Below are 55,168 nucleotides of genomic sequence, written 5' to 3' on the forward strand. Positions count from 1 at the left end.
ATGATCGCCCGCGCCAGCCACGATCAATCGGGCGCACTGCAGGAAGTCAACGCCACCGTCAACTCGATGGACCAGATGACCCAGCAGAACGCCGCCATGGTGGAAGAGACGACGGCGGCAAGCCGCGAACTCGCTTCCCAGGCAGACAGCCTGCTTACTCTCGTGCAGCAGTTCAAGATCGAAGGCGAATCGCACACGGCCTATTACCGCGCTGCCTGATCCCAGCCGAAAACCAGATGAAGAAAACGGCGCCGCGAGGCGCCGTTTTCTGTTTGTCGAACAACGTCAATGACTTGGAAAATGTCCGCCATGGTTGTGTTCTGCTCGCGACAGGCCACATTTTCTACCGATGTGGGAAAAGACATAGGTAAATTATCATACTTATGAAATTTATTGCATTTTTTCAGGTAATTAGAGGAAAATTTTCTTTAACGTTTAACGCATAGACTATCTGCAATTCATCTTGCAGAGGGCCCTCATGCTGCGCTTTTTCTCGACATCCATCGTCCGCCAGGCGGTCGCGATCACACTCGGTCTGCTTGTGGTCAGCACCGGCGCGATCGTTGCCGTGACCTATTACGACCTCAGCCGCTATGTGATGGACAACGCCGTCTCAGATGCCAGGGATGCAAACCGCACCATGGCCATCCTCTATGGCGCAGGCGATCAGAGCGCCACGATCACGGTCACGGATTCGCAGCTCGCTACCGTCACCGAAGAAAAGATCCCCGCATTCACCGACCACTCGCTGGTCGATCGTACGGCTCAGGCGATCGCCGGCGTCGCGACGATCTTCGACAAGCAGGGCAGCGACTATGTGCGCGTCTCAACCAATGTGAAGAAGGAAGACGGCAGCCGCGCCGTCGGAACCAAGCTCGCTGCCGATCATCCGGCGCAGACGGTGCTTGCCAAGGGCGACGCTTACTACGGCCCGGCTGTCCTGTTCGGGAAGAACTACATGACCGGCTATTTCCCTGTGAAAAATGCCGCCGGCGCCAATACCGGCATCCTCTTCATCGGCATTCCGATGGAGGTTTATTTCGCCCGGCTGCAGCATCTGCAGGTCCTCGTCATCGGCGCAGGTGCCGCCGTCATGCTGGCCGTCAGCCTGCTGGCCTTCTTCGCCATCCGCCGGACGGTCAGCCCGCTCCAGGCGCTGACGAAGACGGTGCATGCGATCTCCTCGGGCAATCTCTCCGGCGCCATTCCCTGCGTCGACAAGCGCAACGAATTCGGCGAGATCGGCCGCGCCCTGGAAGCGTTCCGCGACAGCGCGAAGGCACGCCAGGATCTGGAGACCCAGGCTGCCGAACAGCGCGCGCTGACGGAAGCCGAGCGCACCCGCAACGACGCCGACAAGCGTACCCTCGATGGTCAGATTGACTTCGCCGTCAACCAGCTCGCCGCCGGTCTCGGCCGTCTGGCGCAGGGCGATGTTTCGGAAACCATCGAAACGCCTTTCGTCGGCCGTCTCGAGCAGCTGCGCGTCGATTTCAACAGCTCGCTGCTGCGTCTGCAGGACACGCTGTCGAGCATTCGCGACAATGCCAACGCCATCCAGCGCAACAGCCGCGCAATGCTGGCCTCTGCCGGCGAGCTCTCGAAGCGCACCGAGGCCCAGGCCGCCAATCTTGAAGAGACGGCTGCCGCTGTCGAGGAAATCACCGTTACCGTCCGCTCTTCCGCGGAACGGGCCCGCGAGGCCAACAACACCGTGGCGCTGACCAAGAAGACCGCCGACAGCTCCGGCGCCGTGGTCGGCGATGCCGTGGCTGCCATGGGGCGCATCGAGGAAGCGTCGCAGAAGATCGAACAGATCATCGAGGTCATCGACGACATCGCCTTCCAGACCAATCTTCTGGCGCTGAATGCCGGTATCGAAGCCGCCCGTGCGGGTGAAGCGGGCAAGGGCTTTGCCGTTGTCGCGCAGGAAGTGCGCGAACTGGCGCAGCGCTCGGCCGATGCCGCCCGCGAGATCAAGGGTCTGATCGAGAAGTCGACCCGCGAGGTTACGGCTGGTTCGGAGCTGGTGCAGAAGACCGGCAATGTCCTGGCTTCGATCAGCCAGGAGATCATCGTAATCAGCAAGCATGTCGAGACGATTGCCACGGCCAGCCAGGATCAGTCGGCCGCTCTTCAGGAGGTCAACGGTTCGGTCAATGCCATGGACCAGATGACCCAGAAGAACGCTTCGATGGTCGAGGAGACGACGCAGGCAAGCCGCCAGCTCGCCGACGAAGCCGACGCCCTGATGGGCCTGCTCCAGCAGTTCCGCATCGGCAATGTTTCAGTCGCTCACCGGCCGGCAAGGCAGGCAGCCTGATCCAGCCGTTTTGCAGACATGCTTCCGGGCCGCGCCTCATCAGCGCGGCCTTTGTTTTTGAGGCCGATATCCGTCAGCCACGCGATGGCCCCTACAATCCGCGAGTTGCCATATTGCTCGTAGAATTCGTCCTCCGACGTCTGGCGGCAAATACGCCCGCCCTGCGACAGTCCGATCATGTTGGCGATGGCGATCTGGTCGATCATGATGATGTCCTCCGTTTGACGAGACATCACTTCAGATACACAGCAAAAATCGCTTCTTAAACAGGTGAAATCGGCATACGATTTTCACCGATGAAAAACACCACTTGGGATTCCTATCAGCTTTTCCTGCAGGTGGCGCGGCTTGGCGGTCTGACCGGCGCCAGTGGGACGAGTGGGCTCAGCCCGGCTACCGTCGGCCGCCGCATGCTCGAACTCGAACAGGACACCGGCCGGACGCTGTTTGTCCGCAGCCAGACCGGTTATCGCCTGACCCCGGACGGACAGGCATTGCTCGACCATCTGCAGGAAATGGAAGCCGCTGCCCGCAAGATCGATGCCTGGCGGCAATCGGGCGAGGGTGCGGCAACGGTCAGGGTGGCTGCCGGAACATGGGTGGCCTGGCTGCTGACCGAGAATTTTTCAGCGATCCGCATGCGCGGCGATGCGTTCTCAGTTTCGCTTACAATCGGCGAAACGCGCGCTAATCTCTCTTACCGCGAAAGCGATATCGGCATTCGCGCCTTCGAGCCCGAAGAGGCGAATCTCGCCGCCCGGCTGCTCGGCGAGGTCGCCTATGCCGTCTATGTCAGGCGCAATGCCGCCGAGGCCGCCGAGCAATGGGTGGCCGTTGCCGAAGACGAAGCGATCTCCGGCTATCTGCGCTGGCCCTATCGAAACGCATCCGGCCCGATCGCCGCCACCGTCAACCGGCCGCGATCGCTGCCGGATCTGGTGCGGGCGGGTGCGGGCAGGGCGGTCCTGCCCTGTTTCGTCGGCGATCTCGATCCCGAGCTACAGCGTCTCGGCGCCGAAATCCCGGAATTGCGGCATCGCCAATGGATCGTCATGAACAATGAAGACCGCCACCGGCCGGAAATCCGCGCGGTTGCCGATCGCATGACGAAGCTGTTGAAGAGCTATTCCGATCTCTTCGCCGGAAAGCGGGCCAGCCGCAGCTGAATGCGAACCAATCCTAGGGGATCAGCCGCCGCACCAGCGCCACCTGGCTGTTGACGCCAAGCTTGGAGAAGATGTTCTTCAAATGCGAGCGCGCCGTCTCGTAGCTGATGTCGTTGAGCTTGGCGGTATCGCGCAGCGACAGGCCGCTGGCGATGGAGGAGGCAATGCGCAGTTCGGCCGCGGTCAGGTGCTCGTTGCCGCTCAGCCTGTCGTTCAGATGGGCGCAGGTGCCGCCGGAGCGTTCGATGATCAGCGCCGATGTCGGCTCCTGCAGGAACTCGCTCATGAAATCGGATTGCAGCCGAACCAGCGTATACTTCACATTGCCGATGCGCCCGCTGCAAACCGGCTGCAGCGGCTCGCTGGAATGGCCGGTCGCGCGCAGCTGCTCGTTGATACCGGCGTCGTTGACATTGAGCCGCCCGGTCGGCGTGACGCTGATGCCGCAGCCTTCGGTGAGCAGCCTTTGTGCGGCAGCGTTCATCGAGCGCACCTTGCGCTCCTCGCCGAGATAGATCAGCCCGACGCCGATCGCATCGAGCAGCGGCTTGCCGCCTGCCTCGTTGCTTCGCTCGCGGCGCAGGTAGTCGAAAGCCCGCCGAAGATGCGGGGCAAGCTCGGTCAGCACCTGCGCATTGGTGCGGTTATAGCCGGTGTCGGTGCTTGAAGTCAGGGTCGAGAGATTGAAGGACCGGCCCTTCTCCCGCATGATCGTCACGCCGATGCTGCTGCGGCAATCGATGCTGCGCAGGTAGTCGTGATAGAATTCGGTTTTCAACAGCTCTTCATGCGGCAGCATCTGATCGGCGATCACGCCCAGCCCGACGGGCCGTACGGCCGCCTTCGCCATCCACGGGTTCACCGTGCTGAAATGCGTGTTGTAGGCTTCGGCTGCCGAGCCATCGAGACCCGACGAAAGCGACAGTCCGCCGGAGCCGAGAACGGCATCGTGAAAAAACAGCGTCGATTTTCCATCCGGCATGCGCGTGTTCAGCGTATCCAGAAAATCCTGCCAGCTGGTTTCCCCGAGCAGTGCCCCATAGACCAGGTCGGTCAGGGACTGCACGTCCGCGCGTATCATTGCAGGCATATGATGTCCCATAAGAGCTTGAAGACATTATGCTCGCCTTTGCCGGGACTGACAATTGCGTCAAATGACGCAGAAGGCGCCGGTTTTTCCGGCGCCTTCTCCTCCTTTAGGCGCGGTTGGCAACGACAACCGGGATCATCAGATCGCCCCAGTTGCCGTCGCCTCCGTGATGGCGGGCGGACCGGACAAGCTCTACGGAAACTCCGGACTCGACCGCCTTCATGACCGACGCGTTGAGCCGGTGCAGATCGTTGGCGAGCATGCGGATCATGCTCTGCTGGTCCGGCGTCATCGTCGATGCTTGTTCTTCCGCGCGTTCGCGGACACGTGAGATGGAAGCCATTGTCTTCTCCTCCTGTTGCGCGGTCATTCCGCTGCGGGTTTGAACTGTGCGTGTTCGGTCGATTCTCGCATCGCTGTCGTCGAGGACAGGCCGCCGGTGATGGCGAGCGATACGGCATCGAAGTAACCGGTGCCGACTTCCCGCTGATGCTTCGTCGCCGTATAGCCATTGGCCTCGGCGGCGAATTCCGCCTGCTGCAGCTCGGAATAGGCCGCCATCTGCCGGTCCTTGTAGCCGCGCGCCAGTTCGTACATGCCGAAATTCAGCTGGTGGAAGCCGGCAAGGGTGATGAACTGGAACTTGTAGCCCATGGCGCCGAGCTCGCGCTGGAACCGGGCGATCGTCGCTTCGTCGAGGTTCTTGCGCCAGTTGAAGGACGGCGAGCAGTTATAGGCGAGCATCTTGCCCGGATGAACCTTGTGCACGCCCTCGGCAAAGCGCCGTGCCTGATCCAGATCCGGCTTCGACGTCTCGCACCAGATGAGATCGCAATAGGGCGCATAGGCGACGGCGCGGGCGATGCAGGGCTCCAGGCCGTTGCGCACCTGATAGAAGCCCTCGACCGTGCGCCCGGCATCGTAATCGACGAAAGGCTGGTCGCTTTCGTCGATATCCGAGGTCAAAAGCTTCGCCGCCTCGGCGTCAGTGCGGGCGATCACCAGTGTCGGGACGCCCATGACGTCGGCCGCCAGACGCGCAGCGTTGAGGTTGCGGATATGGGCCGCCGTCGGGATGAGAACCTTGCCGCCCAGATGGCCGCATTTCTTTTCGGATGCCAGCTGATCCTCGAAATGGACGCCGGCCGCGCCCGCCTCGATATAGGCCTTCATGATCTCGAAAGCGTTCAGCGGCCCGCCGAAGCCGGCCTCGGCATCGGCAACGATCGGCGCGAACCAGCTCTCGACCGACAATCCCTTGTTTTCCGAGGTCTCGATCTGGTCGGCGCGCTGAAGCGTGCGGTTGATGCGCTTGGCAAGCTCGGGGCCGGCATTGGCAGGATAAAGCGACTGGTCCGGATACATCGCGGACGCCGTATTGGCGTCGGCCGCCACCTGCCAGCCGGAAAGATAGATCGCCTTCAGCCCGGCGCGCACCATCTGCATCGCCTGATTGCCCGAGAGGGCGCCGAGCGCATTGACGAAATCATCCCGGCGCAAGAGCTCCCAGAGCCTGTTGGCGCCGATCTCCGCCAGCGAATGGCTGATCGCCACGGAACCGCGCAGACGCCGGACGTCCTCTGCGGAATAGGGGCGCTCGATACCGTCGAAACGGCCAGCCGGTGCGTTGCGGATCAGCTTGTCAAACTCAGTCACAGTATCCTCCTTCGGCGTCATTTGCCTGTGTGACAGAATTTACAAATCACGCGAGAGTGGCCAGAAAATACTTGATTATTAGGCATGGAAAGAGGTTATATTGCCTTGGGTTTTACAAGGTCGCTATGTCAAATTGTAAAGATTTGTAAAAGGCTGGCATATGGAACGGAAGATCTTCGCGGGGCCGAAAGTCAGGCGTATCCGCAACGGCCTGGGCGTCACGCAAACGGCGATGGCCGAGGCGCTCGGCATCTCGCCCTCCTATCTGAATCTCATCGAGCGCAATCAGCGGCCGCTGACGGTCCAGCTGCTGCTGAAGCTCGCCTCGGTCTACAAGGTCGATCTCGATGATCTCCAAAGCGAACCCGGCAACAATCTCGCCGGATTGCGCGAAGTCTTTGCCGATGCGCTGTTATCGGGCGAGCTGCCGGGCGATCAGGAGCTCGTCGAGATCGCCGAGGCGGCGCCGAATGCGGCAAGCGGCATGGTGAAGCTCTACCGTGCCTATCGCGAACAGGCGGCCCGGCTGTCGGATTTGAGCGCCCTCATGGCCGGCGACGCCCATGTCCCGGCCGCCGGTGCCCGGCTTCCGGCGGACGAAGTCCGCGATGTGCTGGAGCGGCGCCCGGCCTATTTCGCCATGATCGAGGATGCCGCCGAGCAATTCTTCATGTCGCTGCCATCTGGCGATCTCCAGCAGGTGCTGAAGGACTGGCTGCAGAAGGAGCGCGGCATCACCGTGCGCATCATGCCGGTTCATGTCATGCCGGATCTGCGCCGCCGTTTCGACCGGCATTCGATGCGCCTTTTCATCTCCGAGCGGTTGTCGGCATCCGATCAGCTGCAGGAAATTGCCATCGAAGTGGCAACGCTGGCCCTGCGTGCCGCGATCGGCAAGGAACTCGATGGTCTCGGCCTTTCCACGCCGGAGGCCCAGCGCATTGCCCGCTTCGAGCTGGCGCGCTCCGCGGCGCTGGCGATCATGATGCCCTATGAAGCCTTTCTCGCTGCTGCGAAATCGGTGCGCTACGATCTCGACCTGCTGCGCAGCCGCTACGGCTGTTCGTTCGGGCAGGCCGCCGCCCGGCTGATCATGCTGCAGCGTCCCGGCAATGCCGCGGTTCCGTTTTTCCTGATGGAGGTCGATGCCGCGGGAAACCGTCTGCGCCGGGCAGGTGCTGCCGGTTTCCCGCATGCCCGCTTCGGCGGCGGCTGTCCGAAGCTCGGCATACACGCCGCTCTGCTGCAGCCGGGACAGATCATCGCCGAAACGGCCGAAACGCCCGATGGCTCCGGTTTTCTCACGGTGTCGAGAACGCTCGAAGGCCCTGCCGCGCCTTTCGGCGAACGGATCAGGCGCACCGCTGTGCTCGTCGGCTGCGACGCGCAGTTCCGGGATGCGACCGTCTACAGCCAGGCCACGTCATCTTCGCCACATGCAGTTGCAATCGGCCCAGCCTGCCGCCTCTGTGAGCGAAAAGGCTGTCTTGCCCGCGCCGAGCCGCCGGTCACTCGCCCGCTTGGGCTAGACGAGATGGTGACCGGCCTCAGCGCCTTCGATTTCCAGTGACCGGTGAAATCATTGCGAGCACCCGGATTTAGCGCTTGTCGCCTCCCGAATTCCTTTCTAGTCTAGCCAAAAATCCAGAGGGAATGGGTGTCCGGGGGCGTGATACCTAATAATTATAAAGGCACAGGAGAGATTATGAGGTCAGTCATCGCAAAGCTCGCGGCAACAGCCGCCGTGGCTATTTTTGCAGCAGCGCCATCCTACGCCCAGGAGCGCGTCGTCAATGTCTACAACTGGTCCGATTATATCGACAGCTCGATCCTGGAGGACTTCACCAAGGAAACCGGCATCAAGGTCGTCTACGACACCTTCGATTCCAACGAGACGCTGGAAACCAAGCTCCTGGCAGGTGGCACCGGCTATGACGTGGTCGTTCCGACGGTTTCCTTCATGCAGCGCCAGATCGCTGCAGGCGTCTATCAGAAGCTCGACAAGTCGAAGCTCCCGAACCTGTCGAATATGTGGGACGTCGTCATGAAGGGCGTCGCCACCTTCGATCCGGGCAACGAATACAGCGTCGACTACATGTGGGGCACCACCGGCATCGGCTATAATGTTGACAAGGTGAAGGCCGCCCTCGGAACGGACGAGAAGCCGAACTGGGATTCGCTCTTCGATCCGGCAAAGGCTGCCAAGCTCAAGGATTGCGGCATCTACATGCTGGATTCGCCGACCGACGTCATTCCGTCTGTTCTCGCCTATCTCGGCCTCGATCCGAACAGCAAGAAGCAGGCCGATCTCGACAAGGCGCAGGAAGTGCTGCTCGCGGTCCGTCCGTTCGTGCGCAAGTTCCACTCGTCCGAATATATCAGCGCGCTCGCCAACGGCGATATCTGCATCGCGCTCGGCTATTCCGGCGATATGTTCCAGGCGCGTGACCGCGCGGCGGAAGCCAAGGCTGGCGTCACCATCGACTATTCGGTTCCGAACCAGGGCGCGCAGATCTTCTTCGACGTCTTCGGTATCCCGAAGGATGCACCGCATGTCGAAGAGGCACATGCCTTCATCAACTACATGATGAAGCCTGAAGTCGCCGCCAAGGCATCGAACTTCGTCTATTACGCCAACGGCAACAAGGCGTCGCAGCAGTTCCTCGACAAGGCCGTCATCGACGACACGGCGATCTACCCGACGCCTGAAGTTATGGCCAAGCTCTTCACGGTGCCGCCGCTCGATCCGAAGACACAGCGCATCGTCACACGAATCTGGACAAAGGTCGTTACCGGCCAGTAATCGAGACTTCGGCCCGGACGGCAACGCCCGGGCCTTTTATTGACGTGCCGGCCGTCGGGGGAGCGCCGGTTTCAAATCATAATTTCGGGGAAAACCATGAAGTCTCTTGGCAATATTCGCCGCTCCTTCGCGCCGTGGACCGATCCGGCAGCAAAACCCTTTATCTCCTTCAAGAACGTCACCAAGCGCTTCGGCGATTTCACCGCCGTCAACGATCTCAGTCTGAATATCTATCACCGCGAATTCTTCGCGCTGCTCGGCGCATCCGGCTGCGGCAAGTCCACGCTGCTGCGCATGCTGGCGGGCTTCGAACAGCCGACCGCGGGTGAAATCATTCTGGATGGCACGGATATGGCCGGCACGCCGCCCTACAAGCGCCCGGTCAACATGATGTTCCAGAGCTACGCGCTCTTCCCGCACATGACGGTCGAAAAGAACATCGCCTTCGGTCTGCGCCAGGACGGCATGTCGAAGGATGCGATCGGCGAGCGCGTGTCTCAGATGCTGAAAATGGTGAAGCTCGAGCAGTTCGCCTCCCGCAAGCCGAACCAGCTTTCTGGCGGACAGCGCCAGCGCGTCGCTCTCGCCCGCTCGCTCGCCAAGCGCCCGAAGGTGCTTCTGCTGGATGAGCCGCTTGGCGCGCTCGACAAGAAGCTGCGCGAGGAAACCCAGTTCGAACTGATGGACCTGCAGCAGAATCTCGGCCTCACCTTCGTCGTAGTAACCCACGACCAGGAAGAGGCGATGACCATGGCCGACCGCATCGCGGTCATGAGCCATGGCAAGGTCGTTCAGGTCGCGACGCCGGCTGAAATCTACGAAGCGCCCAACTGCCGCTTCGTGGCCGACTTCATCGGCGATGTGAATATCTTCGACGGCAAGGTGGTTTCCGCCGATGGCACGAGCGTCGAGCTCGCCGTCGATGCAGGTCTGACGATCAAGGTCGCAACATCGGATATGCCCCCTAAGGGCAGCAGCGCCGGTTTCGCGATCCGTCCCGAGAAGCTCAGGGTCACCCGCCAGCCGCCCGCAAATCCCACCGTCAACGCATCCTCGGGCGAGCTTTGGGACATTGCCTATCTCGGCGACATGACCGTCTTCCACGTCAAGCTGAAGAACGGCCAGGTGGTCAAGGCGTCGTCGCTGAACGCGCAGCGCGCGGTCGACGATCCCTTCACCTACGATCAGGACGTCTGGGTCACCTTCGCCGAAGATGCCGGCGTGCTGTTGAAGGATTGATCATGGGCAAGCTCGGTTCAGCCGTCTACAATCGCCTGGTGATGATCATCCCCTATGCGTGGCTTCTGATCTTCTTCCTGGCGCCGTTCTTCATCGTCTTCCGCATATCGCTCTCGGCGACGGCGATTGCCATGCCGCCCTACGAGCCGTCCTTCTCGTTCGCCGACGGCTGGAGTGGCATCCTCGACAAGATGTCGACCTTCTCCTTCGACAATTACAGCTACCTGATCGACGATCCGCTTTATTTCAACGCCTATATCTCGAGCCTTGTCATTGCCGGGATCTCGACCTTCCTGACGCTGCTGATCGCCTATCCGATCGCCTATGGCATGGCGCAGGCGCCGCGCAGCATCCGTCCGACGCTGTTGATGCTGGTCATCCTGCCGTTCTGGACGAGCTTCCTGATCCGCGTCTACGCCTGGATCGCCATTCTCAAGCCGGAAGGGCTGCTGAACCAGGTGCTGATCGGAACGGGGATCATTGATACGCCGCTGATCATCCTGAACACCAACATCGCCGTCTATATCGGCATCGTCTATTCCTACCTGCCGTTCATGGTGCTGCCGCTCTATTCCTCGCTGGAAAAGATGGATGGCACCCTGATCGAGGCGGCGCAGGATCTCGGCTGCACGCCGATCCGGGCCTTCTGGCGCGTCACCTTCCCGCTGTCGCTGCCCGGCGTCGTCGCCGGCTGCATGCTGGTCTTCATTCCCGCCGTCGGCGAGTTCGTCATCCCCGATCTGCTCGGCGGATCGCAGACGCTGATGATCGGCAAGACGCTGTGGAACGAGTTCAATTCGAACCGCGACTGGCCGGTCTCCTCGGCCGTGGCGACCATCCTTCTCTTGATCCTCGTGGTGCCGATCGTGTTCTTCCAGAATGCGCAGGCCAAAGCCGATGAGCAGGGGAGATAAGAGATGCTACGCTGGACACGCTTTAACATCATCTCCGTCACGCTCGGCTTCGCCTTCCTCTATCTGCCGATCGTGCTCCTCGTCATCTTCTCCTTCAACGAGTCCAAACTCGTTACCGTCTGGGGCGGCTTCTCGACCAAGTGGTACGTGTCGTTGATGCACAACGACGCGCTGCTGGATGCCGCCTGGGTGACGGTCCGCGTCGGTGTCCTGTCGGCGACGGCGGCAACCATTCTCGGCACGCTGGCGGCCATCACGCTGGTGCGGCACACGCGCTTTCGCGGCCGCATGCTGTTTTCGGGCATGGTCTACGCGCCGTTGGTCATGCCTGAAGTCATCACCGGCCTGTCGCTGCTGCTGCTCTTCGTGGCAATAGGTCTCGACCGTGGCTTCTGGACGATCACGCTGGCGCACACCACGCTGACCATGTGCTTCGTGGCTGTTGTCGTTCAGTCCCGCCTGATGACCTTCGATCAGTCGATCGAGGAAGCGGCACAGGATCTCGGCGCGCCGCCGGTCCGCACCTTCTTCGAGGTCACGCTGCCGATCATCGCACCCGCCGTCTTTTCCGGCTGGATCCTGGCCTTCACCCTGTCGCTCGACGATCTCGTCATCGCCAGCTTCACCTCCGGTCCGGGGGCGACGACGCTGCCGATGAGAATCTATAGCCAGGTGCGATTGGGCGTGACGCCTGAAATCAACGCGGTCTGCACCCTGCTGATCGCGGTCGTCGCCGTCGGCGTCATCGCCGCTTCGGTGATCACCAAACGCCGCGAAGTCCAGCGGGAGCGCGATGAGCGCGCTGCCGCCAATGCGCCCTGATTACTGCGCGTTCGGTGCCGGCTGAGCAACCACCGGCACCGGCGAAATCACCGGATTGGGCCAGGAGCCGCCGATGAAGAATGGCAGCAGCGGAAGCTCCGCTGCTCGCGTATCGTCGGTCGCCTGCAGAGAGCCGGAAAGCGCGAGCCCGCTGGATTGCAGAGGAATGAGACCCGACAGGCTGAGCGTTTCGACCGTGCCCTGAACCCGCACGTTCTCAAGATCGGCGGATCCGGCGGAGAGGTTTGCCGTCAGCTCGGCCCGCGTGAATGGGAAGGAGTGGTCACCGGCAGCATTGAGCGGAAAGAACCTCTGCTGCGCCGCCTGATTGCGGATCGCCTCCACATCGAAGTTGGCGATCGACCCGGCCCCGGCCTGAAACACAACCTGTCCGTTGACATCCTCAAGCCCGGCCGTCCAGAGCGGCTTTGCGGTTTTCAGCGAAACGTCAAGCGAACCCGTGGTCAGCGGCAGCGGACCTTTCAGCTGCAGCCGCTCGACCAACGCTCCGAAATCCGCGCCGCGGATCGACATCTGCAGCTTGCCGCCACCGTCGAAGTCGCCACGCGTTGCTTCCAGATGCGCGGACATCTCGCCGCCTTCGAACTGGCTGTCGCCGATATCGAACTTCGCCTCGTTGCTGGATACGATGATGCTGGCGCCGACATTCGATAGAGCGAATGGCTGAAGCTGCATTTCCTTGGCCGAGAACCGCAGGTCGAGATCCAGCCGCTGCAGCGGCCCGCCATCGGGCGTCGCGCCCTCTTCGCCCGCTGCAAGCCGCAGCGCGAAAGCGTCGAAGAAGGGCTTGAGGTTCATCGTGTCGAAGGCAAGCGTGCCCCCGAGCTTCGCACGGTTGTTGCGGACGTTGGAGACGTCCATCACGCCGGTTGCGGTAGAGCCGTTGAGGCCGAGCGTGACGTTGTTGAAACGAAGCCCATTGGCTGCCGAGATCACGTCGCTGCCGATCGAAAAAGATTTGAGGCTCTCGGTCCCGGGGATCGACTTGCCCGACCATGCCAATAGGGCAGGGACATCGGCAATGTTGGCCGTGACATTCCCTGACAGGCCGTCGAGCCTTGATATGCTTCCGAGTCCGGAGAATGCCGCGGTCATCAGGCCTGATGTCAGCGACGCTTTGATCTCGGCGGTCTTGCCATCGAACACCAGCAGCGGCGTGCGCGACGAGAAGTCGATCTTCAGGTCCTGGCCGCTGGTGCGCGCGATCAGCACGGCCGACATTCCGCTCGACAGTCTTGGCCAGTTGATATCGGCAGTCACCCCATCGAAATGGTAGGTCTTGGCCGTCGAGAGATCGGCGATATTGAATGTGCCGTCCTCGACGGTAATCGCGCCGACCTCCGCATCAAGCTTCGGATCGAGAAGCTCGGCATTGCCATCCTGGTGGGCGCCATCGATCGCTTTGGCAAGCTGGCCGGCATAGGTCCAGTCGATCAGGCCTTGCTGGTCGCGGGTCAGCGACAGGTTGGGCCGCAGCAGATGGAATTCGTGGAAGCTTGCCCGGCCGCGCAGAGCATCGATCAGGCTGAAATCAGCCGAAAGGCTCTCGATCGTGCCGAGCAGTTTGTTGCCCGCGTTTGGCGGTTGCCGGATGGTGATCTGGTTCAGCGTGATGCGCGGCGTCGGCCAGAATTCCAGCCCCGGGCTGCCCTTGATCTCGGCTTTGTAGCCGGTCCAGCGCGACAGCGCATCTTCGATGCCGGAGCGCACCATGCCGGTCGAGACGAGGAAAGGTGCGGCAACGCGCAGGGAGACAAAGATGACGGCGGAAACAAGCAAGAGCATCGTCGCCAGACGTGCGATACCCGGCAGCCAGCGCGAAACGGGGGCCATCTTTCTACGCCACTTCGGTTGTCTTGACGTACTCATCAGCTCCGCCAGTCTTTTCAGTCGCTTACCGGTTATGCGCTGAGTTTGCCGGATATATGAAATACGCGCCATATGCAATTCGGCTGGCCGTGCAGTTGGCGCAATGCACGCTTTATAATGCAGTGCAGCATGTTATATAGCGAATAAACGGGAGGAAAATGCGATGAACGACATTGGGCCGCTCTGGACGCCGTCACGGGAATTCATTGAAGCAAGCCCGATGTATGCCTTCATGCAGCATTGCAATGCCGGCTTCGGATTGGCGCTTGACGACTACGCCGGCCTGCATGCCTGGTCGATTGCCGAGCGCGAGAAATTCTGGGCAGCTCTCTGGGATTTCTGCGGCGTTCGCGGCGACCGGGGCGATCGTGTGCTTGCCGATGGCGATCTCATGCTGAAGGCTCGGTTCTTTCCCGATGCCAGGCTGAATTTCGCGGAAAACCTGCTGTCAACCGAGGGCGAAGGCGATGCGCTGATCTTTCGCGGCGAGGATAAGGTCGAGGATCGCTGGTCGTGGAACCGTCTCCATGAGACGGTCTCGAAGCTGCAGCAGGCTTATCGTGCACTCGGCATCGGCGAAGGCGATCGCATTGCCGCGATGATGCCCAACATGCCGGAGACCATCGCCTGCATGCTTGCGGCCGCCTCGATCGGTGCCATCTGGTCCTCCTGTTCTCCGGATTTCGGCGAGCAGGGTGTGCTCGATCGCTTCGGCCAGATTGGCCCGAAGCTGTTCATTGCCTGCGACGCCTATTGGTATTCGGGCAAGCTGCAGGATGTCTCCGCCAAGATCTCTGCCGTCGCCGCCAAGCTGCAGGCGCCGTCGATGATCGTTCACTATGCCGGTGATGCTGAGGCCGTGGCGAGAGCGACACCCGGCGCCAAGACCTTCGCCGAAATCCTTTCGCCCTATCAGGCAAAGGCGGTCGAATTCACACCGCTGCCATTCTCCCATCCGCTCTATATCCTCTTCTCGTCGGGCACCACGGGGGTGCCGAAATGCATCGTCCATTCGGCGGGCGGCACGCTGTTGCAGCACCTGAAGGAGCACCGCCTGCATTGCGGCATCAAGCCCGGCGACCGGCTCTTTTATTTCACCACCTGCGGCTGGATGATGTGGAACTGGCTGGCAAGCGGCCTGGCCGCGGGCGCCACGCTCTGCCTCTTCGACGGCTCGCCTTTCGCGCCTGACGGCAATGTTCTCTTCGACTACGCCCAGGCAGAGAAATTCGCGATCTTCGGCACGTCGGCGAAATATATCGATGCCGTGCGCAAGAGCGGCCTGACGCCGCGCACCAGTCACGACCTTTCGAGCCTCCGGCTGATGACCTCGACCGGTTCACCGTTGTCGCCCGAAGGGTTCACCTTCGTTTACGAAGGTATCAAGGAAGACATCCAGCTCGCTTCGATCTCGGGAGGCACGGATATCGTCTCCTGCTTCGTCCTCGGCAATCCGCTGCAGCCGGTCTGGCGCGGCGAGATCCAGGGTGCAGGCCTCGGCCTCGCCGTCGATGTCTGGGACGACGAAGGCAAGCCGGTGCGCCAGGAAAAGGGCGAACTCGTTTGCTCCAAGGCCTTTCCGTCCATGCCTGCCGGCTTCTGGAACGACCCTGACGGTGCCAAATATCGCGCTGCCTATTTCGAACGCTTCGACAATGTCTGGTGTCACGGCGACTTCGCCGAATGGACGCAGCATGGCGGTCTGGTCATCCACGGCCGGTCCGACGCAACACTCAATCCGGGTGGCGTGCGCATCGGCACCGCCGAGATTTACAATCAGGTCGAACAGATGGAAGAAGTCGCGGAAGCGCTGTGTATCGGCCAGGATTGGGATGACGACGTCCGCGTCGTGCTGTTTGTCCGTCTCGCACCGGGCGTGTCGCTGAGCGAAGATCTGGTGAAGACGATCAAGACCCGCATCCGCACGGGTGCATCGCCGCGCCACGTGCCAGCCAAAATCATCGCCGTCACAGATATTCCCCGCACAAAGTCTGGCAAGATCGTCGAACTCGCCGTGCGTGAGGTCGTCCACGGCCGGCCGGTCAAGAACAAAGAGGCGCTTGCAAACCCGGAAGCGCTGGAGCTTTTCGCCGGATTGGCTGAACTAAACGGCTAATTTCAATAAAAGGCGCCTGAAACTACAAGCTTTCACCTTTGATAGCTTCCCAGCCGCGGCAACCCTTCGTTAAGAAAGGTTGGTCAAAGGTGAAGCAACTTGGAGCTGTGGATGATAGGCAGCTAGGAGCCCTTGGCTCCCGTGACATGACGTTGAGCGACTAAGCCCTTGTTGAACAGCACCAAAGTTGAACAGCACCAAACTCCAGGCAGCCTAGACCTCGGGCTGCCTTTTTTCGTTTTCGAGCGGTTCAATCCGGCGAGGATACGCCTCAGTCGGCAAGCACCCGCTGGGACGGGAAGGTGATCTCCACCAGCGTGCCTTCGTTCGGCGCCGAATTGATCGCAAAGATCGCCCGGTTGGCATCAACCATCGCCTTGGTCAGCGGCAGACCAAGACCGGTGCCGTCGCCGCGGTGGCGGGATTGCGCCGAGACCTGGCGGAACGGCTTCATCGCCTGATCGAGCTCGCTGCGGGTCATGCCGATACCGGTATCGCGGACGCGCAAGACGACGCTTCCATTGCTTTCATACGAGGTCGAAACGACGATCTGCCCGCCTGAAGGCGTGAAACGGATGGCATTCGACAGGATGTTCAGGGCGATCTGTTTTACCGAGCGCAGATCGGCAACGACGTTGGGCACCGAATGCGACAGCGCCGTGCGGATGATCACCCGCTGACCATTCGCCTGCGGCTGCACCAGCGCCACGGCCTCCGAAATCGCATCGTTGAGCCCGACGGAGGCGAAGTCGAGATCCATCTCGCCGGCTTCGATCTTCGAAATGTCGAGCAGGTCGTTGACGATATCGAGGACGTGGCGGCCGGAGCGGCCGATATCGTTGGCATATTCGATGTAGCGCGGGTGGCCGATCGGTCCGAAGCGCTCGCCGGCCATCATGTCGGAGAAGCCGATGATGGCGTTGAGCGGCGTGCGGATCTCGTGGCTGATGCGGGCCAGAAAGTCGGTCTTGTGGGCATTGGCCGTTTCGGCGGCGCCCTTGGCGTTGCGCAGCTCGTCTTCGGTGCGCTTCCATTGGGTAATGTCGCGGATGACGGCGCAGTAGCCGCTGGAGGACGTCAGCCGTCCCATTGTCATGAATAGTGGCACGAAACCGCCGGCGGCTTCGCGGGCGATCACTTCGCGTCCATCGTTCAGCACGCTGGCAACGCCATGGCCCGAAAGACCATTCAGATAGTCGAGAACAGCCTTCTGGCTCTCATGCGCAAACAGCATGACGAAGGGTTTGCCGCGCGTTTCCTCTTCGTCATAGTTGAAGAGCGCGCTTGCCGAACGGTTCATCGAGCGGATGTCGCCCTCGGCACCGATGACGACCACACCGTCGGTCGCCGTTTCCAGGATCGAGCGGAGTTCTTCGACTTCGACCTGCAGCTTGGCAACCTTCTCGACCATCCGGTCGGAGCGGTTGTCGTGGCGCGTATCTTCGGCCTTCCCCGCTGGGGCTTCCTTATTCTCGACCGGCATCAGCGCCAGCATCAGCGCACTGGCGTCTTCCCAGCGAACCGATTGCAGGCGGGCGGTGACGGGTACGACGCGGTCATCGGCGGTGACAAGCATCATCGCGCCAGGGCGGCCGGCATTCTCGTCCAGCTCGTGCCGTTGCAGCAATGCATCCAGGCCACCAACCTCGTTCAGCTCGCTGAGAGACGTGTAGCCGGTCAGGCGCATGAATTCGGGATTGGCATGGATCAGCGCGTCGCCGGCATGGATCAGCACCGCGACCGGCAGCTGATCGACGGTCGCCGAGGAAAGCCCATCGACCATCTTCACACGCGGCGGGATGACGGTGCTCAGCATTTCCATCGGGCTGAAGGATGTCTCCGGCAAGCCCTCGGTTGCGTCGTCATCGCTGTTGCCGTCAGCTGCCGCCGCCGTAGGCTGTTCGCCATCGCTGGCAGCTTCGGCGATCTCCGCTTCCGCAGGCTCGGCGGGTTCTTCCGCCACAGCGGCGATCTCTTCGTCCGGCGGTACGGAATCATTCGCCGCAACCGGGATATCTTCGACCGGCGTCACTGCTTGGACCGCGTCAGCACCTGCGGGCTCGTCTTCTGCAGAGCCGCCTTCACGCACGCCGAAGGCCTCGAGCCGCTTGGCGATCTCGCGGAAGTTGGCCTGTTCGGACGCGCTCAGTCCCGGGCCGGCATTGTGCAGTTGCACGATCTTGTCGGTCAGGCGGCGGCTTGGTGTTTCGGCAAGGCGCAGCGCCGGAGGCTCTTCGCGCGGCGCAGGCAATTCGGTTGGGGCGGGCGCTTCTTCGACAACAGCCGCCACCGGTGCGTCCTCGGCGGGCGAGGGCGACCCGGCATGAACGTCTTCCAATGGCTGGTCGAGACTTGCGGCATCGCGTCCGATACCATCCGGCCCGAGTGTCAGCCCAAGGGCCAGCGGATCTTCAGCTGCATCTGAAAGGCGCACGACGCCAAATCCGCGGAAACCGTCGAACTCGCGGTGGCGCGTATAGGTCGGCAGCGCGGCGAGATCGACCGGCACGACGAGGCTTGTGCCTTCGATCGGCCAATTTATCGTCTTGCCGGACCAGGTATCGCGGCGCTCCAGCGCCTCGGCGATCTTGCCTTCCGGATCGAGATTGAAGAGCGCGGAGATATCGCTGAAGGCGACGCCGATGATGTTGGCGGCGTTCGGGCCGACGGCCTCGGCAAACTCGTTCGATACCTCGCTGAAGCAACCCTGCGCATCGATCTTCCAGACGAAACGCGTTGCCCGGCTGTTCGGCTGGAACCTGAAGGCGGCGGCAGGTGTCTGTTCGCCGGCGGCGGCTTCCCTTGCAGCCGGAGCATCGGCTACCGGTTCGTCTGCAATCTCTGCAGCGGCGGCTTCGACCAGCGGCGTTTCCACGGTCTCCTCTGCCGGCGCGTCATCTTCAACGGCCTCGTCGGCCTCGTTATGAAGCACGACATTCGGCTGCGGTTCGATCGTAACGGGCTCTGCTTCGACGGACGGCTCCGGCAGCTCATCGGGCGTCTCGTCAGTCACATGCTCGGCGGCGGCCTGCTGTTCTGGCTCGTCCACTGCTGTTTCGCTCTGCGGTTCGCTATCGACGAATTCCTCAGCGCGCGGTTCTTCGGCGAGCGCCTCTTCTGGCTCGTCGACGCTTTCCAGCGTCTCCTCGACCTCTTCAATCCCGGCGACAGCGCTCAGCGCCTCGTCGAATTTCGCGGGAGAGATATGGTTAACGGCGGCTGTGGATAAGCCCTCTTCCGGAGCCGCGGTGTCGATCGGATCGAGATGCCCGAGCACGGTCTCTACGGCAAAAAGCAGATTGAGAACCGGTTCGTCGCTCAGCTTGCCGACGGCGGCCGGGAGATATCCCTTGCCGGTGGCGACCGGGCGCTTGACGAGGCGATCGGGATGGCTGGATGCGAGTGCGGTCAGGGTCTTTGCCGTCTGCTGGGTGATGCCGAGCGAGGCGTATCCGGGGGAGGAAGCGATGACCTCGCCGTCCGCACCGATGACGGCCATATGCGTGTCCGGATCGTCGAGACCTTGTAGCATCTGCGCAGCCGAGGCGGCCGGGCTCAACGCCTTGCCGGCGACGGGGACCGAAAACAGGATAGCGCGCTCGCCGCTCGAAAGCCCGATCAACTCGGCATTTGCCTGAACCGGAACACGCTGGAAGCCTTTGACGATGCGGATTATCAGGCTACGGCTGTCGCCGGTCGCGCTCAGTTGCCGCGCCGTCGTCTCCAGCTGCCGGAAGGTGATGTCGCCGCTGCCGACGCCCTGGTCGAGCAGGTCATAGACGGCAGAATGGCCGAAGAGCTCGGCACCCGCGCCATTTGCCCAGAGCAGGCGGCCGAGGTCGGCGGAAAAAAGCACCAGGGCTTCGCCACGCGAAAAACGCTCCCGCACCCGTTGATGCACGGCAATGTCGATGAACGGGTACTGGACAGCGGGCATGGGGAACCTTGCTACCTTCGGCCTCTTTTAAATTAACGGTCTATTAATAACGATCCGCCGGAAAGGGGTCCAGCGTGAGGCCGCCTTTTCGGGCGGAAAGGTTAACGCGTTGTGCGACGCACAATTATGTTGCAATGCACAATAAGATCGTCTATATAAGCTCTATCCAATCTAAAGGGCGTCAAACGCCCGGACTCAAGGAGCTCGCATCCATGGCTACCATAAAGACCGACGACGTTTTTTCAATGGCTGCATTCGATCCGTCCAAGTTCGCAGAATCGTTCCGCGATTTTGCTGAAAAGGGCGCTCAGCAGTCGCGCGAAGCCTATAGCAAGATCAAGTCCGCTGGCGAAGACGCCGGCAAGACGCTCGAAGCCACGGTTCAGACGGCACAGGCCGGCAGCGTCGAGATCGGTCTCAAGGCCATCGATGCGCTCCGCACCAATGCCGAAAACTCTCTCTCGCACATGGAAGCGCTTCTCGGCGTCAAGTCGGTTGCCGAGTTCTTCGAACTCCAGACCACCTTCTTCCGCAAGCAGGCAGAGCTGACCGTCGAGCAGGCGAAGTCGATGCAGGAAACCTCCAAGCAGGTTGCCGAAAAGCTCGCAAAACCTTCCAAGGAAGCGGCCGAAAAGGTCATGGCGTCCTTCAAGGCTGCCTGATCGATTTCGGGCACATAGAACAAAAGGCTGGACGCTTCGTCCGGCCTTTTTGTACATTGAGGGGAGATAGGGCTTGAATTAATTTTCAAGTCCTCGTATGTGACCCCCGTCGCGCCGAGCGCGGCATTGTGCGGTTGTAGCTCAGTTGGTTAGAGCGCAGGTTTGTGGCACCTGAGGTCGGAGGTTCGAGACCCCCCAACCGTACCATTCTTCCTTCTATATATGATCCCGAAGCGGACCCTGAAGCACAGCAGGGACCATCACATTCTACCGGTCTTGCCGTCCGGGCCCGTCCGCCTATCTACCCGTACCGGCACAGGTAAACTTTCTCTTATATTGCGTTGCAAAATGTGAGCGGCAGTGCCATTTTGTGCCGGGGGTTACTTCAGAGCTGCTTATCGAAGGAGACTTCATGTCCATTTCTCTCAACAATCTGGATGAATCCAAGGCGACTGTGGTGTCTGCGATCAACGTCGCGGCCGAGGTCAAGACTGCGCGCGAAGCCGTCGGCTACAGCATCGACGATCTGGCGGTGACCTGTGGTCTCGTGCCGAGTGAAATTACGGAAATTGAAAATGGAGAAAACGCCGACCCCGCAAAGCTCAAGCGCATTGCCGCTGCCTTGCAGGTCCCGTTGTCTGCCTTCGTTCCGATGTAACTGACGCAGGAACGAACTAAAAAGCCGGTCGATCTGACCGGCTTTTTTCATTTCAGGGGCATTGTTCTATTGCCCTATGGAACTGTCCGATCCTCCCAGTCGTTCTATCAGCGGACGGGAGAACGAGAATGTCGAAGACGCTTTTATATGGCGCGACCAAGGTCGATGAGACGAACGCCGCCTATGCGGCAATCGAAAGCCTCTCGCAATTTCAGTGGAAAAATCGCGTTCTGGTGATTTTCTCAGACAGCGACAACAGCCGCGCCGCTCGCCAGGAAAACCAGCTGCTTGCCGATCGTCTGGCGCTTGAGGAGCGCGACATGATCGTCCTCAAGGTGTCGGGCAGTGCAGTCCGGACCGTCTTCGGCTCAGCGGAGCCGGTCGATGCCGGCGCATTGCGCGAAGCGCTCGACGTATCTGATGCCGGTACCTTTCATGCGGCGCTGATCGGCAAGGACGGCACGGTCAAGCTCAAGGCCAGCGAACCCGTGAGCAATGGCGAGCTGTTTGCCATCATAGACAGCATGCCGATGCGCGCTGCCGAATCCACGAAACCAGAAAATTGAAATCAACAGAGACGGAAGGAGCAGGATATGTCCGTACCCAACGAACCTATCCCCGATCAGCCGCCGATGCCGGGACCCGGCTGGATGCCGGAGCCGCCGATCGAGGAGCCGGAACCCGACAGGCTTCCCGACGAGGCCCCAAACCCCAATCCGGATGAGAACGAAGAGCCGGCGAAGCATCTATAGAAAGATGTGCCGCTCGGCACTGACCAGTTCCTGCAGGAAATCCGAGACGGTGCGCACGCGAACGAGTTCACGGGCGCTTTCGTGGAAGGTCGTCCAATAGGCACGGCGGATGGACGTACCGGGCAGGATGCGGACGAGTTCCGCGTGCTGACGGGCGATATAGTCGTGCAGGATGCCGATCCCCGCGCCGGAAAGCACCGCCTCGGTCTGACCCGTCGCCGAGGAGATCTCGAAGGCCGCATCCCAGTTGCGCATCACTTCACCGGTGAAGTTCAGCGACTGCGAGAAAAGCAGATCTTCGACATAGCCGATCCGCCTGTGCTGCTTCAGAGCCTCGGCATCTGCGGGCAGGCCGTTCTGCGCCGCGTAGCTTTTCGATGCGTAGAGACCAAGTGTGTAGTCGGTGAGTTTCGCGGAAATCAGCCGGCCCTGTTCCGGCCGCTCGAGAGTGATGGCGATGTCCGCCTCGCGCTGCGACAGCGAAAACGAGCGGGGCACCGGCACCAGCTGGATCTTCAGCTCCGGATGCCGCTCGATCAGCCGCCCCATGCGCGGCGCCAGAAACGAGACGCCGAAACCATCGGGCGCCCCGACACGCACCGTTCCGGCGATCGCCGTATCGGTCCGGCCGAGATTGGCCTGCGCTGCCAGCATCTCGGTTTCCATCCGCTCCGCCGACGACAGGAAGATCTCGCCCTCCGCAGTCAGTTCGCAGCCATTGGTGCGGCGAATGAATAGCCGCGTCTTCAAAGCCTCTTCCAGCGAGGTCAGCCGCCGGGACAGCGTTGCGTGGTTCAGCCCCAGCCGCTTCGACGCGGCAAGGATCTGCCCGGTGCGGGCGACGGCGAGGAAGATACGAACATCGTCCCAGTTCATGGCTTGCTGCACATCATGATCGGATCGGCCTCCAGCAGTGTCAGCGATGTCACCATTCCTGCCGTCCCGGTCTTGTATTTCAGGAAATGCGGCGCCCGAAGATGGGCCTCATAGGCTTCCTGGCTGGCATAGACCTCCAGGATACGAATCCTGCTCGGGTTGCCTTTGATCGCCACCGCATTCAGCGACAAGACACCCTCTTCGACGGCAACCGATGCCGCAATCTCCTCGGCGAGCAATGCGCGGTAGGTCTCGAGATGCTGGGGATCGACCTCGATCTCGGCCATTCTGACGATACGATTTTCGCTCATCGCTTACTCGTCTCCTCTGGGATGCCGGTTGCCAATGCAGAAGCGGACCTATCTATCGTTCACAAGGCCGCTTTCCAGTCTTGTAACTTCAATTTGCGCACAACGGTTGCTTATCTCAGCGCATTGATTTGTGCAAATTGAAGTGCGATTGTTCGCCATCGAGAAAATACAGGAGGAGCACTTCATGCGTCAGATCGGACATTTCATCGGCGGCAAGCAGGTCGCGGGTACCAGCGGCCGCACCAGCAACGTCTACAACCCGGCAACCGGCGAAGTGCAGGCGACCGTCGCGCTCGCCAGCGATGCCGAACTGGACGCAGCGGTTCAGAACGCCAAGGCTGCCCAGCCGAAGTGGGCTGCCACCAACCCGCAGCGCCGCGCCCGCGTGTTCATGAAGTTCGTGCAGCTTCTCAATGAGAACATGAACGAGCTCGCCGAACTGCTCTCCAAGGAACACGGCAAGACGATCGAAGACTCCAAGGGCGATCTCATTCGCGGCCTCGAAGTCTGCGAGTTCGTTATCGGCATTCCGCACCTTGCCAAGAGCGAGTTCACCGAAGGCGCCGGCCCGAATATCGACATGTATTCGATCCGCCAGGCTGTCGGCATCGGCGCCGGCATCACCCCGTTCAACTTCCCGGCCATGATCCCGATGTGGATGTTCGCCCCCGCGATCGCCTGCGGCAACGCCTTCATCCTGAAGCCGTCGGAGCGTGATCCGTCCGTGCCGATCCGTCTTGCCGAACTGATGATCGAAGCAGGCCTGCCTGCCGGCATTCTCAACGTCGTCAACGGTGACAAGGGCGCGGTCGACGCGATCCTGACGCACCCGGATATCTCGGCCGTTTCCTTCGTCGGCTCCACGCCGATCGCCCGCTACGTCTATGGCACGGCTGCCCAGAACGGCAAGCGCGCCCAGTGCTTCGGCGGCGCCAAGAACCATATGATCATCATGCCCGATGCCGATCTCGATCAGGCTGCCAACGCGCTGATGGGCGCAGGCTACGGCTCCGCCGGCGAGCGCTGCATGGCGATCTCGGTCGCTGTTCCGGTTGGCGAGGAAACCGCCAACCGTCTTATCGCCAAGCTGACCCCGATGGTCGAATCCCTGCGCATCGGCCCCTATACCGATGACAAGGCCGATCTTGGCCCGGTCGTTACCAAGGAAGCCCAGGCGCGCATCATGGGCCTGATCAACAAGGGTGTCGACGAAGGCGCAAAGCTCGTCGTCGATGGCCGCAACTTCAAGCTCCAGGGCTACGAAGACGGCTATTTCGTCGGCGGCTGCCTGTTCGACAACGTCACGCCCGACATGGATATCTACAAGACCGAAATCTTCGGACCGGTCCTGTCGGTTGTCCGCGCCAAGAACTACGAGGAAGCCCTCGACCTGCCGATGAAGCATGAATACGGCAACGGCGTTGCGATCTACACCCGTGACGGCGATGCGGCCCGCGACTTCGCCTCGCGCATCAATATCGGCATGGTCGGCGTCAACGTCCCGATCCCGGTTCCGCTCGCCTACCACTCCTTCGGTGGCTGGAAGTCGTCCTCCTTCGGCGATCTCAACCAGCATGGCACCGACTCGATCAAGTTCTGGACACGCACCAAGACGGTCACCAGCCGCTGGCCGTCGGGCATCAAGGACGGCGCCGAGTTCGTCATGCCGACGATGAAGTAAGCACATCATCCTGAAAGACTTGGAAAACGGGCTCCAAATGGGGCCCGTTTTTCGTTTGAGACGATGCGGCGAGGGGCCGCATAAACGTGACTCCGATTTTCATATTTTGGAATTGTTCAAAACTATCTTACCCACTATATAGGCTTCAGCCCCATTCGAGTCAGGAGACCGGCATGCGATTGACGAAGCAGACCAACTATGCGGTTCGCATGTTGATGTATTGCGCTGCCAATGACGGACACTTGAGCCGGATTCCGGAAATCGCCAGAGCCTATGGTGTGTCCGAGCTCTTCCTTTTCAAGATTCTGCAGCCGCTCAACAAGGCTGGCCTGGTCGAAACCGTTCGCGGCCGCAATGGCGGCGTGCGTCTCGGCAAGCCGGCAGCTGACATCAGCCTGTTCGACGTGGTCCGCGTCACTGAAGACAGCTTCGCCATGGCCGAATGCTTTGAGGACGGCGCCGTCGAGTGCCCGCTGGTCGATAGCTGCGGTCTCAATTCAGCACTTCGCAAGGCGCTGAATGCCTTCTTCGACGTGTTGACCGAATACTCGATCGACGACCTCGTCAAAGCACGCCCGCAGATCAATTTCCTGCTCGGCATCACCGGCGAGCAGCCTTATCGCAAGGCGGCGATACCCGCTCCGGCTGCTTAATATTTGAATAGTCGAAAGTCATCATGAAGCCACGGCTACCCTCGGTAGCCGTGGCTTTTTAGTTCCGGCTCACGCAGTGTTGATATATCACAGCGCGTTGAAACCGCTTCCAATGCCGTCCACAGACGCGAATTTATACCAAATGCGACAGAATCGCGGTCGAATGTGCCTCAATCTTGCAAATTCAGGCCTATTTTTGACCGAAAATTTCTAAAGTTGGTTTTCTGGAAAAATTTTCTGCCTACGCCGTTGCTTTCAGCAAATAAATATCGTTMCATCGGCCCGCTGATCGGGATAACTAGCGCCGATCTCCAAAGATCAAAAAGAACAAACCTGGGAAACAACATCATGAAAAAGTTCTCTGTCCTGCTGGCAGCGACTGCCCTGGCTTCCGTCATGGCCACCGCCGCCTACTCCAAGACGCTTGTCTATTGCTCTGAGGGATCGCCGGAAGGCTTCGATCCGAGCCTCTACACCGCAGGCACGACCTTTGACGCTTCCTCGCGTACGGTTTACAGCCGTCTCGTCGAGTTCAAGCATGGCGGTACGGAGATCGAGCCGGGCGTCGCCGACAGCTGGACCGTCTCTGACGACGGCAAGGAATACACCTTCAAGCTGCATCCGGGCGTCAAGTTCCAGACCACCGACTTCTTTACCCCGACCCGCGACCTGAACGCCGACGACGTCGTCTTCTCGTTCGAGCGCCAGCTGCGCGCTGACAATCCGTGGAACAAGTATGTCGAAGGCGGTTCCTACGAATACGCTGCCGGCATGGGCTTCCCGGATCTCGTCAAGTCGATCGAAAAGGTTGACGACCTGACCGTCAAGTTCACCCTGAACCGTCCGGAAGCGCCGTTCCTGGCCGACCTGGCCATGGACTTCGCATCGATCGTTTCCAAGGAATACGCCGACAAGCTCGCTGCTGACGGCAAGATGGCTCAGCTGAACCAGCAGCCGCTCGGCACCGGTCCGTTCACCTTCGTTGCCTACCAGCCGGATGCTGTCATCCGCTACAAGGCCAACGAAACCTACTTCAAGGGCAAGGAAAAGATCGACGATCTCGTGTTCGCGATCACCACGGATGCTTCGGTTCGCGCTCAGAAGCTGAAGGCCGGCGAATGCCACATCCTTCCTTACCCGAACGCAGCTGACGTTTCCGAGCTTAAGAAGGACGAGAACCTGACCGTTCTCGAACAGCCGGGCCTGAACATCGGCTTCCTCGCCTACAACACGCAGATGGCCCCGTTCGACAAGCCGGAAGTTCGCCGCGCTCTGAACATGGCGATCAACAAGCAGGCCATCGTTGACGCCGTCTTCCAGGGCGCCGCAACCGTTGCCAAGAACCCGATCCCGCCGACGATGTGGTCATACAATGATGCCGTCGTTGACGACAAGTACGATCCGGAAGGCTCGAAGAAGGCTCTCGAAGCTGCAGGCGTCAAGGATCTTTCGATGAAGATCTGGGCAATGCCGGTTTCGCGTCCTTACATGCTGAACGCACGCCGCGCAGCTGAACTGATGCAGGCCGACTTCGCCAAGGCTGGCGTCAAGGTCGAAATCGTCACCCATGAATGGGCAGAATACCTGAAGCTCTCCTCCGACGTGAAGCGCGATGGCGCCGTCATCCTCGGCTGGACCGGCGACAACGGTGACCCGGACAACTTCATGGACACGCTGCTCGGCTGCACCGCTGTTGGCGGCAACAATCGTGCTCAGTGGTGCAACAAGGACTACGACGATCTGATGAAGAAGGCCAAGCAGACGGCCGACGTCGCAGAACGTACGAAGCTCTATGAGCAGGCTCAGCTGATCTTCAAGAAGGAAGCTCCTTGGGCAACGATCGACCACTCGGTCGTCTTCGTTCCGATGAGCAAGAAGGTCACGGGCTTCCACATGGACCCGCTCGGCATCCACCGCTTCGACGGCGTGGACATTTCCGAATAATAGAAAATCTGTAAACTGTCCGGTGAAAGCCGGGCTTGGCCGGCGGTCGGGATCATCCTGACCGCCGGAAACTATTGGACACCTGCCATGTTACGTTTCTTCATCGGCCGCCTTGCGGTGCTGATCCCAACGTTCCTCGGCGTTTCGCTCATCGCCTTTTCGTTTATCCGCCTGCTACCGGGCGACCCCGTCATGCTGTTGTCGGGCGAACGAGTCATGGCGCCTGAACGTCACGCCCAGATCATGCATGATCTCGGTTTCGACAGGCCGATGTATGTGCAGTATTTCGATTACCTCGGTAAGGTCTTGCACGGCGATCTCGGAACCTCGATCGTCACCAAGCGCCCGGTTCTCGGCGAATTCTTCACACTGTTCCCTGCTACGCTCGAGCTGTCGCTTTGCGCCATCATTCTGGCGGCCGCGCTCGGCATTCCCGCTGGTGTCTTCGCCGCGGTCAAGCGAGGGACGTGGTTCGACCAGAGCGTGATGGGCGTCGCCCTCATCGGCTATTCGATGCCGATCTTCTGGTGGGGCCTGCTGCTCGTCATCTTCTTCTCCGGTTATCTCGGCTGGACGCCCGTTTCGGGCCGCATCTCGCTGATGTATTTCTTCAAGCCGGTCACCGGCTTCATGCTGATCGACAGTCTGCTGTCCGGCCAGGCCGGCGCCTTCAAGTCCGCCGTCAGCTATCTCATCCTGCCGACCATCGTTCTCGCCACGATCCCGCTTGCGGTCATCGCGCGCCAGACGCGTTCGGCAATGCTTGAAGTGCTTGGCGAAGACTATGTGCGCACGGCTCGCTCCAAGGGCCTCAAGCCTTTGCGCGTCGTCGGCGTTCATGCGCTGCGCAACGCCATGATCCCCGTTATCACCACGATCGGCCTGCAGGTCGGCGTGCTCCTGGCAGGCGCGATCCTCACCGAGACGATCTTCTCCTGGCCGGGTATCGGCAAGTGGATGGTCGATGCGGTGTTCAAGCGTGACTATGCGGTCGTCCAGGGTGGTCTCTTGCTGATCGCCGGCATCATCATGCTGGTCAATCTGCTCGTCGATGTCACCTATGGCTTTATCAACCCGCGTATTCGTCATTAGGAGCGGCTCATGAGCACGGTAAGCACAAAAACCGGCCAGCCATCCGTCCTTGCGGAGTTCTGGTACTATTTCTCGCGAAACAAGGGCGCCGTCATCGGCCTCTTCATCTTCCTCTTCATCCTGGTCATAGCCATCGGCGCACCGATCGTCGCGCCGCATGCCCCTGATGAGCAGAACCGCCAGCTGCTGCTGTCGGTGCCGTTCTGGATGGACGGCGGCAGCTTCACCTATCCGCTCGGCACTGATGCCGTCGGCCGTGATATCCTGTCGCGTCTGATCTATGGCGCACGTTTCTCGCTGTTCATCGGCGTCGTCGTCGTCACTCTGTCGGTTGTCGCTGGCGTGCTGATTGGCCTTGTTGCCGGCTATTTCCGTGGCCGCGTCGATATCGTCATCATGCGCCTGATGGACATCATCCTGGCTTTCCCGTCGCTGCTGCTCGCCCTCGTGCTGGTCGCAGTCCTCGGCCCGGGCCTGACCAACGCGATGATCGCCATCTCGATCGTCAACCAGCCGCATTTCGTCCGCCTGACGCGTGCTGCCGTCATGAGCGAGCGCGAGAAGGAATATGTCGTGGCTTCCCGCGTTGCCGGTGCCGGCACGCTGCGGCTGATGTTCAAGACCATCCTGCCGAACTGCCTGGCTTCGCTGATCGTTCAGGCAACGCTCGCCTTCTCGGCGGCCATCCTCGACGCAGCCGCCCTCGGCTTCCTCGGCATGGGCGCACAGCCGCCGACACCCGAATGGGGCACGATGCTCGCCGAAGCGCGCGAATTCATCCAGCGCGCCTGGTGGGTGGTCACTTTCCCGGGTCTGGCGATCCTCATCACCGTCGTTGCCATCAACCTCATGGGTGACGGCCTGCGTGATGCGCTCGATCCCAAGCTGAAGAGGTCCTGATATGGCACTTCTCGAAATCGAAAATCTCGTCGTCGAGTTTCAGACGTCGACAGGTGCGTTCCGCGCCGTGGACGGCGTCTCGCTGAAGGTCGATCCGGGCGAAGTTCTCGCCATCGTCGGCGAATCCGGATCCGGCAAGTCGGTCTCGATGCTGGCTGCCATGGGCCTTCTGCCCTGGACCGCCAAGGTCACCGCCGACAAGATGGTCTTCGACGGCCAGAACCTGCTCGGCATGTCCGGCGCCCAGCGCCGCCAGATCATCGGCAAGGATATGTCGATGATCTTCCAGGAACCGATCGCCAGCCTCAATCCGTGCTTCACGGTCGGCTTCCAGATCGAGGAAGTCCTGAAGATCCACCTTGGCCTCGACAAGGCCGCGCGCCGCAAGCGTGCGATCGAACTGTTCGAAGCTGTCGGTATCCCGAACCCGGCGGAGCGGCTCAACCACTTCCCGCACCAGATGTCGGGTGGCCAGTGCCAGCGCGTCATGATCGCCATCGCGATCGCCTGCAATCCGAAGCTCCTGATCGCCGACGAGCCGACCACCGCGCTCGACGTGACGATCCAGAAGCAGATCCTCGATCTCCTGATGCGTCTGCAGCGTGAGCACGGCATGGGCTTGATAATGATCACCCACAATATGGGTGTGGTCGCTGAAACGGCCGACCGTGTCATCGTTCAGTACAAGGGCCGCAAGATGGAAGAGGCCGACGTCCTGTCGCTCTTCGAAGCGCCGAAGAGCGATTATACCCGCGCTCTGCTCGCCGCTCTTCCAGACAACGCCACCGGTGATCGCCTGCCGACCATCGGCGAGCTTTTCAATCAGGGAGCGGCACAATGACGCCAGTCCTCGAAGCCAAGAATATCGTCCGCGACTACTATCTCCCGGGCGGCCTCTTCAAGCAGGCAAAGACCGTTCATGCCGTCAAGGGCGTGAGCTTCAAGGTTGAGCAGGGCAAGACGCTGGCAATCGTCGGCGAAAGCGGCTGCGGCAAGTCCACGCTTGCCCGTATCGTCACGATGATCGACCCTGCCACGGCAGGCGAACTGATGATCGACGGCAAGAAGGTCGATATCGCCGCCGGCGATCTGACGCCGGAAATCCGCCGCAAGGTGCAGATCGTCTTCCAGAACCCTTATGGTTCGCTGAACCCGCGCAAGAAGATCGGCGACATCCTGATGGAGCCACTGATCATCAACACCAAGACGCCCGCTGCCGAACGGCAGGAACTGGCGATGGCGATGCTGAAGAAGGTCGGTCTCCAGGAGATCCACTTCAACCGCTATCCGCACATGTTCTCGGGCGGCCAGCGCCAGCGTATTGCAATTGCACGCGCCTTGATGCTGAACCCGCGGCTTCTGGTCCTCGACGAGCCGGTCTCGGCCCTCGACCTCTCGGTCCAGGCACAGGTGCTGAACCTGCTCGCCGACCTGCAGGACGAGCTGAACCTGACTTACGTCTTCATCAGCCACGACCTTTCGGTCGTTCGCTACATGGCAGACGACGTGATGGTGATGTATTTCGGCGAAGCTGTCGAATACGGTAGCCGCGATCAGGTCTTCAGCGATCCGCAGCACAGCTACACAAAGACGCTGTTTGCGGCGACGCCGCGGGCCGATGTCGAAACCATCCGGGCGCGTCTGGCCCGCAAGGCTGCTGCTGCCTCCTGAGGCATGGAAATAGCCGGAACAAAGAGGATCAGAGATGCCGGAGAATGACCGCAAGCCCCATGCCATCATCGTCATGGGCGTCAGCGGCTCCGGCAAATCCTCGATCGGCGAGAAACTGGCGGAGGCGCTGAGCCTCCGTTTCGTTGAAGGCGATGCGCTTCATCCGCGCTCCAATGTCGAGAAGATGTCGAAAGGTATCCCGCTCACCGACGAGGACCGCATGCCCTGGCTGGATGTGATCGGCCAGACGATCAAGTCCGCGCTCTCCGAAGGCGAGGGTGTCATCGTTTCCTGCTCGGCGCTGAAGCGCATCTACCGCGAACGGCTGCGCGAAGCCGCCGGCGGCAATCTCTTCTTCGTCTATCTGGAAGGTTCGAAGGAACTGTTGATGGACCGCATGGGCCATCGCACCGGCCATTTCATGCCAGCATCGCTGCTGGAAAGCCAGCTTGCAACGCTTGAGGTTCCGACCGGCGAACCCGGCGTGGTCACGGTCGATATCGACGGCACCATCGACGCGATTGCGGACGCGGCGCGAATGAAGCTCGCGCCGCTCGGTATTTCCTAACCGTCGATGCGGCGCAGGTTCTTCTTCTCCAGGAAGAAGAACGGACGGAACTTGACGCCGACGATATTCCCCGCAAAGGCAGAGAACGCCCAGAGATAGCCATGCAGGCTGCCCGAAGCGATCCCGGAGAAATAGGCGCCGATATTGCAGCCATAGGCGATGCGCGCCCCATAACCCAGCAGCAGACCGCCGACGACGGCGGCAACGACTGAACGAAGCGGAATATCCCAGCTCGGCGAGAAACGGCCGGCGAGCGAGGAGGCCAGCATCGCGCCGGCGATGATCCCGAAATCCATGACCGAGGTGATATCGGCAAAGACGCTGTCGGAGAGCGCCTTGGCATTGGCAGGCGTCTGCCAATAGGCCCAGGCCGTCGGATCGATGCCGAGCAGCACGGCGCCCTTGGCACCCCAGAGCGCAAAGGCCGACGTGATACCCCACGGACGGCCAGCGATGGCCAGCGTCAGAAAGTTCAGAAGCGCCAGTGCCACCGCACCGAGGACGAGCGGCCAGGGACCACGCAGGAAGCGCGAAAGGCCCTGGCGCGGCGAGGGAGCCGGTTGCTCGAGCGAGCCGTGCCAGCGCTTCTCGACGATAACGCTGATCCAGGCGACGGCTGCGAAGATCGCCAGCGATACGGCGATACCGCCCACAGCGCCGAAGCTCTGCACCAGCGAGGTTGGCGGCAGCGACGGCAGGCTGACCCACCAGTCGAAATTGACGGTGCCAAGCACCGAGCCGATGATGAAGAACAGCAGCGTGATCAGCATGCCGGCGTTGCCGCCACCGGCGGTGAACAGCGTGCCGGACGCGCATCCGCCACCGAGCTGCATGCCGATGCCGAACATAAAGGAGCCGGCGATGACACCGAGTCCGGCGGGCGAGACGGAGCCCTTCACTTCATGACCGAACAGCGTGCCGCTTGCCAGGAACGGGAAGAACAGCACGACGGCGATGGCAAGCAGGATCATCTGCACTCGCAAGCCCCGGCCGCGCCCATCGAGGATCAGCACGCGCCAGGCGGAGGTGAAGCCGAAGGCGGCATGGTAGAGCGCGATACCGAGCGCGCCGCCGACAAGGCACAGGGCGCCCTGCGCCGGGCCGTAGAAATAGCCGAGCAGCAGAGTGCCGAGAACGAGCACGATGATCGAGCCGAGCCCCGGCGTGCCGAGCGACGGCTCCTTGATGCCGGGGAGGCTGGGTGAAGCAATGGACATGGGATTCTCCTGAAATTCTAGCGCAATACTAGAACTTCAGGTGCTGGTTTTGGAGGAATCCTGTTTCCTGAAAAGCCCCTGATGCGGATTCATCTGGCGGAAAAAGGCCAGTCTGCGCAAGTGCTTAAGGATTGAAACGCTGCGGTGAGTAAGCGGATATATCGATAAACGGTTTTTCGCCGGTCATCAGCTCCGCCAGCACTCTGCCGGTGACCGGTCCGAGTGTCAGCCCGTGATGCGCATGGCCGAAGGCGAACCACAATCCATTATGCCGTGGCGCCTTGCCGATGATGGGCATCATGTCGGGCGTGCAGGGGCGCGCGCCCATCCAGGGTTCGGGGTCCAGCCGCTCGCCGAGCGGGAAGATCGTGCGCGCCACCCTCTCGGCGCGGTCGAGCTGCACCGGCGTTTTCGGGGCGTCGAGCGTTGCGAATTCCGCGCCCGTCGTCAGGCGGATGCCCTTGTTCATCGGCGCCAGGAAGTAGCCGCGCTCGGCATCCAGTGTCCAGTTGTTGAGAACGGCATTTCCCTGCGCGGCGTAATGCATGTGGTAGCCGCGTTTGACGCCGAGCGGGAAGGAATAGCCGAGCCGCTTGGTCGCGACCTCGGCCCAGGGGCCGAGCGCCAGAACCACATCATCGGCATCGAGCGGGCCTTCTGCCGTGGAAATCCGCCAACCCGAGCCGGCCTGTCCGAGCGAGTTTGCATCGCCGCTGACGAAACGGCCGCCGATGCTTTCGAAATAGGCGCAGTAAGCCGCCGTCAGCGCATGCGGATCGAGAACCGACCACGGATCGCGCCAGCGCAGGCCGCCGGTGAAATTCTGGATCAGGCCTGGCTCGATGCGCGCGACATCGGCTGAACCCAACTTGTCGTACTCGACGCCGAATTCCCGTTCCCAGAGTGCGGCTTCGGCAATCGCCTGGTCGTATTTCTCGGCGGTGCGAAACACCCGCATCCAGCCATCCTTGCGGATCAGCGCTTCGGCATGCGACGCCTCGATCAGGTCCTTGTGTTCAAGCACCGAATTCTCGATCAGCGGCGCATAGGCGCGGGTGATCGCATCGTGCCGGCGGGCATTGGAATTCCACCAGTAGCGGGCGAGGAAGGCGACCTGCTTCGGCAGCGTCTTCAGGTGATAATGCGCGTCGATGCGGTTGTTCAGCGCATAGCGCAGCAACAGCCCGACCTGCTGCGGAAAACCGTAGGGAACGACGCCCTCGCGCTGGATGAGGCCGGCATTGCCGAAGGACGTTTCGTTACCCGGTGCCTTGCGATCAACCAGCACCGCCTGCCAGCCGCGGCGTTGCAGGTGGATGGCTGTCGAAACGCCGATGATGCCGGCACCAAGCACGATTGCAGTCTTTGTCATTTTTCCTTGCAACCCAATGAGTTCCCAAGCCCGAAAATGCCCTTAGGCTGGCGGCGGTGCAAATGAAAAATCGCGTTTCATTTCAATTTCATTGCCCTCTCAATGCTGCATTTTCAACGCGGATGCGAACGGCAAGCATCATGGCGTTCAAAACCGAGAACAGGATCGCGTAGGCGGGCATGCCGAAGGCAAGCGGCAGGGCGGCAATCTCGCCGGTCACGATCACATAGTTCGGATGGTTGAGGAGCTTGTAGGGACCGGCTCTGACCAGCGTCTCGCCGGGCAGAATGATGATCCGCGTCGTCCAGCGTCCCTTAAGCGTGAAGAGCACCCAGATCCGCAAGGCCTGCAGCACCAGGAACAGCGCAAGCCAGCCCGCTTGAACCGGCTTGCCGGGAGCAAGCAGCCACAGGCCGCCAAGCCAGGCCGCATGCAGGGCGACCATGTAGGCATAATGATCGGCCCCGGCCTCCCGTGCGCCGCGGGCAAACAGGGCAAGCGTGTTCCGCTTCGCAATCACCAGCTCTGCCAGCCGCTGCAGGGTGACGAAAGCAAGAAGCAGCAAAGAAGCGTCCATCAACCGATCCTCCTCAGTGTCACGCAGCTTGCCGAAAAGCCCGGCCCCATGGCGATCATCGCCACGCGCTCCGGCAGACCGGCGGCAATCGCGCGCTCCAGCACGAAAAGTACTGTCGGCGAGGACATGTTGCCGTATTCCGAAAGTACGGCGCGCTCATGGTCGAGCGAACCCTGTTCGAGCCCCAGCGTCGCTTCCATAGCACCCAGAACCTTCGTGCCGCCCGGGTGGCAGATGAACCGGCCGATGTCCGCGCGTGTCAGCCCGTTGCGGGCGAGAATGCCGTCGATCGCAGGCCCCAGTTCGCGCTCGGCGAATGGCGGCAGCGATTGCGCAAGGATGATGCCGAAGCCGGTGTCGTCGATCTTCCAGCCCATGATGTCGAGCGTATCGGGAAACAGGTGCTCGCCTGACGATTCGATCTCGGCGATGCCGCCGTCTCCGCTCCGCAGGATGCAGGCAGCCGCACCATCGGCAAAAAGCGCGGTGGCGATAATGTTCGGCCGTGTCAGTTCGTCCAGCCGGAAAGCCAGCGTGCAGAGCTCGATGGCGACGAAGAGCACCGTCTTGCCGGACCGCACCGCCGCCAGCCGCGCCGCGATGCCAAGCCCGGAAACGCCGGCCGCGCAGCCAAGCCCGAAGACCGGAACGCGTTCGATATCGGCGCGAAATCCGAGCTGCCGTGCCAGCCTTGCATCGAGGCTCGGGGTAACGATCCCGGTGGAGGAAACGGTGACGACACAGTCGATATCGCCTGCATTGAGCCCGGCGCGGGAAAGCGCTTTCGTCGCCGCCTCCGCAAACAACTGACCGGCAACCTCCGCATACGCGGCCATCCTGTCCGGCCAGCCGTGATTGTCCTCGAACCAGGAAAGCGGCCGGGCCGCATGGCGCTTATTGATCCCGGCATTCTCGAAGACCCCGGCGAGATGCCTGAAATCCTTAAACCGGTGCGCAAAAAGGCGCGCTGACGTCGCCGCCGCCTCGCTTTGCGTGATGATGGCTTCAGGCACGGCAGTCGCAACGCTAAGCAATGTCACCCGTTCGTTCACGGAGTTCTCCTTTATGCACCCGGCGCTGGAGAACACTACGTAGAGCCGCTTTATTCAGGCTCCCGCCGTCACGAAAAGGTGATGCGAAAAAATGAATGACCCCGCCGAATAAAATCCCGATGACCGGTGTTCTTGGTGTGCAACGTCATTTTCCTGGAGATGTTCCCATGACGACCACAACTGTCCGTATCGCTTCTCTCATCCTCGGCGGCTTCATTGCCGCGGCAACACTTTCCGTCCCGGTCTTCGCCGCAGGCGACGACAGCGAGACCATGCCGGTCTGCAAGAAGGGCGAGGTCTACGACAAGAAGGCCAAGAAGTGCGTGAAGCAGAGCAGCGCCAACATCACCGATGAAAACCGCACCGACTATGCCTATTCGCTGGCAAAGAGCGGCCGTTTCGATGAGGCGCTCGCCATGCTCGACACTGTCAAGGATCAGAACAACGCCGAAGTCCTGAACTACCGCGGCTATGCCACCCGCAAGCTCGGCCGCACCGACGAGGGCATTTCCTATTACCTGCAGTCGGTGAAGCTCGATCCGCAATATGCGAAGGTCCGCGAATATCTCGGCGAAGCCTATGTCATCAAGGGCCAGCTCGACATGGCCAAGGACCAGCTGGCAACGATCAAGACGATCTGCGGCACGGATTGCGAAGAATACCAGGATCTGAACGCCGCGATCATCGACCCCTCGAAAATCTGAGGATCGGCAAATGGGCGAAGCCGGCTGCAAAGGATTGCTCTGATGGCGGTCGCACACGCCCCGTTTCTTGCCTATAGTCGCGAAAAATCGGAGTCGCCGGTCACCCCGGCGGCGCCGCCGAAAACAGCAGGCGCGGAGGCGGCCATCGCGAGCGAAGCGGATATCAGGACGGGCCTGACGGAGCACCTCTCCCGGCTCTGGCGTTACGGTCTCGTGCTGTCGCGCAAGCGGGATGTCGCCGAGGATCTGGTGCAGCAGACCTGCGTGCGGGCGCTTGAGCGCGCCGCCCAGTTCGAACCGGGCACCCGGCTGGACCGCTGGCTGTTTTCCATCCTCCATTCTATCTGGCTGAACGAGATCAGGGCCAACAAGGTGCGGCAGGGCCAAGGCTTTGCCGATGCCGAGGAAACCCTGGTTTTCGATGGGGCAGGGGCGACCGAAACGCATGTCGCCGCCGCCCAGTTGCTGCGCAAGGTCGATGCCTTGCCGGAGGCCCAGCGCAGCGCCGTCTTCCTGGCCTATGTCGAAGGGCTCGCCTATCGTGAGGTCGCGGAAATCTTGAACATACCGATCGGAACCGTGATGAGCCGCCTTGCCGCCGCCCGCGCCAGGCTCTCCGCCGAAACAGCCGAAGGAGGGCGCCCATGACCAGCAATATCCGCATGCCTTCCGACGAAGAGCTGACCGCCTTTCTTGACGGCGAACTGCCGCAGCCGGACATGGCGCGCATCGAAGCCTTGGCCAATGAAGACGAGGAAGTGGCTGCCCGCATCGAGTTCCTGGCCAATGGCAGCATGCCGTTCAGCGAAGCTTTCGCACCGCTGCTCGACGAGGCGCCGAAGCAGAAGCTCGAGGCGATGCTTGCCGCGATCCCGGCGCCCGCCGCTGCGGCTGCGAGCGCGGAGCGCTCCACCATCACCCGCCGCGGCCTCTTCGGCGCGCTCGCCGCATCGCTTGCTGTCGGCATCATTGCCGACCGCGCCTATCTCGGTATTGGCCGCAGCATCGGCCGGGACGAGGGCAGTGAGTGGCGCAGCGTCGTCGCTGAATATATCGCGCTTTATACGCCGGATACGCTGGCTGGTCCGGTGCCGCCGGCCGACGTCCAGACCGCGCAGCTCGCCCGCGTCGATGGCAAGCTTGGACTGAACCTCTCGCCTGAAACGGTGGCCCTGCCGGGCGTCGATTTCAAGCGCGCCCAGCTGCTTGAATATGACGATCATCCCCTGGCGCAGATCGCCTATCTCGATCCGGAGAGCGGGCCGATGGCGCTCTGCATCATCCGCTCCGACAAGGGGGCGAAGCAGCCCGATATCGAGGGGCGCAAGGGCATGAACGTCATCTACTGGTCGACGGCGACCCATGCCTTCATGCTGATCGGCCACGCGCCGGTCGATCGGATGCGCGAAATTGCCGATGCGGTGAGGCCAAAACTCACCGCTTGAGGCCGTCTCGCCATCTTCATGCCGATTTTGCGTGGTTTTGCCTGAGCTCTCCTAATGAAGGGGCGCATCAGCGTGAACTGGATCAATCGTTATATCGACGAGCCGTTGCTGGAAGGCGCGGCGAGCGTGCTCAGGGCATGGCATATCCGCACCGGCCAGGCGCCGGAACGGCTGGAGCCGGTCTGGAATCTCATCGTCATCTCGCTTCTGACGGCAGGCTGCTGGTATGGGCTGTCGGGCATGCCGCTGGCGCTCAGCCTCGCCGCACTCCTGGCGCTCGCTCTACCATCGCTGCGCAAGCTTGTGCGGCTGAAGAAATCCAACCCCTATGACGCCCGCCAATACAAGTCGGCCCGCGCCCGCGCCGTTTCCAAGCGCGAAGCCGAATGGTCGCTGCGCATGACGGTGCTTTCGGTATCGGGCGGCCTGCCGTTTCTGGCGGGCAGCGACGATCCTGTTGGACACGCCTTCATGGCCGGCGCCTGCGTCTGGTTCGTGCTGACGGCGCCGGTCAAGTTCTATCTGGATGCCGCCGAGCCGCCGGCGCCCGATCAGGGCGACCGCGCCGAACGCGCGCTCTTCAATTTCGGCTGACAGCTCACGCGAAATCTCATTCTGAATTCTGAAGCGACCGCCCATGGAACTAAGTCCTTGGGCGGCCGTTATTATGTCAGTCCAACGCTTAGGAGATCGCCATGCTGTATTACGCTCTGGTATTCCTCGTCGTGGCACTGATTGCCGGCGTGCTCGGCTTCGGCGGCATTGCAGGCGCTTCGGCGTCCATCGCGCAGGTTCTTTTCTTCATATTCCTGGTTCTCTTCGTCGTCTCGCTCGTCATGCGCTTGATGCGCCGCTGACGGCAATGAACGAACAGGATCGCATCCCGGCCCGGCGGTGAAACGCCGGGTTTTCTGTATCTTTAACAAGTGCTTGCGTGCGAAAATGACACGCCCGTCCGGAAAATTCCGGCGTAAAGATTGGATTCAACATTTCCCGGTAAACTGCCGTTAGCCATTCATCCGGCCCCGTTCGGGCCTGATGAAGCCAATGTCGTTTTCTGTGTTGTGTACGGGTTCCATGCGCTTTTCGGCTGTTCCTGCGATCTTTCTTGCCTGCCTGACGATCTCGGGCTGCGCATCCAGCACGACCCCCGAGGGTCTGGTTTCCGGTGTGGTGTCGAAGGAAACGACGAGCTCGGTTTCACCACCGCCCGCCCCGGTTCCGGCTGCTCCCGTCTATGCGCAGGCCGCGCCCTCAGCCCCCATGCCGCATCAGGAAGAGCTCGCCTGGGCAGGCCAGGTGCCGCAGCCGCAGGCCTTCGAGCCTGTCAATCGCGTGGTCGGCGCCCCGGTTCCGGCCGAGCGCCCGGAAGCGCTGATGGCGGCACCCGTGCCGATGGCCGAACCCGCATTCGCCCCGCGCACCCGCTCGCGCATTTATGCCCACCAGTTCCGTGATGCCAAGCCGATCAATTTCGGCCGCGCCTCGCCGCGCAAGCTCGCCGTCCACGGCGTCGATGTCTCGCGCTGGCAGGGCAATATCGACTGGGCGACGCTCAGAACCCAGGGCGCCAACTTCGCCTATATCAAGGCCACCGACGGCGGCGACCATCTCGACCCGATGTTCCGCACCAACTGGCAGCGCGCCAAGGCCGCCGGCATGAAGCGCGGCGCCTATCATTTCTTCTACTGGTGCCGCACCGCCGGCGAACAGGCCGATTGGTTCATGCGCAACGTGCCGCGCGATCCCGATGCCCTGCCGCCGGTCATCGACGTCGAGTGGAACGGCGAATCCAGCTGCAAGCGCCGCCCGTCACCCGAACGCGTCGTCGAAAAGATGCAGGTCTTCATGGACAAGCTGGAGCGCTACTACGGCAAGCGCCCGATCATCTATACGGCGCCCGATTTCTACCGCGACAACCTGCGCGGCCAGTTCCCGAGCCACCCCTTCTGGCTCCGCTCCGTCGCCGCCCACCCGGCGCAAGTCTATCCCGGCCGCCGCTGGATGCTCTGGCAGTATTCGGGTTCGGGGCTTTCCCAGGGTGTTCAGGGCAAGATCGATTTGAATGTGTTCCATGGGTCCGAGGCGGAGTGGCATGAGTTCGCGGCGCCTCGGGAGGGGTAGTCCGAGTCTGTCCCTCTAACTTAGGCAAGACGCCCAAGTGTACCCTTTTTGTTCCATTATGGTATGATCCGAATCAAACGAGAGGATGGCTATGGACGCGACTTACAATCTCAATGGTGGATTTAAGCCAACTTTGAAACGCTTCGCCGACCTCGGTGGACCCGATTTCTTTCCCACGCCGGCGTGGGCCACACATGCTCTACTACTTAATGAAAAATTCGAGGGATCGGTGTGGGAGCCGGCATGCGGCGATGGGGCGATGGCCGAGGTTATCAGATCATATTCGCATCGCGTTGAAGCATCCGATTTGTACGATCGAGGCTATGGCGAATCGGGTATCGATTTTCTCACGGCAGAACGATCTGTCGAAAACATAATTACGAATCCGCCTTACAACGCAGCAGAAGGATTCGTATCGGTCGGTTTGAAAAAAGCGACGCGGAAGTTCGCCATGCTTCTTCGCCTCGCTTTCTTAGAGGGGGCGAACAGACAAAAGACAATCTTCGACAGGACGCCTCCCACAAGGGTTTGGGTTTTCAGCGAAAGAATTACGTTTTACCCGTCGGGGGCAGAGCAAAAAGGATCTGGTACCACCGCATACGCTTGGTTCGTGTGGGAAATCGGCGCGGAACCCAAAAGTGAACTTAAATGGCTACCGGTTGGCTATAAAGCGCGCTTCGGTAAAGCAGATCAGGATACAAAACCAATGCTGTTCAGGTAGTCTAAGCCTTTCCGGGTTACTCGAATCCCGTCTTCAGTCGATACCGCCAAGCCTCGATTAAAGACACTGTATCGCGTAGTGCTATGCGACTGCACGTTCCCAACAATTTGTTGCCACTTCTTCTCGCGGTTACGAGACGGCGACGGTTCTTCGTCTAGAGCAGAAAGGCTGTAGTAGTTGGGTACCTGATTTTTGATAAATTCCATCGAAGCGGTGTAGTCCTCGCACTGAGAAGCTATCTTCAAAGCGAGGACGCGTGCTTCAGGCTCTCTTAGGCGATCTTTCGGAGCGCGGTTAAGCTGCCCGTATTCGAACACGTCGCCTCGCTTCCATGCAAGTGAGCTAAGAGGTAAGGTTGTAGCTTCCATGACCTGCATAATAACATGGAGAATGAGCTCTAAATCCTCGACGTCCTCTGGCATGTATAGCGCAACAGTTGACTGAGGCTGGCCTCTATAAACTCTAAGATCAAAGACGTTGTTGTCGAGGATGTAAGAAAGATAAAGGTACTTATCTAGATTGTCTTCGTCATTATTGATGTTTGGCGAAAAATATTTAATGGGACGCCAGAACATAGCCTGTGGCGCTGCTTCTTTCTCCATAGGATATCGCGACTGCTTAATCATATCAGGGCTGCTTGTTCGTGACGTTTGCGGAAATGCATGCGTAGTCTTCCCCATTGAGGGTCCGTTTTACGACGCCAGGCGTCAAGCCAAGATAAAATTTTGCGTGAAACGGCCCGCAGTTTGGATGGGGAGCGACAGGTGTTGTAAACTCGATACCCCTAACTCCACGGGGCAGCAGACCACCATATGCCTCTACAGTCGGCGTATGCCCATATCGAGGTGTCTTGCCCCATATTTCACCGGATGCAACCTGCTTTAGGGCAGTAGCGGTATCCTGCGTAGATGATTCCTCGCGACGGAAAGGCCCAAACATAAGTACGACATTCTCCCCAACCTACGGGGAAATCTACCATTGGTTTAGTTAAAGTCGAGTATATTTTGCAACCTACTCAATAGGCGCCAGCTGCGCGCGCTCTGAGCTCGAATTAGAGCGAGGCCCTGCCACCTAAATCGCCGCTAAACCAAACTGTCGTTGTAACTTAGAAAAACACTTGCGAGAATTGGCTGGGGAACCTGGACTCGAACCAAGATTAACGGAGTCAGAGTCCGTCGTTCTACCATTGAACTATTCCCCAGCAGGAGCGGCGCGTCGGCCGCTTCGCTGTCGTGCGGGGCTTATAACCAAATCGCGGCGGAATGCAAATAGCTGTTTTGAAAAAATTTCAGGGCATGTGGATGATGCGTTTCAGGGGCTTCTAAAACTGTTTTCAAAAAGAATTTGGTGATTTTGCAAGGCGCTGGTATTCTTGCGGCAACGCAAAAATCTAATGAGCGCCAGCAGCATACCGTTCAGGCCTTGCGCGGCGCGTGGAAAAACAACGTGGAAGACCCCGAAGGCGGCGCCAAGCCGCAATTTGACGGGGCGCCAGCGGCACAGCGCAAGGACGGCAAAAAGTCCAGGCGCCGCAAGGGAAAACGTGGCGGCGAGAACCGCAACGCGACCCAGACCGCTTCGCAGACCGCCTCCGGACCCTCTGGAGACGCTGCGCGCCCAACGGAAAACACAGCAGGGAATCTGTCCCGCAAGCGCAAGCGCCGCCGCCGTGGCAATGCTGCGCCGCAGACTGGCGTGGTACCGCAGGCCGCCATCCAGCATCAGAAGGTTGCCGATGGTGCGGCCAACCCATCTGGCGATTCGGAGCATGCCTCGCGCCGCAACCGGCGCAAGCATCGCGGAAAGCGTGGCCTTCAGGGTCGTCCGCTGACGCCGGAGAAGACCGCTTCCCAGCCATCGTCTGCTGCAAATCAGCCCTCCGCCCGGGCGAACAGCCACGCCGATGCACGAAGCGGCGATCAGCCGCGCCCGCATCGCGCCGGCGAACGCGAGCATCACGGCTTCGAACATCCCTGGCCGGACGAGCTCTATGCGGCGCTCGACCTCGGTACCAACAATTGCCGTCTGCTGATTGCCCAGCCGACACGCCCCGGCCAGTTCCGCGTCGTCGATGCCTTCTCGCGTATCGTCCGCCTCGGCGAGGGGCTGGCGGCCAGCGGCCGTCTTTCCGACGAAGCGATGGATCGCGCCGTCGATGCGCTTCGCGTCTGCGCCGGCAAATTGAAGAACCGCGAAATCCGCCGTATGCGGCTGATCGCCACCGAGGCCTGCCGCCAGGCATCGAACGGCGAAGCTTTCCTGGAGCGCGTCGTTGCCGAAACCGGTCTGGATCTCGAAATCATCGACCGCGAAACTGAAGCCCGGCTTGCGGTGTCGGGATGCTCGTCGCTCGTCGGGCGTGAAACGCGCTCTGTCGTGCTGTTCGATATCGGCGGCGGCTCGTCCGAGATCGCCGTCATCCGCATCGGCGAAAACCGCTTCAGCCGCCTGGCGAATCACATCACCCACTGGACCTCGCTGCCGGTCGGCGTCGTCACGCTGTCCGAGCGCCATGGCGGCCGGGACGTGACGCCCGATGTCTTCGAAGGCATGGTCAGCGAAGTCGCGGGCATGCTCTCCGGTTTCGATTGCCCCGATATCGAGGTTGCCCAGTCGACAGATTTCCATCTGATCGGCACATCGGGCACGGTGACGACGCTTGCCGGCGTCCATCTCGATCTGCCACGTTATGATCGCCGCAAGGTGGATGGTATCTGGTTGTCGGATGACGAGGTTTCGGCCATGCAGGCGAAGCTCCTGTCGTGGGATTTTGCAAGCCGCGCCGCCAATCCGTGCATCGGCCCCGACCGGGCCGATCTGGTTCTGGCCGGTTGCGCCATTTTGGAAGCCATCCGCCGCCGCTGGCCGAGCCCGCGCATGCGCGTTGCCGATCGCGGTTTGAGGGAAGGCCTGTTGACCGACATGATGGCGGATGATGGTGTCTGGCGCCGTCACCGCAATCGCCGCGGCCAGCGTGGAAGGTAAGAGAACAATGACCAAGGCACCCATCGCGGGCAACCGCACCGGCCGCAAGCTCGGCCAGCGCGTCAAGAACAAGAAGATGAAGGCGTCGTCGCGCCAATGGCTGCAGCGCCATATCAACGATCCCTATGTGCAGCGTGCGCAGCTCGAGGGCTATCGCGCCCGCGCGGCCTTCAAGCTTTTGGAGATCGACGAGAAGTACAACATCCTCAAGGGCGCGCGCCGCATCATTGATCTCGGCGCTGCGCCGGGCAGCTGGTCGCAGATCGCCGCCAAGGTCACCGGCTCGACCGACGAGGATATCCGCGTCGCGGCTATCGACTTCCTGGAAATGACGCAGCTTCCGGGCGTCAAGGTTCTGCAGCTCGACTTCCTGGATCCATCGGCGCCGGCAGCGCTGTTGGAAGCCGTCGGCGGCACGCCCGATCTCGTCATCTCCGACATGGCGGCGCCGACCACAGGTCACCACCGCACCGACCACCTGCGCACCATGCATCTCTGCGAGGTCGCGGCGCATTTCGCCATCGAGGTTTTGGGCGAGGGCGGTCACTTCCTGACCAAGACCTTCCAGGGCGGTACCGAGCGCGAGCTGCTGACCATGCTGAAGCAGCATTTCAAGCAGGTCGTCCACGTCAAGCCGGCATCGTCGCGCGCCGAATCGGTTGAGATGTTCCTGCTCGCCAAGGGCTTCAAAGGCCGCCAAAAGCCGGTTGACGTTACGGAAGCTTGATCTTTCGGGTGAACTGGGGCGATTATGACAGCCCCAAGACCTGGAATATCACCGACCCATGCTTCTCTATCTGACCCTCGGAACCAACGACATCGAGCGGGCACGGCATTTCTATGATGCCATCATGCCGCCGCTCGGCTATCGCTGCCAGCGCTATTCGGAAGAGGAGATCGGCTATTCGGCCGATGGCGACACCCGCTGCCGCCTTTGGGTGGTCACGCCGTTCAACCGGCGCCGCGCGTCGAATGGCAATGGCACGATGGCCGCACTGTCTGCCGCCACCCGCGCCGATGTCGATGCCTTCTACGCGGCGGCGATCGCCGCCGGAGGCAAGGACGAGGGCGAACCGGGCCTGCGCCCGTTCCACGACAGCTTCTACGCTGCCTATGTCAGGGATCCCGACGGCAACAAGCTCAGCGCCGTCTGCGAGTTGCCGGAATAGGCTATTTCACCGCCTGCTGCTCGGCCTCGATGGCGGCAGGCGTGATCGGCTTGCCACGATGGCCGGAGACCACGGCCCCGGCATTCCTGTCCATGCGGATGAACGGGATCATCGCGATGAGCGTCAGCGCGGCGATGACATAGAAGGCGACGTGGAAATCGGCCACCTGCAGCGCCTCGCCGCGGAAATAGATGCAGGTTTCCAGGATCATGGCGGCAACGGAAACGCCGAGCGCCAGGCTGATCTGCTGCATCACCGAACTCATCGACGTCGCCTGGCTGGCCTCAGAATCCTTGATGTCGGCAAAGGCGAGCGCGTTGATGCCGGTGAAGATGAACGATCGCGAGAAGCCGCCGATCAGCAGAATAATGACGATCGCCAGATGCGGGGTCTCCGGCGTGAAGAAGCCGGTCGCAGCGGTGACGACGGTCGTCACGCAGGCGGCCGTCAGCAGCGTCGAGCGGAAACCGGCAGCGGCAAAGACACGGCGCGCCATGAACTTGGTGGTGATCGCCCCGATCGCCCCGGAGAAGGTGATGAGGCCGGATTGAAACGGCGTCAGGCCGAAGCCGAGCTGCAGCATCAGCGGTGTCAGGAATGGCATGGCGCCGACGCAGATGCGAAACAGCGTGCCGCCCGTGGTCGAGGCGCGGAAGGTGGCGTTCTTGAAGAGGTCGAGGTTCAGGATCGGCGCCGGGTGGCTTCGGGCGTGGCGGACGTAAAGCCAGCCGCAGATGAGACCGACGATTGTCGCCGTGATGCCAATGACCGGCGGCAGCGCAGGCAGGCTGACGACCGAAAGGCCGAAGACGACGCCAGCCGCGGAAACGGATGTCAGGATAAACCCGATGACATCGAGTTTCGGTGGCCGCGTTGCCTCGACATGCGGCAGGAAGATGGTCGCCAGCCACACGCCGATGACGCCGACCGGAACATTGATGAGGAAGATCCAGTGCCAGCTGAAATAGGTGGTGATGAAACCGCCGAGCGGCGGTCCGGCCAGCGGGCCCACCAGCGCCGGGATGGTGAGCAGCGCCATGGCCGAGACAAGATCGCTTCGCTGCGTCGTTCGCACCAGCACGAGGCGGCCGACCGGGGTCATCATCGAGCCGCCGATCCCCTGCAGGAAGCGGGCGAAGACGAATTCGACGAGATTGGACGAACTGGCGCAGAAGATCGAGCCGACGACGAAAACGCCGATGGCCAGCCGGAAGATGTTCTTGGCGCCGAACCTGTCGGCCATCCAGCCGCTGATCGGAATGAAGACGGCCAGCGACACCATGTAGGAGGTCAGCGCCAGCTTCAGGGTGATCGGGTTGACATGCAGGTCATTGGCGATCGCCGGCAGTGCGGTGGCGATAACGGTCGAATCCATCTGCTCCATGAAGAGCGCGACGGCAAGGATCAGCGGAACGATGCGGTTCATAGGCGAAAGCCTTGAATGGTCTTGGGGGCGGCTGCTGTTTAGTCCCGGGCTCGGTCTCTGCCAATCCCGGAAATGCTGAAGTCTACACATCCGCTTCACGTCTGCGTGAGACGGCTTGTTCGACAACTTCTCCTTTCAACATTGACATATGCTTACGCCGCCGCGGCCAGAAATGCCCGGCAAGCACGTGGGGATGAGTGCGAATAGAGATCGCACGTTGCCGGAGGATGGATATATGGCAGTTTCATTGGGGATGAAGCGGCGCACGCTTTTTGCCGCAGGTCTTGGCCTGCTGGCGGCGCCGGCCATTTTGAGAATACCGGCCCAGGCGGCCGAGACCGGAGATAAAGCAAAGATGACGACAGCATTGCCAGAGATCAATCAATTCAAGCTGGGTTCCTTCAAGATCACCGCCGTCCGCGACGGCAGCAACGTGCTGGAGAAGCCGTTCGAAACCTTCGGCACCAATCAGGACCCGGAAGCAGTGAAGACACTGCTCACCGAAAACTTCCTGCCCGCCGACAAGTTCGTGAACAGCTATTCGCCCGCGATCATCGACACCGGTTCCGATGTGATCCTCGTCGATACCGGCTTCGGTGCCGGCGGCCGCGAGCGTGGCATGGGCAAGTTGCAGGATGGCCTGAAGGCTGCCGGCTACAGCGTCGATGACGTCACCGTCGTGGCACTGACGCATATGCATGGCGACCATATCGGCGGTATGATGGAAGGCGGCGCCCCGGCTTTCAAGAACGCCCGCTACGTCGCCGGGCAGGCGGAGTATGATTTCTGGACCGACAAGGCCCGCGAAGGCACGCCTGCCGAAGGCGGCCACAAGGCTGTTCTCGCCAATGTCGTGCCCTTTGCCGAAAAGACCACCTTCATCAAGGAAGGCGATTCCGTCGTCAGCGGCATCACCGCGATGCTGGCGCCTGGCCATACGCCCGGCCACATGGTCTTCCATGCACAGTCCGACAACAAGCAGCTGGTTTTTACCGGCGATACGGCAAACCATTACATCCTGTCGCTGCTGCATCCGGAATGGGAAGTGCGTTTCGACATGAACAAGGCCGAGGCCGCCGCCTCGCGCAAAAAGGTGTTCGACCTGATCGCCACCGACAAGATCGCCTTCCTCGGCTATCACATGCCGTTCCCGGCGGTCGGCTTCGTCGAAAAGAAGGGCGCCGGCTACCGCTTCGTGCCCAAGAGCTATCAGTTCGATATCTGATGAAGAGAAGAGGGGAGCGTTAGTTGCCGCTCCCCTACACCGATTGGGACGCAAGCTATTACAAGCCCATGGCTTCATATTAAGTCTTTGAGCTGCCCAACTTTCGGAGTCACAGATTCGACTGCTGTCATGGCGGTTGGCAGGCAAAATAGAGGGCTGAGTCTATGGGAGAATTTTCTCCGCTTGAGTTTGTGAACCAACTTGGAAGGCGGTTGGTCGCTGAGTTCGACTATGCCAGTGAAGCAGGAACGCCTGGCTTAATCGGATCGGCACGTGAGAACCCTGCACGAAAGCAGCTGGAAAAAATACTGCCGGGTTTCATACAGTGTGGGAGCGGCTTGGTACTTGATAGCTTTGGTGGAAGAAGCACTCAACAGGACATCGTCCTCGTTGAACGAGACTACTGTCCGATATTTTCCGTGAATGATACACCCGAAGCGACTTATTTTCCGGTAGAAGGCGTTATTGCCGTTGGCGAAGTCAAAAGCACTGTCGACAAAGCCACGCTTTTTGATGCTCTGAGAAAGGTGAAATCTGCCAGAGATCTCCGGCGATTTTCCCATCGAACTCAGTCAAATGGCATGTCCAGCGCTGCCGATTATCGATTATACGGCCACGGAGCCACCTATGCCGCAATCCCTTCAAATGAATACGACCAAGGTCTAAAGTTCAGAGATCAGATATACGGGTTCATTCTGTGCCGATCTTTTGCGAATGGCCCGGACGCAACTCTGGCGAACTTGGTCGAATTTGGAAAAGCACAAGGCTTCGATGCCCTGCCGAACATCATTGTCTCTCTCAACGATGGATTCATTCTTAATGCTGAGTGGCCGTCCATGGCGCTGCAATCTTCGCCGATGAGCGCAAATTCCGTGGCGTTTTGTCCGGACAAGGCACGTGCATTTGCAATGCTGACTAGTGAATTGAAACTACATGCGAGAGAAGGGCGAACTGTACCGGTCAGTGCATTCGACCGTTATTTCGATATCGGCTCCGAACCGCTTCCTACAAGTATTTTTAAACTTTATAGCTAGTTGCGGCTATCGCGCGCCCAACTCTGCACGCCTCTGGTAAATGATCGCCAATGCACATCGTCCTATTCCCTGGACGCGCAGCAGGCATTCGCGTTTTGCTATTCCCAACCTGTCATAGACGTGTTACCAGCCCTCGCCAACTTCCAAAGCAACCCTTGCACACCGCCGGTGCGGACGATTCGTTCCGGGTGGGGTCGCATTTTTCTTATTTGAAGGAAATTGGCCATGGCTCGCATCATTGAAACGCCGACCGGTTTGGACGCACTCACGTTTGACGACGTGCTGCTGCAGCCCGGTCATTCCGAAGTTCTGCCGGGCCAGACCAGCGTCGCGACACGGATCGCAACCGACTTCGAACTGAATATCCCGATCATCTCTTCCGCCATGGACACCGTCACCGAAAGCCGCCTGGCGATCGCCATGGCGCAGGCCGGCGGCCTCGGCGTCATTCACAAGAACCTCACGCCGGTCGAGCAGGCCGAGCAGGTCCGACAGGTCAAGAAGTTCGAAAGCGGCATGGTCGTCAACCCTGTCACCATCGGCCCCGATGCGACGCTCGCCGATGCGCTGGGCCTGATGAAGATGTATTCGATCTCCGGTATCCCGGTCGTTGAGAAGTCCGGCCGCCTCGTCGGCATTCTCACAAACCGCGACGTTCGCTTCGCCTCCGATCCTTCGCAGAAGATCTACGAGCTGATGACCCGCGAAGGCCTGATTACCGTCAAGGAAAATGTCGATCAGCAGGAAGCCAAGCGCCTTCTGCATACGCATCGCATCGAGAAGCTGCTGGTCGTTGATGGCGAAGGCCGCTGCGTCGGCCTGATCACCGTCAAGGACATCGAGAAGTCTCAGCTGAACCCGAACGCTTCGAAGGATGCGCAGGGCCGTCTTCGAGCCGCCGCTGCTGTCGGCGTTGGTGACGATGGTTTCGAGCGCGCCGAGCGCCTGATCGAAGCCGGCGTCGACCTTCTGGTCGTCGATACCGCCCATGGTCATTCGCAGGGCGTTCTTAATGCCGTGGCGCGCGTCAAGAAGCTCTCCAACTCGGTTCGCGTCATGGCGGGCAACGTCGCCACCTCTGATGGCACCAAGGCGCTGATCGATGCCGGTGCGGATGCGGTCAAGGTCGGTATCGGCCCGGGTTCGATCTGCACGACGCGTATCGTCGCCGGTGTCGGCGTTCCGCAGCTCGCAGCCATCATGTCGGCTGTCGAAGCAGCGCAGGCGCAGGACGTCCCTGTGATCGCCGATGGCGGCATCAAGTTCTCCGGCGACGTTGCCAAGGCGATCGCCTCGGGCGCATCGGCCGTCATGATCGGCTCGCTGCTCGCAGGTACCGACGAAAGCCCGGGCGAAGTTTACCTCTACCAGGGCCGTTCCTTCAAAGCCTATCGTGGCATGGGCTCCGTCGGCGCCATGGCCCGCGGCTCGGCTGACCGCTACTTCCAGGCCGAAGTCCGCGACACGCTGAAGCTCGTGCCTGAGGGTATCGAGGGCCAGGTTCCCTACAAGGGACCGGTATCGGGCGTGCTGCACCAGCTCGCGGGCGGCCTCAAGGCTGCCATGGGTTATGTCGGCGGCAAGGACCTCAAGGAATTCCAGGAGCGCGCCACCTTCGTGCGCATTTCCGGCGCCGGTCTACGCGAAAGCCATCCGCATGACGTGACGATCACCCGCGAAAGCCCGAACTATCCGGGCTCCGGCGTCTGATCATGACAGCGGGCAGCCGGATACCGCTCCGCATCATCGGGCTGCTCGCCATTCTCTGCGTTGCCGCTTTTGGCTGGGCGCTCTTCGGTTTCGTTCTACCCTTTCAGCACGAAACCGGCCGCGCCATGCTCGATACCTATGTCGCAGGCTATGACGAGGCGACTGTCTCGGCCATGCAGTCCTTGCTGAAGGACAATGCCGCCGCCTATGGAATTCTCCGTTCCATGTATCTCGGCCCCGAGCTGGTGTTGCCCGCCTTGCTGGCGATGCTGCTCCTGAGCCTCATCCTCAAGCTCGAGACGACAGGGCGATATTTCGGCAAGCCGGTTCACCCGGCCCTTGTAAAAGCCGTCCTGGCATTGCCGCTCATCTACGCCTTTTCCGATTATGCCGAAAACATATCCAGCCTGATTGCCTTCGGCGGCAGCCCGTCTTCGACCACCGCGGTCACCATCCTGCCCTGGCTGACCAAGCTGAAATTCGCCTCGCTCGCCGTTACCGTGATCGCCATCATCCGCTTCGCGCTGATCCGTTTCGGGCCGAAGGACGAAGCCTAGCGCGGCCAACGCCAGGGCGGGTTCGAGAGCCGCGCGATCATGAATTCCGACAGTGCCTCGATCTTCGCCGGGCGTGCCCGCGCCGATGGCGTGACGAAATAGAGCGCCCCGCTCGGCAGCGTCCAGTCCTGCAGGATCGCCTTCAGCCGCCCGTCCGCCAGATATTCGCTGGCCAGGAACTCCGGAAGTTCGCAGATCCCGAGACCGCGCAGCGCAAGCGGCACCAGAGCTTCGGAATTGGTCGCCCTCAACGGCCCATTGGGCGTCACATATTCCTCGTCGCCCTGCCGGTTCTTCAGGCGCCAGACATCCTGCTTCGGCCGGTAGGAATAGCCGAGCAGGTGATGGGCGGCGAGATCGCGCGGATGGTCGGGGCAGCCGTATTTCTCAAGATAGGCGGGTGCGGCCAGAATGAACGGCGCAACCGGCGCCAGCCGCCGCGCGACCAGCGATGAGTCGGGCAGCACGGCGATCCTGAGCGCCGCGTCGAAGCCGTCGCCGACGAGATCGACGCTGGCATCGCTCATATGCAGGTCGATGCTGATGTCAGGGTATTTTTCGAAGAAATCGGGCAGGATCGGCGCCACCCAGCGCAGGCCGAAGGACATCGGCACAGCCAGCCGGATCAACCCGCGCGGACGGCTGGAGAGTTCACGGGCGGCATTTTCCATCTCTTCCGCCTCGCAATAGATGCGCGTTGCCCGGTCGGCGAGCCGGGCGCCGAACTCGGTCAGCGACAGCTGCCGCGAGGTGCGGTTGAAAAGCCGCGCCCCGAGCCGCTCTTCCAGCCTGGCGACACCGCGCGAGACGGTGGCAACCGAGACGCCGAGCGTTTTTGCCGCGCGAGCGAAGGAGCGTTCCTCCGCCACCTTGGCAAACATCGCGAGGCCTTCGAAATCGGGCAATTTCATTGTTTCAAATCTGCAATGATGACTTTCATTTCTTTCTATTCCGAAATGATTTGGTCGTCCATATCTCAGCTTCAGTCGAACACAAGGAGACGACTGATATGACCCAGAGACTGAATGGAAAGATTGCCGTCATCACCGGCGCCACCTCGGGCATCGGCCTTGCCACCGCCAAACGTTTCGCCGCCGAAGGTGCACGCGTCTTTATGACCGGCCGCCGCGCCGATGTGCTGCAGAAAGCCGTCGCCGAAATCGGCGGCAATGCCACCGGTATTCAGGCCGACTCGGCAAAGCTTGCCGATCTCGACAGGCTCTACGCGCAGGTGAAGGCGGAGGCCGGCCGCATCGATGTGCTCTTCGTCAATGCCGGCGGCGGCTCTTTCGCACCGATCGGCGAAATCACCGAGGAGCAGTATGACGACACCTTCGGCCGCAATGTGAAGGGCGTGCTCTTCACCGTGCAGAAGGCGCTGCCGCTGCTCGCCAAGGGCTCCTCCGTTATCCTCACCGGCTCGACGGCGGGATCGACTGGCACGCCTGCCTTCAGCGTCTATGCCGCTTCCAAGGCTGCTATCCGCAACTTCTCGCGCAACTGGATCCTCGATCTCAAGGATCGCGGCATCCGCATCAATACGCTGAGCCCCGGCCCAACCGAGACCACCGGTCTCGTCGAACTTGCCGGTCAGGACAAGGCGCAGCAGCAGGGCTTGCTCGATCTGCTGGCCGGTCAGGTTCCTATGGGCCGTGTCGGCCGCGCTGAAGAGATTGCCGCCGCCGCGCTCTTCCTCGCCTCCGATGACTCGAGCTTCGTCACCGGTGCCGAGCTCTTTGCCGATGGCGGTATCGCCCAGGTCTGAACCTCATGCCCGCTGCGTCTTTTCGCGGCGGGCATTCCTCTGGCAAGCGCTTTCCTTTTCCTTTACTGCTCTGAAAAATTTGAAAGAAGCGGAAAGGAAATGCCCATATGACCGGTTTCGAGATCTTCTGGCCGATCGTCGGCCAAGTCGTCCTGGTCTTCATCCTTTACGGCCTGCTCGGCTATCGCCGCCGCCGGATGGTGAGGCAGGGCAAGATCAGGATTTCCGAATACCGCGAAAACCGGGATGAGCCGCCGGAGAGCCTTTTCGTCAAGAACAGCATCGCCAATCAGTTCGAGCTGCCGGTTCTCTTCTATGTCTGCTGTGTGCTTCTCTACATCACCGAGGCCGACAATCTTCCGTCGCTCGTGCTCGCCTGGCTCTTCGTCGTGCTGCGCTACGCACACGCCTATGTTCACGTCACCAGCAACAACATGCGCATCCGCAGCCCGCTCTTTGCCCTCGGCTGTGCCGCTCTGCTTGGCATGTGGGCCTGGCTGATCGGCTGGATGGCCTTCAGCGGGTAACGCATATTTGTACACCGCTTGTTTTGCACTGACCTATCTTCGTGCTCGGGCATAGCCCGGGTAGGGAAGAGGAGATCGATATGGACAAGCCGGAAATCACACAGGCGATGATCAGCGCCTATGATGAATACACACATCTGACATTGGACCGCCGCGGCTTCATGGACAAGCTGACGAAGCTTGCCGGATCCGCAGGCGCCGCCGCCGTCATCGCCCCGATGCTGGCGGCAAATAAGGCTTCCGCTGAAATGGTGGCAGCCGGCGACGAGCGGCTGACGGCGAAGGACGTGACTTATCCGGGCGGCAGCGGCGAGATGAAGGGGTATCTCGTTGAGCCGAAGGCCGTATCCGGCAAGCTCGGCAGCGTCATCGTCATTCACGAGAACCGCGGCCTCAACCCGCATATCCGCGATGTCGCCCGCCGCATGGCGCTGGAAGGCTTCATCGCGCTGGCGCCAGACTTCCTGTCGCCGCTCGGCGGCACGCCTGAAAACGAGGATCAGGCCCGCGAGCTCTTCGGCAAGCTCGATGCCGCAGCCACAGCGGCCAATGCCGAAGCGACGCTGAAATATCTGCAGACGCTGCCCAATGCGAATGGCAATGTCGGCGCCATTGGTTTCTGCTGGGGCGGCGGCACGGTCAACAACTTCGCCACCAAATCGCCGGAGCTCAAGGCGGGTGTCGCCTATTATGGCGCCCAGCCGAAGGCGGATCAGGTGCCCGGTATCAAGGCGGCGCTGATGCTGCACTATGCCGGTCTCGACGATCGCATCAATGCCGGCATCGATGCCTACAAGAAGGAGCTGGAGGCCAACGGTAAGAATTTCCAGATCTTCGTCTATGATGGCGTCAATCACGCGTTCAACAACGATACGTCGTCTGCGCGATATGACAAGAAGGCTGCTGATTTGGCCTGGAGCCGCACCGTGGATTTCCTCAAGAAGAACCTGGCCTGATCTTTCGGCTGCCAAGTCATCCACAGGGTTAGACATGAAAAATCGGGGCATTTTGCTCCGATTTTTGTCGAGTTTGACAGTTCGTTAAAATGCGAAGTTTTCCCTTCACGGCGCATGAAGACCTGCATGCCATATCGCTCGGATGCGCCGGTTTGAGACAGCTGCCGCCGCTCAAGAATAAGCTGTGGGGGCGGGTCGGCATGAGCATAGACAATGTGGATCGCATCGGCCTGCGCCGGAAACCGAAGCAGGAGCGCAGCATTCAGCGTTTCGATCTCATCCTGTCCGCTGCCGCCGAGATTATCGCCGAAAAGGGCGTGAGTGCCATGCGCATGACCGAACTTGCGGTCGCCGCCAAGGTGCCGATCGGTTCGGTCTATCAGTACTTCCCGGAAAAAGCGGCGATCGTCAAAGCGCTGTTCGATCGTCATGCCAGCGAGGTGCAGGCCAAGACCGCGCAGGTCTTCGCCAACGTCCACTCACTGGAAGACGCCCTTCATCTCATCGAGGGGATGATCGACTGGTACTACGATGCCTATCGCAACGACCCGACCTATCTCGGCGTCTGGATGGGCACCGAAACCGATCAGGATCTGCTGCGGCTGAACATCGATCACAGCAATCGGGTTGCCGATATCTTCTACGAAGCCGTCAGGCGCGTAGCGCCGGAACTCGAAGCGATCGACATGCAGGCGCGCACCTATCTCTTCAGCCACTTGATTGGCGCCTCGATCCGTCTTGCGGTCAAGAGCGAGGAAGAACTGGCGCTGCGCATGCTCGGCGAATGGAAGCGCGTGATCCGCGCTTCGCTCTTCTCCAAGGCAAGCTGAAACTTACCAGCTCGGCACCATGTTGGCGGCTTTCAGACGCGGGTAGTT

General features: G+C 60.9%; 55 protein-coding genes and 2 tRNA genes (2 of these 57 cut by a window edge). 40 read left to right on the forward strand and 17 right to left on the reverse strand.

Features of this window, described 5'->3' with window-relative positions; all coding sequences use genetic code 11:
* Together AC1DIJ_RS18800 and AC1DIJ_RS18805 are read left to right on the forward strand one after the other, a co-directional pair.
* A protein-coding gene (locus AC1DIJ_RS18800) for a methyl-accepting chemotaxis protein (protein WP_112444526.1) crosses the window boundary here: on the forward strand, positions 1-219 show its end. Its footprint begins 2,310 nt before the window's first position; 219 of the gene's 2,529 nt are visible here — the last part of the coding sequence; its start codon lies beyond the left edge, outside the window; the stop codon is at positions 217-219.
* Positions 220-478: 259 nt separating this feature from the next.
* Positions 479-2,323 (forward strand): methyl-accepting chemotaxis protein, encoded by a 1,845-nt coding sequence (locus tag AC1DIJ_RS18805; RefSeq protein WP_112387646.1) that lies wholly within the window; start codon positions 479-481, stop codon positions 2,321-2,323.
* On the opposite strand, the gene AC1DIJ_RS18810 is transcribed toward AC1DIJ_RS18805, so the two are convergent.
* Positions 2,296-2,529, reverse strand: a complete 234-nt coding sequence (locus tag AC1DIJ_RS18810; protein ID WP_112387647.1) for a hypothetical protein — start codon at positions 2,527-2,529, stop codon at positions 2,296-2,298. The genes AC1DIJ_RS18805 and AC1DIJ_RS18810 overlap by 28 nt on opposite strands.
* Positions 2,530-2,619: 90 nt before the next feature.
* Here AC1DIJ_RS18810 and AC1DIJ_RS18815 point away from each other — a divergent pair, with 90 nt between their 5' ends.
* Entirely contained in the window at positions 2,620-3,489 is an 870-nt protein-coding gene (locus AC1DIJ_RS18815; RefSeq protein ID WP_112387648.1) for a LysR family transcriptional regulator, read from the forward strand.
* A 13-nt stretch (positions 3,490-3,502) separates the two neighbouring features.
* Here the strand turns inward: AC1DIJ_RS18815 and AC1DIJ_RS18820 are convergent, their stop codons facing one another.
* From AC1DIJ_RS18820 to aceA, 3 genes are all read right to left on the reverse strand, one after another.
* Positions 3,503-4,579 carry a helix-turn-helix transcriptional regulator gene (locus tag AC1DIJ_RS18820; RefSeq protein ID WP_112387706.1) on the reverse strand — a complete coding sequence of 359 codons (1,077 nt, stop codon included), beginning with the start codon at positions 4,577-4,579 and terminating at the stop codon, positions 3,503-3,505.
* Positions 4,580-4,685: 106 nt separating this feature from the next.
* Positions 4,686-4,922 (reverse strand): SMc00767 family acetate metabolism repressor, encoded by a 237-nt coding sequence (locus tag AC1DIJ_RS18825; protein ID WP_112387649.1) that lies wholly within the window; start codon positions 4,920-4,922, stop codon positions 4,686-4,688.
* 23 nt (positions 4,923-4,945) lie between these two features.
* Positions 4,946-6,256, reverse strand: a complete 1,311-nt coding sequence (aceA, locus tag AC1DIJ_RS18830) for an isocitrate lyase (protein WP_477831507.1) — start codon at positions 6,254-6,256, stop codon at positions 4,946-4,948.
* Between the two features lie 139 nt (positions 6,257-6,395).
* Here aceA and AC1DIJ_RS18835 point away from each other — a divergent pair, with 139 nt between their 5' ends.
* The 5 genes from AC1DIJ_RS18835 (at position 6,396) to AC1DIJ_RS18855 (ending at position 12,013) form a co-directional block, all read left to right on the forward strand.
* Positions 6,396-7,805, forward strand: a complete 1,410-nt coding sequence (locus AC1DIJ_RS18835) for a short-chain fatty acyl-CoA regulator family protein (RefSeq protein WP_112387651.1) — start codon at positions 6,396-6,398, stop codon at positions 7,803-7,805.
* A 135-nt stretch (positions 7,806-7,940) separates the two neighbouring features.
* On the forward strand, positions 7,941-9,038 hold the full coding sequence (locus tag AC1DIJ_RS18840; protein ID WP_112387652.1) for a polyamine ABC transporter substrate-binding protein: 1,098 nt from the start codon (positions 7,941-7,943) through the stop codon (positions 9,036-9,038).
* Positions 9,039-9,134: 96 nt separating this feature from the next.
* Positions 9,135-10,277 carry an ABC transporter ATP-binding protein gene (locus AC1DIJ_RS18845; protein WP_112387653.1) on the forward strand — a complete coding sequence of 381 codons (1,143 nt, stop codon included), beginning with the start codon at positions 9,135-9,137 and terminating at the stop codon, positions 10,275-10,277.
* 2 nt (positions 10,278-10,279) lie between these two features.
* On the forward strand, positions 10,280-11,191 hold the full coding sequence (locus AC1DIJ_RS18850; protein WP_112387654.1) for an ABC transporter permease subunit: 912 nt from the start codon (positions 10,280-10,282) through the stop codon (positions 11,189-11,191).
* 3 nt (positions 11,192-11,194) lie between these two features.
* Positions 11,195-12,013: an ABC transporter permease gene (locus tag AC1DIJ_RS18855; RefSeq protein ID WP_112387655.1), complete on the forward strand. Its 819-nt coding sequence runs from the start codon at positions 11,195-11,197 to the stop codon at positions 12,011-12,013.
* Here AC1DIJ_RS18855 and AC1DIJ_RS18860 read toward each other — a convergent pair whose 3' ends face one another.
* On the reverse strand, positions 12,014-13,903 hold the full coding sequence (locus tag AC1DIJ_RS18860) for an AsmA family protein (RefSeq protein ID WP_112387656.1): 1,890 nt from the start codon (positions 13,901-13,903) through the stop codon (positions 12,014-12,016). It lies immediately after the preceding gene.
* Between the two features lie 163 nt (positions 13,904-14,066).
* Here AC1DIJ_RS18860 and AC1DIJ_RS18865 point away from each other — a divergent pair, with 163 nt between their 5' ends.
* Positions 14,067-16,019 (forward strand): acetoacetate--CoA ligase, encoded by a 1,953-nt coding sequence (locus AC1DIJ_RS18865; RefSeq protein WP_112387657.1) that lies wholly within the window; start codon positions 14,067-14,069, stop codon positions 16,017-16,019.
* Positions 16,020-16,290: 271 nt separating this feature from the next.
* Here the strand turns inward: AC1DIJ_RS18865 and AC1DIJ_RS18870 are convergent, their stop codons facing one another.
* On the reverse strand, positions 16,291-19,956 hold the full coding sequence (locus tag AC1DIJ_RS18870; protein WP_112387658.1) for an ATP-binding protein: 3,666 nt from the start codon (positions 19,954-19,956) through the stop codon (positions 16,291-16,293).
* A 212-nt stretch (positions 19,957-20,168) separates the two neighbouring features.
* On the opposite strand from AC1DIJ_RS18870, the gene AC1DIJ_RS18875 reads away from it, so the two are divergent.
* From AC1DIJ_RS18875 to AC1DIJ_RS18895, 5 genes are all read left to right on the forward strand, one after another.
* Entirely contained in the window at positions 20,169-20,618 is a 450-nt protein-coding gene (locus AC1DIJ_RS18875; RefSeq protein ID WP_112387659.1) for a phasin, read from the forward strand.
* 130 nt (positions 20,619-20,748) lie between these two features.
* Positions 20,749-20,825, forward strand: a tRNA-His gene (locus AC1DIJ_RS18880).
* Between the two features lie 205 nt (positions 20,826-21,030).
* Positions 21,031-21,276, forward strand: a complete 246-nt coding sequence (locus tag AC1DIJ_RS18885; protein ID WP_112444522.1) for a helix-turn-helix domain-containing protein — start codon at positions 21,031-21,033, stop codon at positions 21,274-21,276.
* A gap of 128 nt (positions 21,277-21,404) precedes the next feature.
* Positions 21,405-21,842, forward strand: coding sequence for a DUF4174 domain-containing protein (locus AC1DIJ_RS18890; RefSeq protein ID WP_112387661.1), 438 nt, complete (start codon positions 21,405-21,407; stop codon positions 21,840-21,842).
* A gap of 27 nt (positions 21,843-21,869) precedes the next feature.
* Positions 21,870-22,028 carry a hypothetical protein gene (locus AC1DIJ_RS18895; protein WP_477831508.1) on the forward strand — a complete coding sequence of 53 codons (159 nt, stop codon included), beginning with the start codon at positions 21,870-21,872 and terminating at the stop codon, positions 22,026-22,028.
* Here AC1DIJ_RS18895 and AC1DIJ_RS18900 read toward each other — a convergent pair.
* Positions 22,023-22,904, reverse strand: a complete 882-nt coding sequence (locus AC1DIJ_RS18900; protein ID WP_112387662.1) for a LysR family transcriptional regulator — start codon at positions 22,902-22,904, stop codon at positions 22,023-22,025. The two genes, AC1DIJ_RS18895 and AC1DIJ_RS18900, sit on opposite strands and share 6 nt — an antisense overlap.
* Entirely contained in the window at positions 22,901-23,215 is a 315-nt protein-coding gene (locus AC1DIJ_RS18905; RefSeq protein ID WP_112387663.1) for a putative quinol monooxygenase, read from the reverse strand. Before AC1DIJ_RS18905 ends, AC1DIJ_RS18900 begins: the two co-directional genes overlap by 4 nt.
* A 184-nt stretch (positions 23,216-23,399) precedes the next feature.
* Between AC1DIJ_RS18905 and AC1DIJ_RS18910 the strand changes: the two genes are divergently transcribed.
* From AC1DIJ_RS18910 to AC1DIJ_RS18945, 8 genes are all read left to right on the forward strand, one after another.
* Entirely contained in the window at positions 23,400-24,896 is a 1,497-nt protein-coding gene (locus AC1DIJ_RS18910) for a CoA-acylating methylmalonate-semialdehyde dehydrogenase (protein WP_112387707.1), read from the forward strand.
* A gap of 173 nt (positions 24,897-25,069) precedes the next feature.
* Positions 25,070-25,549, forward strand: a complete 480-nt coding sequence (gene rirA, locus AC1DIJ_RS18915) for an iron-responsive transcriptional regulator RirA (protein WP_112387664.1) — start codon at positions 25,070-25,072, stop codon at positions 25,547-25,549.
* 348 nt (positions 25,550-25,897) lie between these two features.
* Positions 25,898-27,493, forward strand: coding sequence for an ABC transporter substrate-binding protein (locus AC1DIJ_RS18920; protein ID WP_112387665.1), 1,596 nt, complete (start codon positions 25,898-25,900; stop codon positions 27,491-27,493).
* 87 nt (positions 27,494-27,580) lie between these two features.
* Complete coding sequence (locus AC1DIJ_RS18925; RefSeq protein WP_112387666.1) at positions 27,581-28,585, forward strand: ABC transporter permease subunit; 1,005 nt, start codon at positions 27,581-27,583, stop codon at positions 28,583-28,585.
* Between the two features lie 9 nt (positions 28,586-28,594).
* Positions 28,595-29,485 carry an ABC transporter permease subunit gene (locus AC1DIJ_RS18930; RefSeq protein WP_112387667.1) on the forward strand — a complete coding sequence of 297 codons (891 nt, stop codon included), beginning with the start codon at positions 28,595-28,597 and terminating at the stop codon, positions 29,483-29,485.
* Position 29,486: 1 nt separating this feature from the next.
* Positions 29,487-30,326 (forward strand): ABC transporter ATP-binding protein, encoded by an 840-nt coding sequence (locus AC1DIJ_RS18935; protein WP_112387668.1) that lies wholly within the window; start codon positions 29,487-29,489, stop codon positions 30,324-30,326.
* Positions 30,323-31,156 carry a dipeptide ABC transporter ATP-binding protein gene (locus AC1DIJ_RS18940; protein WP_112387669.1) on the forward strand — a complete coding sequence of 278 codons (834 nt, stop codon included), beginning with the start codon at positions 30,323-30,325 and terminating at the stop codon, positions 31,154-31,156. The genes AC1DIJ_RS18935 and AC1DIJ_RS18940 overlap by 4 nt, the downstream gene beginning before the upstream one ends.
* Positions 31,157-31,190: 34 nt before the next feature.
* Positions 31,191-31,724, forward strand: a complete 534-nt coding sequence (locus AC1DIJ_RS18945) for a gluconokinase (protein WP_112387670.1) — start codon at positions 31,191-31,193, stop codon at positions 31,722-31,724.
* Here AC1DIJ_RS18945 and AC1DIJ_RS18950 read toward each other — a convergent pair.
* From AC1DIJ_RS18950 to AC1DIJ_RS18965, 4 genes are all read right to left on the reverse strand, one after another.
* The gene (locus AC1DIJ_RS18950; protein WP_112387671.1) at positions 31,721-32,941 is read right to left on the reverse strand and encodes a YeeE/YedE family protein; all 1,221 of its coding nucleotides are present in this window, start codon (positions 32,939-32,941) and stop codon (positions 31,721-31,723) included. The two genes, AC1DIJ_RS18945 and AC1DIJ_RS18950, sit on opposite strands and share 4 nt — an antisense overlap.
* A 124-nt stretch (positions 32,942-33,065) precedes the next feature.
* Complete coding sequence (locus tag AC1DIJ_RS18955) at positions 33,066-34,313, reverse strand: NAD(P)/FAD-dependent oxidoreductase (RefSeq protein WP_112387672.1); 1,248 nt, start codon at positions 34,311-34,313, stop codon at positions 33,066-33,068.
* Positions 34,314-34,401: 88 nt separating this feature from the next.
* On the reverse strand, positions 34,402-34,890 hold the full coding sequence (locus AC1DIJ_RS18960) for an isoprenylcysteine carboxylmethyltransferase family protein (protein ID WP_112387673.1): 489 nt from the start codon (positions 34,888-34,890) through the stop codon (positions 34,402-34,404).
* Positions 34,890-35,942: a type III polyketide synthase gene (locus tag AC1DIJ_RS18965; RefSeq protein WP_112387674.1), complete on the reverse strand. Its 1,053-nt coding sequence runs from the start codon at positions 35,940-35,942 to the stop codon at positions 34,890-34,892. Before AC1DIJ_RS18965 ends, AC1DIJ_RS18960 begins: the two co-directional genes overlap by 1 nt.
* A 167-nt stretch (positions 35,943-36,109) precedes the next feature.
* On the opposite strand from AC1DIJ_RS18965, the gene AC1DIJ_RS18970 reads away from it, so the two are divergent.
* The 7 genes from AC1DIJ_RS18970 (at position 36,110) to AC1DIJ_RS19000 (ending at position 40,936) form a co-directional block, all read left to right on the forward strand.
* Positions 36,110-36,646, forward strand: coding sequence for a tetratricopeptide repeat protein (locus AC1DIJ_RS18970; RefSeq protein ID WP_112387675.1), 537 nt, complete (start codon positions 36,110-36,112; stop codon positions 36,644-36,646).
* Positions 36,647-36,688: 42 nt separating this feature from the next.
* Positions 36,689-37,294 carry an RNA polymerase sigma factor gene (locus AC1DIJ_RS18975; protein WP_112387676.1) on the forward strand — a complete coding sequence of 202 codons (606 nt, stop codon included), beginning with the start codon at positions 36,689-36,691 and terminating at the stop codon, positions 37,292-37,294.
* A complete protein-coding gene (locus tag AC1DIJ_RS18980; protein WP_112387677.1) occupies positions 37,291-38,091 on the forward strand; it encodes an anti-sigma factor family protein in 801 nt (266 codons plus the stop codon). Before AC1DIJ_RS18975 ends, AC1DIJ_RS18980 begins: the two co-directional genes overlap by 4 nt.
* 54 nt (positions 38,092-38,145) lie before the next feature.
* Positions 38,146-38,685, forward strand: coding sequence for a hypothetical protein (locus AC1DIJ_RS18985; RefSeq protein ID WP_112387678.1), 540 nt, complete (start codon positions 38,146-38,148; stop codon positions 38,683-38,685).
* A 101-nt stretch (positions 38,686-38,786) separates the two neighbouring features.
* Positions 38,787-38,948: a DUF1328 domain-containing protein gene (locus AC1DIJ_RS18990; protein ID WP_112387679.1), complete on the forward strand. Its 162-nt coding sequence runs from the start codon at positions 38,787-38,789 to the stop codon at positions 38,946-38,948.
* A 220-nt stretch (positions 38,949-39,168) separates the two neighbouring features.
* Positions 39,169-40,215 (forward strand): GH25 family lysozyme, encoded by a 1,047-nt coding sequence (locus AC1DIJ_RS18995; RefSeq protein ID WP_112387680.1) that lies wholly within the window; start codon positions 39,169-39,171, stop codon positions 40,213-40,215.
* A gap of 91 nt (positions 40,216-40,306) precedes the next feature.
* A complete protein-coding gene (locus AC1DIJ_RS19000) occupies positions 40,307-40,936 on the forward strand; it encodes a hypothetical protein (RefSeq protein ID WP_112387708.1) in 630 nt (209 codons plus the stop codon).
* Here AC1DIJ_RS19000 and AC1DIJ_RS19005 read toward each other — a convergent pair.
* Both AC1DIJ_RS19005 and AC1DIJ_RS19010 read right to left on the reverse strand, forming a co-directional pair.
* Positions 40,906-41,538, reverse strand: a complete 633-nt coding sequence (locus AC1DIJ_RS19005) for a hypothetical protein (RefSeq protein WP_148194268.1) — start codon at positions 41,536-41,538, stop codon at positions 40,906-40,908. The genes AC1DIJ_RS19000 and AC1DIJ_RS19005 overlap by 31 nt on opposite strands.
* 525 nt (positions 41,539-42,063) lie before the next feature.
* Positions 42,064-42,137: transfer RNA gene (locus AC1DIJ_RS19010), tRNA-Gln, on the reverse strand.
* Positions 42,138-42,382: 245 nt separating this feature from the next.
* Between AC1DIJ_RS19010 and AC1DIJ_RS19015 the strand changes: the two genes are divergently transcribed.
* The 3 genes from AC1DIJ_RS19015 to AC1DIJ_RS19025 are packed head-to-tail and all read left to right on the forward strand — an operon-like array spanning position 42,383 to position 45,090.
* Positions 42,383-43,921 (forward strand): Ppx/GppA phosphatase family protein, encoded by a 1,539-nt coding sequence (locus tag AC1DIJ_RS19015; protein WP_112387682.1) that lies wholly within the window; start codon positions 42,383-42,385, stop codon positions 43,919-43,921.
* Positions 43,922-43,928: 7 nt separating this feature from the next.
* A complete protein-coding gene (locus AC1DIJ_RS19020) occupies positions 43,929-44,648 on the forward strand; it encodes an RlmE family RNA methyltransferase (protein ID WP_112387709.1) in 720 nt (239 codons plus the stop codon).
* Between the two features lie 58 nt (positions 44,649-44,706).
* Positions 44,707-45,090, forward strand: a complete 384-nt coding sequence (locus tag AC1DIJ_RS19025) for a VOC family protein (protein WP_112387683.1) — start codon at positions 44,707-44,709, stop codon at positions 45,088-45,090.
* Between the two features lies 1 nt (position 45,091).
* On the opposite strand, the gene AC1DIJ_RS19030 is transcribed toward AC1DIJ_RS19025, so the two are convergent.
* Complete coding sequence (locus tag AC1DIJ_RS19030) at positions 45,092-46,516, reverse strand: DHA2 family efflux MFS transporter permease subunit (protein ID WP_112387684.1); 1,425 nt, start codon at positions 46,514-46,516, stop codon at positions 45,092-45,094.
* Between the two features lie 235 nt (positions 46,517-46,751).
* Between AC1DIJ_RS19030 and AC1DIJ_RS19035 the strand changes: the two genes are divergently transcribed.
* From AC1DIJ_RS19035 to AC1DIJ_RS19050, 4 genes are all read left to right on the forward strand, one after another.
* Complete coding sequence (locus tag AC1DIJ_RS19035) at positions 46,752-47,741, forward strand: MBL fold metallo-hydrolase (protein ID WP_112387685.1); 990 nt, start codon at positions 46,752-46,754, stop codon at positions 47,739-47,741.
* 164 nt (positions 47,742-47,905) lie between these two features.
* Complete coding sequence (locus AC1DIJ_RS19040) at positions 47,906-48,775, forward strand: DUF6602 domain-containing protein (RefSeq protein ID WP_148194267.1); 870 nt, start codon at positions 47,906-47,908, stop codon at positions 48,773-48,775.
* A gap of 225 nt (positions 48,776-49,000) precedes the next feature.
* Positions 49,001-50,485, forward strand: a complete 1,485-nt coding sequence (guaB, locus tag AC1DIJ_RS19045; RefSeq protein ID WP_112387687.1) for an IMP dehydrogenase — start codon at positions 49,001-49,003, stop codon at positions 50,483-50,485.
* Between the two features lie 2 nt (positions 50,486-50,487).
* Positions 50,488-51,042, forward strand: coding sequence for a hypothetical protein (locus AC1DIJ_RS19050; protein WP_112387688.1), 555 nt, complete (start codon positions 50,488-50,490; stop codon positions 51,040-51,042).
* Here AC1DIJ_RS19050 and AC1DIJ_RS19055 read toward each other — a convergent pair.
* A complete protein-coding gene (locus AC1DIJ_RS19055; protein WP_112444518.1) occupies positions 51,039-51,953 on the reverse strand; it encodes a LysR family transcriptional regulator in 915 nt (304 codons plus the stop codon). The two genes, AC1DIJ_RS19050 and AC1DIJ_RS19055, sit on opposite strands and share 4 nt — an antisense overlap.
* Before the next feature lie 98 nt (positions 51,954-52,051).
* On the opposite strand from AC1DIJ_RS19055, the gene AC1DIJ_RS19060 reads away from it, so the two are divergent.
* The 4 genes from AC1DIJ_RS19060 to AC1DIJ_RS19075 all read left to right on the forward strand — a co-directional run bounded on the left by AC1DIJ_RS19060 (position 52,052) and on the right by AC1DIJ_RS19075 (position 55,120).
* Positions 52,052-52,807: an SDR family oxidoreductase gene (locus AC1DIJ_RS19060; protein ID WP_112387710.1), complete on the forward strand. Its 756-nt coding sequence runs from the start codon at positions 52,052-52,054 to the stop codon at positions 52,805-52,807.
* Between the two features lie 107 nt (positions 52,808-52,914).
* On the forward strand, positions 52,915-53,334 hold the full coding sequence (locus tag AC1DIJ_RS19065; protein ID WP_112387690.1) for an MAPEG family protein: 420 nt from the start codon (positions 52,915-52,917) through the stop codon (positions 53,332-53,334).
* Between the two features lie 80 nt (positions 53,335-53,414).
* A complete protein-coding gene (locus AC1DIJ_RS19070; protein ID WP_112387691.1) occupies positions 53,415-54,290 on the forward strand; it encodes a dienelactone hydrolase family protein in 876 nt (291 codons plus the stop codon).
* A 200-nt stretch (positions 54,291-54,490) separates the two neighbouring features.
* Positions 54,491-55,120, forward strand: coding sequence for a TetR/AcrR family transcriptional regulator (locus AC1DIJ_RS19075; RefSeq protein WP_112387711.1), 630 nt, complete (start codon positions 54,491-54,493; stop codon positions 55,118-55,120).
* A 3-nt stretch (positions 55,121-55,123) separates the two neighbouring features.
* Here AC1DIJ_RS19075 and AC1DIJ_RS19080 read toward each other — a convergent pair whose 3' ends face one another.
* On the reverse strand, positions 55,124-55,168 hold the 3' end of the coding sequence (locus tag AC1DIJ_RS19080; RefSeq protein WP_112387692.1) for a LysR substrate-binding domain-containing protein. The gene runs 912 nt beyond the window's last position; the window shows 45 of its 957 coding nt (coding positions 913-957); its start codon lies beyond the right edge, outside the window; its stop codon occupies positions 55,124-55,126.

This window comes from Rhizobium sp. 10N427 (assembly GCF_056394605.1).

Bases quoted from the DNA above. Each gene is read 5' to 3' on its own strand.
- AC1DIJ_RS18805 (WP_112387646.1), top strand. From the start codon at position 479: ATGCTGCGCTTTTTCTCGACATCCATCGTCCGCCAGGCGGTCGCGATC.
- AC1DIJ_RS18810 (WP_112387647.1), bottom strand. From the start codon at position 2,529: ATGATCGACCAGATCGCCATCGCCAACATGATCGGACTGTCGCAGGGC.
- AC1DIJ_RS18815 (WP_112387648.1), top strand. From the start codon at position 2,620: ATGAAAAACACCACTTGGGATTCCTATCAGCTTTTCCTGCAGGTGGCG.
- AC1DIJ_RS18820 (WP_112387706.1), bottom strand. From the start codon at position 4,579: ATGCCTGCAATGATACGCGCGGACGTGCAGTCCCTGACCGACCTGGTC.
- AC1DIJ_RS18825 (WP_112387649.1), bottom strand. From the start codon at position 4,922: ATGGCTTCCATCTCACGTGTCCGCGAACGCGCGGAAGAACAAGCATCG.
- aceA (WP_477831507.1), bottom strand. From the start codon at position 6,256: ATGACGCCGAAGGAGGATACTGTGACTGAGTTTGACAAGCTGATCCGC.
- AC1DIJ_RS18835 (WP_112387651.1), top strand. From the start codon at position 6,396: ATGGAACGGAAGATCTTCGCGGGGCCGAAAGTCAGGCGTATCCGCAAC.
- AC1DIJ_RS18840 (WP_112387652.1), top strand. From the start codon at position 7,941: ATGAGGTCAGTCATCGCAAAGCTCGCGGCAACAGCCGCCGTGGCTATT.
- AC1DIJ_RS18845 (WP_112387653.1), top strand. From the start codon at position 9,135: ATGAAGTCTCTTGGCAATATTCGCCGCTCCTTCGCGCCGTGGACCGAT.
- AC1DIJ_RS18850 (WP_112387654.1), top strand. From the start codon at position 10,280: ATGGGCAAGCTCGGTTCAGCCGTCTACAATCGCCTGGTGATGATCATC.
- AC1DIJ_RS18855 (WP_112387655.1), top strand. From the start codon at position 11,195: ATGCTACGCTGGACACGCTTTAACATCATCTCCGTCACGCTCGGCTTC.
- AC1DIJ_RS18860 (WP_112387656.1), bottom strand. From the start codon at position 13,903: ATGAGTACGTCAAGACAACCGAAGTGGCGTAGAAAGATGGCCCCCGTT.
- AC1DIJ_RS18865 (WP_112387657.1), top strand. From the start codon at position 14,067: ATGAACGACATTGGGCCGCTCTGGACGCCGTCACGGGAATTCATTGAA.
- AC1DIJ_RS18870 (WP_112387658.1), bottom strand. From the start codon at position 19,956: ATGCCCGCTGTCCAGTACCCGTTCATCGACATTGCCGTGCATCAACGG.
- AC1DIJ_RS18875 (WP_112387659.1), top strand. From the start codon at position 20,169: ATGGCTACCATAAAGACCGACGACGTTTTTTCAATGGCTGCATTCGAT.
- AC1DIJ_RS18885 (WP_112444522.1), top strand. From the start codon at position 21,031: ATGTCCATTTCTCTCAACAATCTGGATGAATCCAAGGCGACTGTGGTG.
- AC1DIJ_RS18890 (WP_112387661.1), top strand. From the start codon at position 21,405: ATGTCGAAGACGCTTTTATATGGCGCGACCAAGGTCGATGAGACGAAC.
- AC1DIJ_RS18895 (WP_477831508.1), top strand. From the start codon at position 21,870: ATGTCCGTACCCAACGAACCTATCCCCGATCAGCCGCCGATGCCGGGA.
- AC1DIJ_RS18900 (WP_112387662.1), bottom strand. From the start codon at position 22,904: ATGAACTGGGACGATGTTCGTATCTTCCTCGCCGTCGCCCGCACCGGG.
- AC1DIJ_RS18905 (WP_112387663.1), bottom strand. From the start codon at position 23,215: ATGAGCGAAAATCGTATCGTCAGAATGGCCGAGATCGAGGTCGATCCC.
- AC1DIJ_RS18910 (WP_112387707.1), top strand. From the start codon at position 23,400: ATGCGTCAGATCGGACATTTCATCGGCGGCAAGCAGGTCGCGGGTACC.
- rirA (WP_112387664.1), top strand. From the start codon at position 25,070: ATGCGATTGACGAAGCAGACCAACTATGCGGTTCGCATGTTGATGTAT.
- AC1DIJ_RS18920 (WP_112387665.1), top strand. From the start codon at position 25,898: ATGAAAAAGTTCTCTGTCCTGCTGGCAGCGACTGCCCTGGCTTCCGTC.
- AC1DIJ_RS18925 (WP_112387666.1), top strand. From the start codon at position 27,581: ATGTTACGTTTCTTCATCGGCCGCCTTGCGGTGCTGATCCCAACGTTC.
- AC1DIJ_RS18930 (WP_112387667.1), top strand. From the start codon at position 28,595: ATGAGCACGGTAAGCACAAAAACCGGCCAGCCATCCGTCCTTGCGGAG.
- AC1DIJ_RS18935 (WP_112387668.1), top strand. From the start codon at position 29,487: ATGGCACTTCTCGAAATCGAAAATCTCGTCGTCGAGTTTCAGACGTCG.
- AC1DIJ_RS18940 (WP_112387669.1), top strand. From the start codon at position 30,323: ATGACGCCAGTCCTCGAAGCCAAGAATATCGTCCGCGACTACTATCTC.
- AC1DIJ_RS18945 (WP_112387670.1), top strand. From the start codon at position 31,191: ATGCCGGAGAATGACCGCAAGCCCCATGCCATCATCGTCATGGGCGTC.
- AC1DIJ_RS18950 (WP_112387671.1), bottom strand. From the start codon at position 32,941: ATGTCCATTGCTTCACCCAGCCTCCCCGGCATCAAGGAGCCGTCGCTC.
- AC1DIJ_RS18955 (WP_112387672.1), bottom strand. From the start codon at position 34,313: ATGACAAAGACTGCAATCGTGCTTGGTGCCGGCATCATCGGCGTTTCG.
- AC1DIJ_RS18960 (WP_112387673.1), bottom strand. From the start codon at position 34,890: ATGGACGCTTCTTTGCTGCTTCTTGCTTTCGTCACCCTGCAGCGGCTG.
- AC1DIJ_RS18970 (WP_112387675.1), top strand. From the start codon at position 36,110: ATGACGACCACAACTGTCCGTATCGCTTCTCTCATCCTCGGCGGCTTC.
- AC1DIJ_RS18975 (WP_112387676.1), top strand. From the start codon at position 36,689: ATGGCGGTCGCACACGCCCCGTTTCTTGCCTATAGTCGCGAAAAATCG.
- AC1DIJ_RS18980 (WP_112387677.1), top strand. From the start codon at position 37,291: ATGACCAGCAATATCCGCATGCCTTCCGACGAAGAGCTGACCGCCTTT.
- AC1DIJ_RS18985 (WP_112387678.1), top strand. From the start codon at position 38,146: ATGAAGGGGCGCATCAGCGTGAACTGGATCAATCGTTATATCGACGAG.
- AC1DIJ_RS18990 (WP_112387679.1), top strand. From the start codon at position 38,787: ATGCTGTATTACGCTCTGGTATTCCTCGTCGTGGCACTGATTGCCGGC.
- AC1DIJ_RS18995 (WP_112387680.1), top strand. From the start codon at position 39,169: ATGCGCTTTTCGGCTGTTCCTGCGATCTTTCTTGCCTGCCTGACGATC.
- AC1DIJ_RS19000 (WP_112387708.1), top strand. From the start codon at position 40,307: ATGGACGCGACTTACAATCTCAATGGTGGATTTAAGCCAACTTTGAAA.
- AC1DIJ_RS19005 (WP_148194268.1), bottom strand. From the start codon at position 41,538: ATGGAGAAAGAAGCAGCGCCACAGGCTATGTTCTGGCGTCCCATTAAA.
- AC1DIJ_RS19020 (WP_112387709.1), top strand. From the start codon at position 43,929: ATGACCAAGGCACCCATCGCGGGCAACCGCACCGGCCGCAAGCTCGGC.
- AC1DIJ_RS19025 (WP_112387683.1), top strand. From the start codon at position 44,707: ATGCTTCTCTATCTGACCCTCGGAACCAACGACATCGAGCGGGCACGG.
- AC1DIJ_RS19030 (WP_112387684.1), bottom strand. From the start codon at position 46,516: ATGAACCGCATCGTTCCGCTGATCCTTGCCGTCGCGCTCTTCATGGAG.
- AC1DIJ_RS19035 (WP_112387685.1), top strand. From the start codon at position 46,752: ATGGCAGTTTCATTGGGGATGAAGCGGCGCACGCTTTTTGCCGCAGGT.
- AC1DIJ_RS19040 (WP_148194267.1), top strand. From the start codon at position 47,906: ATGGGAGAATTTTCTCCGCTTGAGTTTGTGAACCAACTTGGAAGGCGG.
- guaB (WP_112387687.1), top strand. From the start codon at position 49,001: ATGGCTCGCATCATTGAAACGCCGACCGGTTTGGACGCACTCACGTTT.
- AC1DIJ_RS19050 (WP_112387688.1), top strand. From the start codon at position 50,488: ATGACAGCGGGCAGCCGGATACCGCTCCGCATCATCGGGCTGCTCGCC.
- AC1DIJ_RS19055 (WP_112444518.1), bottom strand. From the start codon at position 51,953: ATGAAATTGCCCGATTTCGAAGGCCTCGCGATGTTTGCCAAGGTGGCG.
- AC1DIJ_RS19060 (WP_112387710.1), top strand. From the start codon at position 52,052: ATGACCCAGAGACTGAATGGAAAGATTGCCGTCATCACCGGCGCCACC.
- AC1DIJ_RS19065 (WP_112387690.1), top strand. From the start codon at position 52,915: ATGACCGGTTTCGAGATCTTCTGGCCGATCGTCGGCCAAGTCGTCCTG.
- AC1DIJ_RS19070 (WP_112387691.1), top strand. From the start codon at position 53,415: ATGGACAAGCCGGAAATCACACAGGCGATGATCAGCGCCTATGATGAA.
- AC1DIJ_RS19075 (WP_112387711.1), top strand. From the start codon at position 54,491: ATGAGCATAGACAATGTGGATCGCATCGGCCTGCGCCGGAAACCGAAG.